This is a genomic window from Massilia sp. ZL223, assembly GCF_018119395.1.
GTDB lineage: Bacteria > Pseudomonadota > Gammaproteobacteria > Burkholderiales > Burkholderiaceae_D > Telluria.
This window is the reverse complement of record NZ_JAGPWD010000001.1, coordinates 284,954-333,795: the sequence shown is the minus strand read 5'-3', so window position 1 is coordinate 333,795 and position 48,842 is coordinate 284,954. Positions and strand designations below refer to the sequence as shown.

General features: G+C 65.2%; 41 protein-coding genes. 17 read left to right on the top strand and 24 right to left on the bottom strand.

Annotated elements, in window-relative coordinates:
* Positions 1-288 precede the first annotated feature (288 nt).
* Positions 289-2,583: an isoamylase gene (locus tag KBW95_RS01465; protein WP_211527325.1), complete on the bottom strand. Its 2,295-nt coding sequence runs from the start codon at positions 2,581-2,583 to the stop codon at positions 289-291.
* Between the two features lie 205 nt (positions 2,584-2,788).
* Here KBW95_RS01465 and KBW95_RS01460 point away from each other — a divergent pair, with 205 nt between their 5' ends.
* From KBW95_RS01460 to KBW95_RS01445, 4 genes are all read left to right on the top strand, one after another.
* Positions 2,789-3,478, top strand: a complete 690-nt coding sequence (locus KBW95_RS01460; protein ID WP_211525896.1) for a response regulator transcription factor — start codon at positions 2,789-2,791, stop codon at positions 3,476-3,478.
* Positions 3,465-4,706, top strand: coding sequence for a HAMP domain-containing sensor histidine kinase (locus KBW95_RS01455; RefSeq protein WP_211527324.1), 1,242 nt, complete (start codon positions 3,465-3,467; stop codon positions 4,704-4,706). The genes KBW95_RS01460 and KBW95_RS01455 overlap by 14 nt, the downstream gene beginning before the upstream one ends.
* A 102-nt stretch (positions 4,707-4,808) precedes the next feature.
* The gene (locus KBW95_RS01450; RefSeq protein ID WP_267875399.1) at positions 4,809-6,440 is read left to right on the top strand and encodes a phosphoethanolamine transferase; all 1,632 of its coding nucleotides are present in this window, start codon (positions 4,809-4,811) and stop codon (positions 6,438-6,440) included.
* 31 nt (positions 6,441-6,471) lie between these two features.
* Positions 6,472-7,209: a phosphatase PAP2 family protein gene (locus tag KBW95_RS01445; RefSeq protein ID WP_229429467.1), complete on the top strand. Its 738-nt coding sequence runs from the start codon at positions 6,472-6,474 to the stop codon at positions 7,207-7,209.
* 12 nt (positions 7,210-7,221) lie between these two features.
* On the opposite strand, the gene KBW95_RS01440 is transcribed toward KBW95_RS01445, so the two are convergent.
* A complete protein-coding gene (locus KBW95_RS01440; RefSeq protein WP_211525900.1) occupies positions 7,222-8,667 on the bottom strand; it encodes a DHA2 family efflux MFS transporter permease subunit in 1,446 nt (481 codons plus the stop codon).
* 113 nt (positions 8,668-8,780) lie between these two features.
* Positions 8,781-9,335 carry an acyloxyacyl hydrolase gene (locus KBW95_RS01435; RefSeq protein WP_229429466.1) on the bottom strand — a complete coding sequence of 185 codons (555 nt, stop codon included), beginning with the start codon at positions 9,333-9,335 and terminating at the stop codon, positions 8,781-8,783.
* Between the two features lie 150 nt (positions 9,336-9,485).
* On the opposite strand from KBW95_RS01435, the gene KBW95_RS01430 reads away from it, so the two are divergent.
* Positions 9,486-10,187: a suppressor of fused domain protein gene (locus KBW95_RS01430; RefSeq protein ID WP_211527321.1), complete on the top strand. Its 702-nt coding sequence runs from the start codon at positions 9,486-9,488 to the stop codon at positions 10,185-10,187.
* The gene (locus KBW95_RS01425) at positions 10,187-11,086 is read left to right on the top strand and encodes an NAD(P)-dependent oxidoreductase (protein WP_211525902.1); all 900 of its coding nucleotides are present in this window, start codon (positions 10,187-10,189) and stop codon (positions 11,084-11,086) included. The genes KBW95_RS01430 and KBW95_RS01425 overlap by 1 nt, the downstream gene beginning before the upstream one ends.
* Here the strand turns inward: KBW95_RS01425 and KBW95_RS01420 are convergent.
* Positions 11,078-12,274: a M20 aminoacylase family protein gene (locus KBW95_RS01420; RefSeq protein ID WP_211525903.1), complete on the bottom strand. Its 1,197-nt coding sequence runs from the start codon at positions 12,272-12,274 to the stop codon at positions 11,078-11,080. The two genes, KBW95_RS01425 and KBW95_RS01420, sit on opposite strands and share 9 nt — an antisense overlap.
* A 192-nt stretch (positions 12,275-12,466) precedes the next feature.
* Between KBW95_RS01420 and KBW95_RS01415 the strand changes: the two genes are divergently transcribed.
* The 4 genes from KBW95_RS01415 (at position 12,467) to KBW95_RS01400 (ending at position 19,316) form a co-directional block, all read left to right on the top strand.
* The gene (locus tag KBW95_RS01415; RefSeq protein ID WP_211527320.1) at positions 12,467-14,569 is read left to right on the top strand and encodes a molybdopterin-dependent oxidoreductase; all 2,103 of its coding nucleotides are present in this window, start codon (positions 12,467-12,469) and stop codon (positions 14,567-14,569) included.
* Positions 14,570-14,594: 25 nt separating this feature from the next.
* Positions 14,595-15,671 carry an aminopeptidase gene (locus tag KBW95_RS01410; protein WP_211525948.1) on the top strand — a complete coding sequence of 359 codons (1,077 nt, stop codon included), beginning with the start codon at positions 14,595-14,597 and terminating at the stop codon, positions 15,669-15,671.
* Between the two features lie 173 nt (positions 15,672-15,844).
* Positions 15,845-17,527 (top strand): long-chain-fatty-acid--CoA ligase, encoded by a 1,683-nt coding sequence (locus KBW95_RS01405; RefSeq protein WP_211525905.1) that lies wholly within the window; start codon positions 15,845-15,847, stop codon positions 17,525-17,527.
* A 103-nt stretch (positions 17,528-17,630) separates the two neighbouring features.
* Positions 17,631-19,316 (top strand): long-chain-fatty-acid--CoA ligase, encoded by a 1,686-nt coding sequence (locus KBW95_RS01400; protein ID WP_211525906.1) that lies wholly within the window; start codon positions 17,631-17,633, stop codon positions 19,314-19,316.
* 69 nt (positions 19,317-19,385) lie between these two features.
* Here the strand turns inward: KBW95_RS01400 and KBW95_RS01395 are convergent, their stop codons facing one another.
* Positions 19,386-20,957: an alkaline phosphatase gene (locus KBW95_RS01395; RefSeq protein ID WP_211527319.1), complete on the bottom strand. Its 1,572-nt coding sequence runs from the start codon at positions 20,955-20,957 to the stop codon at positions 19,386-19,388.
* 2 nt (positions 20,958-20,959) lie between these two features.
* Positions 20,960-21,397: an acyl-CoA thioesterase gene (locus tag KBW95_RS01390; RefSeq protein ID WP_211525908.1), complete on the bottom strand. Its 438-nt coding sequence runs from the start codon at positions 21,395-21,397 to the stop codon at positions 20,960-20,962.
* Between the two features lie 62 nt (positions 21,398-21,459).
* On the opposite strand from KBW95_RS01390, the gene KBW95_RS01385 reads away from it, so the two are divergent.
* On the top strand, positions 21,460-23,310 hold the full coding sequence (locus KBW95_RS01385; protein ID WP_211527318.1) for an ABC transporter ATP-binding protein/permease: 1,851 nt from the start codon (positions 21,460-21,462) through the stop codon (positions 23,308-23,310).
* Positions 23,311-23,462: 152 nt separating this feature from the next.
* On the opposite strand, the gene KBW95_RS01380 is transcribed toward KBW95_RS01385, so the two are convergent.
* The 3 genes from KBW95_RS01380 to KBW95_RS01370 form a co-directional block, all read right to left on the bottom strand.
* A complete protein-coding gene (locus tag KBW95_RS01380; protein ID WP_211525910.1) occupies positions 23,463-24,542 on the bottom strand; it encodes a type II asparaginase in 1,080 nt (359 codons plus the stop codon).
* A 62-nt stretch (positions 24,543-24,604) separates the two neighbouring features.
* Positions 24,605-25,891, bottom strand: a complete 1,287-nt coding sequence (locus KBW95_RS01375) for an amidohydrolase family protein (protein WP_211525911.1) — start codon at positions 25,889-25,891, stop codon at positions 24,605-24,607.
* Positions 25,892-25,970: 79 nt separating this feature from the next.
* Positions 25,971-27,239, bottom strand: a complete 1,269-nt coding sequence (locus KBW95_RS01370) for a dicarboxylate/amino acid:cation symporter (RefSeq protein ID WP_211525912.1) — start codon at positions 27,237-27,239, stop codon at positions 25,971-25,973.
* Between the two features lie 221 nt (positions 27,240-27,460).
* Between KBW95_RS01370 and KBW95_RS01365 the strand changes: the two genes are divergently transcribed.
* Positions 27,461-28,186, top strand: a complete 726-nt coding sequence (locus KBW95_RS01365; RefSeq protein ID WP_211525913.1) for an amino acid ABC transporter ATP-binding protein — start codon at positions 27,461-27,463, stop codon at positions 28,184-28,186.
* A 20-nt stretch (positions 28,187-28,206) separates the two neighbouring features.
* Here KBW95_RS01365 and KBW95_RS01360 read toward each other — a convergent pair whose 3' ends face one another.
* Positions 28,207-28,932 carry a GntR family transcriptional regulator gene (locus KBW95_RS01360; RefSeq protein ID WP_373888736.1) on the bottom strand — a complete coding sequence of 242 codons (726 nt, stop codon included), beginning with the start codon at positions 28,930-28,932 and terminating at the stop codon, positions 28,207-28,209.
* A 106-nt stretch (positions 28,933-29,038) separates the two neighbouring features.
* A complete protein-coding gene (locus tag KBW95_RS01355) occupies positions 29,039-29,941 on the bottom strand; it encodes a LysR family transcriptional regulator (protein WP_211527317.1) in 903 nt (300 codons plus the stop codon).
* A 113-nt stretch (positions 29,942-30,054) separates the two neighbouring features.
* Between KBW95_RS01355 and KBW95_RS01350 the strand changes: the two genes are divergently transcribed.
* Both KBW95_RS01350 and dctA read left to right on the top strand, forming a co-directional pair.
* Complete coding sequence (locus tag KBW95_RS01350; protein ID WP_211525916.1) at positions 30,055-31,083, top strand: YeiH family protein; 1,029 nt, start codon at positions 30,055-30,057, stop codon at positions 31,081-31,083.
* 236 nt (positions 31,084-31,319) lie between these two features.
* Positions 31,320-32,645, top strand: coding sequence for a C4-dicarboxylate transporter DctA (gene dctA, locus KBW95_RS01345; RefSeq protein ID WP_211527316.1), 1,326 nt, complete (start codon positions 31,320-31,322; stop codon positions 32,643-32,645).
* A 311-nt stretch (positions 32,646-32,956) separates the two neighbouring features.
* Here dctA and KBW95_RS01340 read toward each other — a convergent pair whose 3' ends face one another.
* Positions 32,957-33,364: an Imm63 family immunity protein gene (locus KBW95_RS01340; RefSeq protein WP_211525918.1), complete on the bottom strand. Its 408-nt coding sequence runs from the start codon at positions 33,362-33,364 to the stop codon at positions 32,957-32,959.
* A gap of 452 nt (positions 33,365-33,816) precedes the next feature.
* Between KBW95_RS01340 and KBW95_RS01335 the strand changes: the two genes are divergently transcribed.
* Positions 33,817-34,967, top strand: a protein-coding gene (locus KBW95_RS01335) for an IS3 family transposase (RefSeq protein WP_211527315.1) whose coding sequence is annotated in 2 segments (ribosomal slippage) — positions 33,817-34,057 and positions 34,057-34,967 — 1,152 coding nt in all. Because the reading frame shifts where the segments join, the coding sequence is not laid out codon by codon here.
* Between the two features lie 154 nt (positions 34,968-35,121).
* On the opposite strand, the gene KBW95_RS01330 is transcribed toward KBW95_RS01335, so the two are convergent.
* From KBW95_RS01330 to KBW95_RS01275, 12 genes are all read right to left on the bottom strand, one after another.
* Entirely contained in the window at positions 35,122-35,859 is a 738-nt protein-coding gene (locus KBW95_RS01330; protein ID WP_211527314.1) for a sulfite exporter TauE/SafE family protein, read from the bottom strand.
* A 13-nt stretch (positions 35,860-35,872) separates the two neighbouring features.
* The gene (locus tag KBW95_RS01325; RefSeq protein ID WP_211527313.1) at positions 35,873-36,877 is read right to left on the bottom strand and encodes an Ldh family oxidoreductase; all 1,005 of its coding nucleotides are present in this window, start codon (positions 36,875-36,877) and stop codon (positions 35,873-35,875) included.
* Positions 36,874-37,821 carry a hydroxyacid dehydrogenase gene (locus tag KBW95_RS01320; RefSeq protein ID WP_211525921.1) on the bottom strand — a complete coding sequence of 316 codons (948 nt, stop codon included), beginning with the start codon at positions 37,819-37,821 and terminating at the stop codon, positions 36,874-36,876. The genes KBW95_RS01325 and KBW95_RS01320 overlap by 4 nt, the downstream gene beginning before the upstream one ends.
* A gap of 16 nt (positions 37,822-37,837) precedes the next feature.
* Complete coding sequence (locus tag KBW95_RS01315) at positions 37,838-38,713, bottom strand: ABC transporter permease (protein WP_211525922.1); 876 nt, start codon at positions 38,711-38,713, stop codon at positions 37,838-37,840.
* Entirely contained in the window at positions 38,706-39,509 is an 804-nt protein-coding gene (locus KBW95_RS01310; RefSeq protein WP_211525923.1) for an ABC transporter ATP-binding protein, read from the bottom strand. Before KBW95_RS01310 ends, KBW95_RS01315 begins: the two co-directional genes overlap by 8 nt.
* 57 nt (positions 39,510-39,566) lie before the next feature.
* On the bottom strand, positions 39,567-40,574 hold the full coding sequence (locus KBW95_RS01305; protein ID WP_211525924.1) for an ABC transporter substrate-binding protein: 1,008 nt from the start codon (positions 40,572-40,574) through the stop codon (positions 39,567-39,569).
* A 203-nt stretch (positions 40,575-40,777) separates the two neighbouring features.
* A complete protein-coding gene (locus tag KBW95_RS01300) occupies positions 40,778-42,520 on the bottom strand; it encodes an L-aspartate oxidase (protein ID WP_211527312.1) in 1,743 nt (580 codons plus the stop codon).
* A complete protein-coding gene (locus KBW95_RS01295) occupies positions 42,520-43,128 on the bottom strand; it encodes a fumarate hydratase C-terminal domain-containing protein (RefSeq protein ID WP_211527311.1) in 609 nt (202 codons plus the stop codon). Before KBW95_RS01295 ends, KBW95_RS01300 begins: the two co-directional genes overlap by 1 nt.
* A 2-nt stretch (positions 43,129-43,130) precedes the next feature.
* A complete protein-coding gene (locus tag KBW95_RS01290) occupies positions 43,131-44,006 on the bottom strand; it encodes a fumarate hydratase (RefSeq protein ID WP_211527310.1) in 876 nt (291 codons plus the stop codon).
* A gap of 36 nt (positions 44,007-44,042) precedes the next feature.
* The gene (gene sdhC / locus KBW95_RS01285; protein WP_211525928.1) at positions 44,043-44,399 is read right to left on the bottom strand and encodes a succinate dehydrogenase, cytochrome b556 subunit; all 357 of its coding nucleotides are present in this window, start codon (positions 44,397-44,399) and stop codon (positions 44,043-44,045) included.
* Positions 44,396-44,740, bottom strand: a complete 345-nt coding sequence (locus KBW95_RS01280) for a succinate dehydrogenase (protein ID WP_211527309.1) — start codon at positions 44,738-44,740, stop codon at positions 44,396-44,398. The genes sdhC and KBW95_RS01280 overlap by 4 nt, the downstream gene beginning before the upstream one ends.
* Positions 44,737-45,450, bottom strand: coding sequence for a succinate dehydrogenase/fumarate reductase iron-sulfur subunit (locus tag KBW95_RS01275; RefSeq protein ID WP_211525930.1), 714 nt, complete (start codon positions 45,448-45,450; stop codon positions 44,737-44,739). The genes KBW95_RS01280 and KBW95_RS01275 overlap by 4 nt, the downstream gene beginning before the upstream one ends.
* A gap of 144 nt (positions 45,451-45,594) precedes the next feature.
* Here KBW95_RS01275 and KBW95_RS01270 point away from each other — a divergent pair, with 144 nt between their 5' ends.
* The gene (locus KBW95_RS01270) at positions 45,595-46,494 is read left to right on the top strand and encodes a LysR family transcriptional regulator (protein WP_211527308.1); all 900 of its coding nucleotides are present in this window, start codon (positions 45,595-45,597) and stop codon (positions 46,492-46,494) included.
* Between the two features lie 471 nt (positions 46,495-46,965).
* On the top strand, positions 46,966-48,696 hold the full coding sequence (locus KBW95_RS01265; RefSeq protein WP_211527307.1) for a hypothetical protein: 1,731 nt from the start codon (positions 46,966-46,968) through the stop codon (positions 48,694-48,696).
* The last annotated feature ends 146 nt before the right edge of the window (positions 48,697-48,842 follow it).

The window sequence follows — 48,842 nt, the reverse complement described above, 5'->3', positions numbered from 1 at the left end:
GGGCGTCCGAAAAGACGCTTTCGGTACGCGAACAAAACTTGGACGGAACAATGCCGGTGGCATTGTCCCGGCCTTCGCCGGGACGACGGTCTAAGAGCTAGGTACGCTAATCGCGATAACTATTGTGGCCTGCTGCATATGAACGTCGTTCCGGCGAAGGCCGGAACCCAAGTTCAACAGGGCCTGCAGGCCGCAAAGCTTCTTCGACCCCCACATAAAGCACACCGCCACCCCACAAAAACAAACAGCCCCGTGGCTCGCGCCACGGGGCTGTTCTACTTCGCCATGTTACTTAGCGATCAGCAGCAGCGTACCCCGGCCACACACGCTGTAATTCGTGTACTCCCCACCAATCAGATCCTCAGCCCCCGGCGCCCGCACCTGCGAAGCACCTTCCGCCCAGGTACAGGTATCCGTCACCCGATACCAGGTCTTGCCCGTCCCCGGCCACGGCACCACGAAGTTCACCGCTGCACTCCACGCGTTATGCGCCACATAGATCGCCGACGCCGAATCCCCAAACTCCGATCCATCGATGCGCCACGCAATCGCATGATTCGCCGAATTATCGAAGTAAGCCGCATCCGCCACCCCGCCATCCGGCTTGAACCAGCGCAGCTGCTCCATCACGTTGCCGTTATTGTCCACGCTCGAATAGAAGTTCGTCGGTCGCAGCGCCGGATGGGCTTTGCGGAAGGCGATCATCGCCTTGCTGAAGGACTGGAAGTTGTTCTGGTCCGTGGTGCGGGTATATCCCAGCCAGTTCGCAGAAGAGTCCAGGTTGTAGGGATTGTTGTTGCAGTTGATGCTGCGTAGCGCCTCATCCCCGCCGACGATCATCGGCACGCCGGCTGACAGCATCATCAGCGCCATGCCGTTGCGCGCCGCCTTGCGTTGGTCGGCTGCGATACCTCCCTGGTCCCAGCTGTTGTTGTTGTCCTCGCCGCCATCGCTCGGGCCATACGGCCACGCCTGGTTATTGTTCTTGCTGTTGCAGCTGTACAGGTCCTTCAGCGTGAAGCCGTCATGCGCGGTGATGAAGTTCACCGAGTGCCAGGGCTTGCGGCCGTCATCCCCATACAGGTCGCTCGACCCGGAAAAGCGCGTCGCCATCTGTCCGGTGGTGATCGCCACGCTGCCCAGCTTGTTCTGCGCCTGACGCACGACGTCACGGTAGGCGCCGTTCCACTCCGCCCAGCCGCTCGGGAAGCCGCCCACCTGATAGGAGTTGCCGCCGATCGCCCACGGTTCCGCGATCAGATCCACGCCGGTACCACCAGCTGCCGGCCGCGGCGGCAGCTCGGCCACGATGCGGTTGAGCGCATTGCCGGCATCCATCTTGTCGAAGTTGAAGCAGCCGTGCTGGCAGGTGTTGCCCAGCACCGAAGCCAGGTCGAAGCGATAGCCGTCGACGCCCAGCTTGTCGCGCCAGTAGGCGAGCGAGTCGACGATCAGGTTCTGGGCGATCGTGTTGCGCGTGTTGTAGTTGCCGCCCACGCCCGTGTTGTCCCAGGAGTTCTGCATGTCCGAGGTCAGGCTGTAATAGGTCGGGTTGTCCAGGCCGCGCATGCCGTACAGGTTGTAGGTCGTCTTGTCAGTCGATGACCACGCTCCGCCTTCGCCCGTGTGGTTGTACACCACATCGATCAGCACCTTGATGCCGTTGTCGTGGAAGGCCTTCACCATTTCCTTGAACTCGCGGGTCGGCCCGCCCGGCGACTTGTCGTAGGCGTAGCGGCGGTCCGGTGCGAAGTAGGCGAGGGTCATGTAACCCCAGTAGTTGTCGCCGTTCGTGCTGGTCGGATCGTTGTCGTTGGTGTCGTTCTGGGTTTCCTGCAGCGGCAAGAATTCGACCGCGGTGACGCCCAGGCTCGCCAGGTAGGCCGCCTTCAGTCCGGCGCCCTTGTAGGTGCCGCGATAGGCGCTGGCGATGCTGGTGTCGTTCATGGTCAGGCCGCGCACATGGGCCTCGTAGACCACATCGTCCTTGAGCGCGCGGGTCGGCTTGACGCCGATGGATTGGGTGTCGCCCGCCAGCACGATCCCTTTCGGCGCGGACGAACCGCTGTCGATGTTGCGGTAGGTGGCGCCGCTGGCGTAGATCGTCCCGTTGGTCATGGTCGGCGTGGTCGGATCGTGACTCAGCTCGAGCGCGTATGGGTCGGTCAGCAGCTTGTTCGGGTTGAAGCGGTTGCCGGCGGCGTCGACGTCGGTGATAAAGCCCAGGCTCGACCCTTTGGTCCAGCTGCTGTTGTACGGCCAGTTCGGGCCCCAGGCGCGGTAGCCGTAGTACAGGGTGCCCGACAGGCCTTGTGCGCTCAGGGTCGATGTCGGAATCGTCACGCTCCAGACGCCGTTCGAGTTGGTCATCACGTAGCGCGCTTTTTCCGCAGTGCCGGTGGCGGTGCTGTACAGGTAAAGCTCGATCCGCGTGGCCTTGCTCGAATAGACCTTGAAGCTGACGTTGGCCTTGGTGGCGTCGTAGGCGGCGCCCAGCGCATTCGGGTTGATGGCGGCCCAGGCGGGTGCGCCGAGCAATGCGCCGGCGCATAGCGCAGCCAGCAATGTGCGTTGCAATTGCATATCTTGTCTCCGTAAGTTGTCGATGCCCTCTATGGGGCTTGCTTTGTACTTTCGCTACCTCTGCCGGGAAGCTCATCAATACACAGGGCCAACGCTACTACCCTATTTGCATCAAGTCAATCGTGTAATCGTAGTTTTCCTACGGCCGGGTCGACTCAGCGGCGGCTCGGACACCCCGGGCGGACAGGAGGGATACAATAGGCCGATGCGCATCCTCATCGTCGAAGACCATCCCGACATCCTGGCCAACCTGTACGGCTTTTTCGAGCCCAAGGGGCACGTACTCGATTCCGCCCGCAACGGCTACGGCGGCCTGGCCCTGGCTTCGGAGAACGACTACGACGTAATCATCCTGGACGTCATGCTGCCCGGCCTGAACGGCCTGGAACTGTGCCAGAAGCTGCGCGCGGAACTGGGCAAGGCCACGCCCGTCCTGATGCTGACCGCGCGCGACAGCCTGCCGGACAAGGTGGCGGGCTTCGACAGCGGCGCCGACGACTACCTGGTCAAACCCTTCTCGCTGGTCGAACTCGAGGTGCGCCTGAAGGCCCTGGTGCGCCGTTCCGCCGGCGCCCATAGCGTCAACAGCACGCTGCGTTTCGGTGAGCTCAGCTACGACCCCGACACCCAGGAAGCCAGTCGCGCCGGCGTGCCCGTCACGCTCACCAAGACCGGCTACATCCTGCTGCGCACCCTGATCGCCGCCGCGCCGCGCATCGTCACCCGCGAAGCGCTCGAGCATGCGGTATGGGGCGAGGACCGCCCCGACAGCGACGCACTGCGCACCCATATCCACGCGCTGCGCCAGGCGATCGACAAGCCGTTCGCCTTCCCGATGCTGCACACGGTGGCCGGCGTCGGCTACAAACTGGTGGGGCAAGATGGCGCGCGCTGAATCGCTCAGGCGGCGTATCGTCGTCGCCTTCCTCCTGTTCGGGCTCGTGTCGACGGTGCTGTTCGGCGTGATCGCCGCCATCGCCGTCGAGGGCATCGAAGTGCAGCTGGTGGACAACCGGCTCGCCGCGGCCGCCGCATGGGCCGCGCCGCGCCAGGCCGCCGGGCTGGGCGTGGACATGCCGGCCGGCCTGCGCTTCCACCGCAACGAGGCCATTCCCGCGCCGCTCAGGGACCTGGGCGACGGCGTGCACAAGATCGACGTCGAGAGCACGCGCCTGCACGTGCTGGCGGGCCAGGATGCGCTCGGACGCTGGGTCCTGGTCGACCACGAGAGCGACTACGACAAGATCGAGCGGGTCGTATATTCCATGTACGCGGTGTGCTTCGGCGGCTTCCTGCTGTTCGCGGCGATGCTCGGGCGCTTCCTCGGCACCCGCGTCGTGACGCCGATCCGGCAGCTGGCCGATTCGGTCGGCGCCGAGCGCCAGCCGGTCCAGCTCACCGGCCGCCAGGACGAACTGGGCGTGCTGGCGCGCGCCCTCGAAACCCACACCCGCGAACTGCGCGAAGTCCTCGACCGCGAACGCTACTTCACCGGCGACGTCAGCCACGAGCTGCGCAGTCCCCTGACCGTCATCATGGGCGCCGCCGAGATCTTGATGGACGAGTCCCACGCCCCCGCCGTGCGTGCGCCCGCCGAACGCATCTACCGCGCCGCGCAAGAGGCGGCGGAGTGCGTGACCGTGCTCTTGATGCTGGCGCGCGCGCCCGAGCTCAAGGCCCAGCCGCCGGTCGACGTCCATGACATCGCCGGCGACGAAGTCGAACGCTACCGCCACCTGGTGGAGCACAAGCCGGTCACGCTGCGCTACCTCGATGGTGCAGCCTTCAGCGTGCGGGCCCCGCGCGAGCTGTGCGCGGCGGCGATCGGCAACCTGGTGCGCAACGCCTGCCAGTACACCGAGCACGGCGAGGTGTCGGTCAAGCTGGGGCTGGGCCAGATCGTGGTCGAGGACACCGGACCGGGCCTGCCGGAGGCCGTGCGCGCCACCCTGGGCAAGGGCCCGGCCGTGCGCTCCACCGGCTCATCGGGAACGGGCCTGGGCCTGGCGCTCGCGCGCCGCATCTGCGACTACCTGCATGCCGGCTTCCACTACGAAGACCGACCGGGCGGCGGGAGCCGCTTCACGATCAGCTTTTCACCCGATTTAACGCAGCGCATTTAACGCAAACTTAACGCCGCGTTGACGCGGCACTGACGAGCATCCCGCTATCGTGCAAAGGTAAGGCGGCCGCACCTGGCTGTCCGTGCTTCACGGTGGTAATACTTGGACAAGGTCATCTCTCCGCGCATCAGCGCACCCATGCTCATCCTGACGATGTCGCTGCTGCTCGCGACGGCAGGCAATATCGATTTCTGGTCCACCTTCATCCGCGCCGCGGGCGGGCTGACGCCGGCGCACCTGCCGCTCCTGCTCGGCGCCTTCGTGATCGTGGTCCTGTTCTTCAACGCGCTGCTGACCCTGGCGAGCTTCCGCTTCGTCGCCAAGCCGGTCCTGATCGCGATCCTCTTGAGCGCATCCTGCGCCAGCTACTTCATCCACGAATACGGCATCGTGATCGACAAGGCCATGATCCAGAACGTGTTCGAGACCGACGTGCACGAAGCGAGCGAGCTGCTCAACTGGAGGATGGTGCTGTCGGTCATGGCCTTCGGCGTGCTGCCTTCGCTGTTCGTGGCGCGCGCCCGCATCCAGTTCCCCCAGGGCTTGCGCGGCGTGCTGCGCCGCTCCGGCATCGCCGCCGGCTCGCTGGCCCTGGCCGCCCTGCTGCTGGTCCTGTTCTTCAAGAGCCTGGCGCCGGCGCTGCGCGAGCACCGCGAGCTGCGCTACCTGCTCACGCCGACCAACTATATCCAGGCCCTGCACGGCTACCTGCGCAACAAATGGCGCTCGCCGGTCGCCATCGCGCCGCTTGGCCGCGACGCCGTCAAGGGCAACGCCTGGGCCGGGCAGGCCCGCAAGACCGTCACCGTCATCGTGGTCGGCGAAACGGCGCGCGCCCAGAACTTCTCGCTCAACGGCTATGCCCGCGACACCAATCCCAGGCTGGCGCGCGAGTCCGGCCTGATCAACTTCGCCAATGTGCGGTCCTGCGGCACCGCGACGGCGGTGTCGGTCCCCTGCGTGTTCTCGGCGCTGGGACGCGAGCGCTACGACGGCGACAAGGCCTATCACCAGGAAGGGCTGCTGGACGTGCTGGCGCATGCGGGCTTCCGCGTGGTCTGGCTCGACAACAATTCCGGCTGCAAGGGCGCCTGTGACCGCGTCGAGTTCCGCGACCTGTCGGCTCCCAAGCCCGGCTCGGCCCATTGCGCGGGCGACGAGTGCTACGACGAGCGCCTGCTCGAGGAACTGCCGCAGCTGGTGAGGGACAGCAGCCGCGATGTCGTCGTCGTGCTGCACCAGAAGGGCAGCCACGGCCCGGCCTACGCCAAGCGCTATCCGCAGGGCTTCGGCCGCTTCGGCCCGGTGTGCGACACCAGCGAATTCGAGAAGTGCTCGCGCGAGTCCATCGTCGACGCCTACGACAACACCATCCTGTACACCGACACCTTCCTCGCCAGGACCATCGACCTGCTGCGCGGCCTCGATGGCGTGGACACGGCGATGCTGTACTTCTCCGACCACGGCGAGTCGCTCGGCGAAGGCAATATGTACCTGCACGGCGCGCCCTATTTGTTCGCGCCGAGCGAGCAGACCCACGTGCCGATGATGCTGTGGATGTCGGACCGCTTCAGCGAACGCTTCGGCATCGACCGCACCTGCCTGGCGGCGCGGCGCCAGCAGCCGCTCTCGCACGACAACGTGTTCCATTCGGTGCTCGGCATGCTCGACGTGAACACGGCGGTGCTCAATCCCAAGCTGGACCTGTTCCATGCCTGTGTCCGCGGTTCCTGAGGCGCGGCGCGAACGGTTCGGATCCAATCAGTTGTTGAGCAGCGCAGCCACCCGGCGCATCGCCCTGGGCCTGGCCGCCTGTGCGCTGCTCATCTACTGGCTGGGAAGCTGGACCGACGTCGACCTGCGCCTGGCCGACGCCATGTTCGACCGCCTGCACGGCGTCTTCCCCTGGCGCGACGCCTGGCTGGCCGATACCTTCAACCACCGCATTCTCAAGACGGTGCTGACGGTGATGGCTTCCTTCGTGATCGCCGCCGCGATCGCGGATGCGGCCTGGCCGCGCGAGCGCCTCGGCCACGTGCAGCGCCTGCGCCTGCGCATCGTCGCCCTGTCGGCGGTACTGGTGCCGCTCGTCACCAGCCTGCTCAAGTCGCGGAGCATCGCCCACTGTCCCTGGGACCTGGCCCGCTATTGCGGCGCCGAACCCTATGTGCGCATCTTCGAAGCCTTGCCGCTCGGCGCGTCGGCCGGCCATTGCCTGCCCGCCGGTCACGCCTCCAGTGCGCTGTGGCTGGTTTCGGTCCTCGTGCTCTGGCTGCCCGGCTCGCCGCGCAAGGCGATGCTGGCGGCCGTGTTCTCGCTGGCGGCGGGCTTCGCGGTCGGCTGGATGCAGCAGCTGCGCGGCGCGCACTTCCTGACCCATACCCTGTGGTCGATGTGGATCGCCTCCGCCATCGTGTTCGCGCTGGTGCTGTACGCGCAGCGGGCAAGGCGGCGTAACGCGGAGACCATCCCGGACGCACTGCCTGCCGAAAGGGCGGGGTGAAACGCGTGCCGCTTACTCTGTCGTCGCCGTCACCGGAGCCGCTTCCTTGGCCATTGCGTGGCCGCGGCTGATGCTGTCGCCGTCGTCGCGCCGCAGGCGCCAGAACACGAAGGCCGAGATCACCGTCAGCAGCGCCAGGGTCGCGAAGCCGTGGTGCAGCGCGCGCGTCACCTGGACGTGATCGGTCTGCGGTACGCCGCCCAGGAACCAGGCGGTCACGATCGAGCCGGCCGCCAGGCCGAAGCTCATCGACAGCTGCTGGAAGGAGCTGGAGATGGTGCTGGCCATGCTCGAATCCTGCGGCTCGATATCGGCGTAGGCCAGGGTATTCATGCTGGAGAACTGCAGCGAATTGAAGAAGCCCTGCATCAGGCTGATGGCCACGATCGCATAGAGCGGCGTGCCCGTTCCCACCAGGGTGAACAGGGCGATGGTGATGCCGATGCAGACCGTGTTCACCACCAGCACCTGGCGGTAGCCGAAGCGTCCCAGCAGCTTGGACGCGAACAGCTTCATGCCCATCGCGGCGGCCGCGGCGGGCATCATCAGCAGGCCCGATTGCCAGGCCGGCAGGCCCAGGCCGAGCTGGTACAGCAGCGGCAGCAGGAAGGGCAGGCCGCCCACGCCGAGCCGCGTGACGAAGCCGCCCAGTACCGCGATGCGGAAGGTGCGCACTTTCAGCAAAGCCAGGCGCAGCAGCGGGTGCTTGGTGCGGCTGGCGTGCCAGGCGTAGGCGGCCAGCAGGGCCGCCGAGAGCGCGAACAGCAGGCCGGCCGTGAGCGGCGCCAGCGTATGTTCGCCGAACACTTCCAGCAGCCAGGACAGGATGGCGGTGCCGCTGCTGAACAGGATCAGCCCGATGACGTCCAGCGGCCGGCGTTCATCGGCCGCGTAGTCCGGCATGTGGCGCCACACGAACCAGAGCGCCAGCAGGCCGACCGGCACGTTGACGAAGAAGATCACGCGCCACGTGGTCCAGTGCACGATCAGGCCGCCCACCGTCGGCCCGAGCAGGGGACCGATCAGGGCCGGGATGATCACGAAATTCATCGCCCCCAGCAGCTCGTTCTTGGGGAAGGTGCGCACGATGGCCAGGCGCCCGACCGGCATCATCATCGCCCCGCCCAGGCCTTGCAGCAGGCGCGCGGCGGTCATCATGCCGGCGTTCAGCGACAGCCCGCACAGCACCGAGGCCAGGGTGAAGATCGCGATCGCGGTGAAGAACACGCGCCGCGTGCCGAAGCGGTCGGCCATCCAGCCGCTGACCGGGATGCCCACGGCCAGGCCGAGGATGTAGCTGGTGACCACGGACTTGAGGCTGAGCGGGGTCACGCCGAGGCTGGCCGCGATGCTGGGAATGGCTGTATTGACGATGGTGGCGTCGAGCTGCTCCATGAATAGGGCAGTGGCGACGAGCCACGGAAGGTAGCGCTTGAAGGTGTTGCTGGATGGGGTCAATCGGGCCTCGGGCAGGGATGCACGCCGCGGCGGGCGCTCCGGCCGATTGTGTCACAAATCGAAGTAAGTCCGCGCACCGGGCCCGCGCCAGCGAGCCCGGTGCGTGCACAGTCTTAGAAGCGCCAGGCCGCGCGCGCGACCAGCCAGTTGGCGCCGGCGTTCGGGCTCTTGATGCTGCCGTTCGAGTAGTGCTGGAAGCGCAGGCCCAGGTCCCACTTGGCGGTGGTGTAGCCCACGCCCAGATGGTCGGCGAACTGGAAGGCGGTCGAGAGTTCCTTGTCCTCGTTCTTGTACAGGTCCGACAGCAGGCTCACGCCGATGCCGGCCTCGGCATACCAGCCCAGCTTGTCGTCGGCCTGGTAGCGGAACACCGGGGTGAAGCCGGCCACGGCGATGTTTTTCTTCTGGCCCGGCACGTTGCGGTAGGCCTCCAGGCGCCAGAGCGCCAGGTTGGCGTCCCAGTAGCCCGACAGGTGGCGGCCGTTGGAGGCGAACCAGCGCCGGCTCCAGTCCGACTGCAGGGCGAAGCGGACCATCTTCTGCTCCGACTTGCTGCCGACTTCGACCGAGGCGGAATCGATCCAGCCGTCGGCGGCGTGGCCGGCCTGGGCGAACAGGGCGGTGCTGACGAACGCCAGCGCCACGGCGCTATTTTTCATCATCTTCATGTTATGCCTTCGAAATAGGTGCCTGAACTGTTAAATATAAGTCAGGGATGCGGTATTGTACTAGTGTGAACAAACCCGTGCTGACAGCCCGCAAACTTAGGCGGCGCGGGTATCATAGGCGCCCGCCGACCACATTGAACCGAGTCCGACATGGCCGAACCCAGCACCACCCCCCTGTACCCGCTCGCCGCCCCCATGGAGCGCCAGACGCAAGCCGCCGTGCTGCCTCACGACCCCATTGCCGAGCACATCGCTGCCCACCTCGGCGCGCCCGCCATGGTCTTCCACGACACCGTGGCCGATCCGGTGCAGGTCGACATCCACGTGATTCCGGCCGGTCCCGCCTATCCCTTCCTGCGCCTGGTGAGCTCCGGTATGAGCCAGCGCCCGATGACCACCCCGGAAGGCGCGCCGCCCTACGGCGAGCTGATGATGTCGCTGCCGCCCGACTGGAAGCTGGACGAGGAATCGGTCAAGGACGAGCGCTGGTACTGGCCGGTGGCCCTGATGCGCCACCTGGTCCATTATCCGCACCAGCACGCGACCTGGATCGGCCTCGGCCACACGGTGCCGAACGGCAGCCCGGCCAAGCCCTACACGGCCGGCGTCAAGTTCGAAGGCGCGATCCTGCTGCCGCCGGTGTCGGCGCCCGAGCCCTTCCATTTCGTGAACGTGGACGGCAAGGACGTGTATTTCCATTGCGTGGTGCCGCTCTACCGCGAAGAGTTGGACCTGGTGCGCCGCCGCGGCTTCGCCGAGCTGCTCGACAAGTTCAACGACAAGAACGTCACCGACGTGGTCGTGCCGGACCGGGTCAACACGGTCAAGAAGAAATTCCTGGGACTGTTCTGATGGACCGCCCCGTCATCGCTTTCCTGGGCATCGGCCTGATGGGCGGGCCGATGGCGGCGCGGCTGGCGCGGGCCGGCCACCCGGTGCGCGCCTGGAACCGCACATTCGCCAAGGCCGAGGCCTTGCGCGCGGAAGGCGCCGAGCCGCACGCGAAGCTGCCCGACGCCGTTGCGGGCGCGCGCATCGTGATCTCGATGCTGGAGGCGGGGCCCATCGTCAGGGAAGTGATGGCGGCGGCGCTGCCTGCCCTGGCGCCGGGCAGCCTGTGGATCGACATGAGCTCGACCCGCCAGGACGAGGCGCTGGACTTCCACGCGATCCTGGCGGCGCGGGGCTGCCGCTTCCTCGACGCGCCGGTTTCCGGCGGCGTGGGCGGCGCGCAAAACGGCCAGCTGGCCATCATGGCCGGCGGAAGCCAGGCGGACTTCGACGAGGCCGCGCCGCTGCTGCGCGCGATGGGTACGCCGCGCCTGGTAGGCCCGGCGGGCAGCGGGCAAGTGGCCAAGCTGTGCAACCAGCTGATCGTCGGCGCGACCCTGAACGTGGTGGCCGAGGCGCTGCTGCTGGCGCAGGCCGCCGGCGCCGATCCGGTCGAGGTGCGCGAAGCGATCCGCGGCGGCTTCGCGGGCAGCCGCATCCTGGAAGTGCATGGCCAGCGCATGCTCGAGCGTAATTTTGTTGCGGGCGGGCAGGTGAAGAGCCAGCTGAAAGACTTGCACAATGTGCTGGCCGCCGCGGGCGCGGCAGGGCTGGCGCTGCCGGTCACCGAGCTGGTGACGCGGCAGTACGAGACGATCGCGGGCGAGCTGCCCCAGGCCGACCATGCGGCCGCACTGATCGCGCTGGAACGCATGAACCCGGGCCAGCGCCTGGGCGATGCGCCCGACCGCTTAAGCTGAGGCCGGCAGGCTCATCTCCACCAGCCGCACCCAGTAGCTGGCGCCGATCGGCAGCAGGTTGTCGTTGAAGTCGTAGCTGCCGTTGTGCAGCTGGCAGGGCCCCAGCCCGTGTCCGCCCGTGCGGTGCTCGCCTTCGCCGTTGCCGATGAAGACATAGCAGCCCGGCTTTTCCTGCAGCATGAAGGCGAAGTCCTCCGCTCCCATGGTCGGCTCGACATTGGTGTCGACCCGCTCATGGCCCACCACCGCGCGCATGGCCTCGATCGCGAACGCGGTCTGCTCGGCATGGTTCACCAGCGGCGGATAGTTACGCTTGAAGCTGAAGTCGACGCTGGCATTGAAGCCCCCGGCCACGCCGCCCGCGATCTCGTTCATGCGCCGTTCGATCAGGTCGAGCACGCCTGTCGAGAACGTACGCACGGTGCCGATCAGCTCGGCCTCGTCCGGAATGACATTGGTGGCGCTGCCCGCATGGATTTGCGTAATCGACAGCACCGCCGTCTCCAGCGGGTTCTTTTCGCGCGAGATGATCGTCTGCCAGCTCTGGGCGATCTGCACCGCCACCATCACCGGGTCGATTGCGCGATGCGGCTGGGCCGCGTGTGCGCCCTTGCCGCGCACCACCACGCGGAATTCGTTACTCGATGCCATCATCGGACCGGCCACCACGCCGAAGCTGCCTTCGGCCAGGCCCGGCCAGTTGTGCATGCCGTACACGGCTTCCATCGGGAACTGCTCGAACAGGCCGTCGTCCATCATGCGCCTGGCGCCGCCGCCGCCTTCCTCGGCCGGCTGGAAGATCACGTACACGGTGCCATCGAAGTTGCGGTGGGTCGCCAGGTAGTGGGCCGCGCCCAGCAGCATGGCGGTGTGGCCGTCGTGGCCGCAGGCGTGCATCTTGCCCGGATTGGTCGAGGCGTGCGCGAAGCCGTTCAGCTCCTGCATCGGCAGCGCATCCATGTCGGCGCGCAGGCCGATGGCGCGGTTCGAGGTGCCGTTCTTGATGATGCCGACCACGCCGGTCAGCCCCAGCCCGCGCACGATGGGAATGCCCCAGGCCGTCAGGCGCTCGGCCACCATGTCGGCGGTGCGCACCTCTTCATAGCACAGCTCCGGGTGGGCGTGCAGGTCGCGGCGGATAGCCTGCAACTCGGTCTGGAAAGCAAGGATGGGTTCCACTAATTTCATTCGGGATCTCCTGGTCTTGTCATGCTGCTTGTCTTGTTTGCATTGCATGATTTGAACTATTGTAGCCTGCCTCAAACAGTCTTGATAGAGGAGGGTACAGAGGCCTCCGGAATCGTTTAAAGTATTGGTTTCCCGCAGTTTTCCCGCCGTCCGTAGCAGTTTTTAATACGCAGTTTTCTAAATCACAAGAACATGACCACCACCCAAGTCCGTGCGACCTGCCCCCACGATTGCCCCGATACCTGCGCGCTGCTCGTCACCGTCGAAGACGGCGTCGCGACCGAGGTGCGCGGCGATCCGGAGCATCCGACCACGGCCGGGGTGTTGTGCACCAAGGTGTCGCGCTACGTCGACCGCACCTACCACGCCGACCGCCTGCTGTATCCGATGCGCCGCGTGGGCCGCAAGGGCGAGGGCAAGTTCGAACGCATCAGCTGGGACCAGGCGATGGACGAGATCGCCACGCGCCTGAAGGACATCGCCGCGCGCGACCCGCAAGCCATCCTGCCCTACAGCTATGCCGGCACCATGGGCCTGGTGCAGGGCGATTCGATGTCGCTGCGCTTCTTCAACAAGCTGGGCGCCTCGCTGCTCGACCGCACCATCTGCGCCACGGCCGGCGCCACCGGCTACAAGTACAGCATCGGCGGCTCGATGGGCACCGACATCGAGGAATTCCAGAACGCGAAACTGATCCTGATCTGGGGCGGCAACCCGATCGCCTCGAACCTGCACTTCTGGATGCGCGCCCAGGAAGCCAAGCGCCGCGGCGCGACCCTGATCGCCATCGACCCCTACCGCTCGCTGACGGCCGAGAAATGCCACCAGCACATCGCGCTGCTGCCGGGCACCGACGCCGCGCTGGCGCTGGGCATGATGCACGTGCTGATCAAGGAAGACCTGCTCGACCACGACTACATCGCCAACTACACCCTCGGCTTCGAGGAACTCGAGGCGCGCGCCGCGGAATGGACGCCGGAACGCACCGCCGAGACCTGCGGCATCTCGGTCGAAGAGGTGCTGGAGCTGGCGCGCATCTACGGCCAGACCGCGAAGCGCGGCGAAGCGGCCGCGATCCGCATGAACTACGGCCTGCAGCGCGTGCGCGGCGGCGGCATGTCGGTGCGTAACATCGCCTGCCTGCCGGCCCTGGTGGGCGCCTGGCGCCATCCGGCCGGCGGCGTCCAGCTGTCGACCTCGGGCACCTTCCCGGCGGACCGCGCGGCGCTCCAGCGCCCGGACCTGCTGAACGGCCGCATGCCGCGCACGATCAACATGACCACCATCGGCGACGACCTGCTCAAGCAGGCCTCGCCCGAGTTCGGCCCCAAAATCGAAGCCGTGATCGTCTACAACGCCAACCCGCTGGCGATCGCGCCGGATTCGTCCAAGGTGCAGCAGGGCTTCGAGCGCGAAGACCTGTTCACGGTGGTGCTGGAACACTTCCGCACCGACAGCGCCGATTACGCCGACATCCTGCTGCCGGCCACCACCCAGCTCGAGCACGTCGATGCGCACCTGGCCTATGGCCACCTGTACATGATGGCCAACAACGCGGCCGTGGCGCCGGTGGGCGAGGCCAAGCCGAACACCGAATTCTTCCGCCTGCTGGCGGCGCGCATGGGCTTCGACGATCCCTGCTTCAAGGAGAGCGACGACGAGCTCGCTGCCCAGGCCTTCAACAAGAAGGACGTGCGCGCGATCCACTTCGACTGGGAATCGCTCAAGCGCAAGGGCTGGGAAAAACTGAACATGCCGGCCGCCCCGTTCGCCGAAGGCGGCTTCCCGACCCCGTCAGGCAAGTGCGAGTTTTATTCGAGCACCATGGCGAAGGACGGACTCGATCCGCTCCCGACCTATATTGCTCCGTATGAATCGGCCGCTTCCAACCCGAAGCTTGCCGAGAAATATCCGTTGGCGATGATCTCTCCACCGGCGAGGAACTTCCTCAACTCAACGTTTGTCAATGTGCAGAGCCTGCGCGCTACCGAGGGCGAGCCGCACCTCGATATCCACCCTGAGGATGCCGCCGCGCGCGGCATCGGGCACGGGGATATGGCGCGCATCTATAACGACCGCGGCTCGTTCGTCGCCCGCGCACGCGTGACCGACAAGGCGCGTCCAGGGCTGGTGGTGGGCTTGTCCATCTGGTGGAAGAAGCTTTCCAGCGATGGCAAGAACGCCAATGAAGTCACCAGCCAGCGTCTGACCGACATGGGCAGGGCGCCCACTTTCTACGACACCCTGGTGCAGGTCGAAAAGGCCGCATCAACAACGCGAGATGAAACCGTCTAGATTCTCCCAGGCCTTCCGGCCCCTGATGGCCGCCGCTTGCGCGGCCCTGATGTTGTCAAGCTGCTCATCCCTCTCCTACTATTCCCAGGCCGCGCAAGGTCAGCTCGAACTGCTGACCGACTCGCGTCCCATCGACGACTGGATCGCCGATCCCGGCACCAGCGTGAAGCTGCGCCACCGCCTCGAGACGGCGCGCCAGATCCGCCGCTACGCGGTCCAGGAAATGAAGCTGCCCGACAATGGCAGCTACAGCAACTACACCCACCTGAAGCGTCCCTATGTGCTGTGGAACGTGGTCGCCACGCCCGAGCTCTCGCTCAAGCCCGTGCAATGGTGCTTCCCGGTGGCCGGCTGCGTGAACTACCGCGGCTACTACAGCAAGGCCGAAGCCCAGGCCTTCGCCAGGGACTTGCGCGCCAAGGGCCACGACGTCGAAGTGGGCGGGGTGGCCGCGTATTCCACGCTCGGATGGTTCAGCGACCCCTTGATCTCGACCTTCATCAACTACCCGGACGCCCAGCTGGCGCGCATGCTCTTCCATGAGCTGGCGCACCAGGTCACCTATGTGGCGGGCGACTCGCAGTTCAACGAATCCTTCGCCAGCGCGGTGGAGGAGGCGGGCGTGGAAGGCTGGCTGGAACGCTTCGGCAATCCCATGATGCGCGAAGCCTACGACCGCTATGCGGCGCGCAAGAAGGACTTCCTGGCGCTGCTGCTCAAGTATCGCGGCGAACTGGACCGTACTTACAAGAGCATGGTCCCGGATAGCGAGAAGCGGGTGGCCAAGGCGCGCCTGTTCCTGGCCCTGAAGGACGACTACCAGGTGCTCAAGGCGAGCTGGGGCGGCTATGCGGGCTACGACAAGTTCTTCGAGGAGCCGCTGTCGAACGCCCACCTGGCCTCGATCGCCACCTACAACGATTTCGTGCCCGCTTTCCGGGCTTTGCTGCAGCGCGAGAGGAGCTGGCGCGGCTTCTACAAGGCTGTCAACCAGCTGGCCAAGCTGGAGAAGACGGACCGCCACCGGGTGCTGAAGACCCTGGGCGCGAGCGTCACCCCGGCGCCGCTCGTGGTGCAGCGCAGCATGGTCGGCGCGCGTTAGAGAGATAGAGGACCCGTTCCAATCGCGCCGAAAGCGCTTGCGCATCAAAGCACTGCCCGATAGCATCATCATCGGCGATAACAAAGGCATAAGGTATGCGCGCGTACGCGCGCCTGCCTCACCAGCCAGGGCGCTCGACCACAACGATAACTATTTCGAGGCAGAGGCATCCGATGGAAAAAATTTGGCTCAAGTCGTATCCCCCGGGCGTCCCTACGGAGATTGATCCAGATCAATACCGTTCACTGGTGCATTTGTTGGAAGAATCGTTCAGCGCCTATGCTGACCGCAACGCGTATGTGTGCATGGACAAGTTCATGACCTACCGCGAGCTGGACGCCTACTCGAAGAAACTGGCGGCCTGGCTGCAAAGCCGGGGCATGGCCCCGGGCGCGCGGGTGGCGATCATGATGCCGAACGTATTGCAGTACCCGATCGCCATCGCGGCGATCCTGCGCGCCGGCTACACCGTGGTCAATGTGAACCCGCTGTACACGGCGCGCGAGCTCGAGCACCAGCTCAAGGATTCGGGCAGCGAAGCGATCATCGTGCTGGAGAACTTCGCCCACACGGTGCAGCAGGTGCTGGGCAAGACCCCGTTGCGCCACGTGGTGGTGGCGAGCATGGGCGAGATGCTGGGCGGCGTGAAGGGCGTGCTGGTCAACTTCGTGGTGCGCAGCGTCAAGAAGATGGTGCCGGATTTCGCGCTGCCGAACATGGTGCGCTTCAAGGAAGCGCTGGCGCAGGGCAGCCGCATGCCGTTCAAGGCGCCCGAGCTGAAGTCGGACGACGTGGCCTTCCTGCAGTACACGGGCGGGACCACGGGCGTGTCGAAGGGCGCCACGCTCACGCACCGCAACGTGATCGCCAACCTGCTGCAGACCGAAGCCTGGGCCGCGCCTGGACTGCAGGGGCTGGCGCCGGACGAGCAGCCGGTGACCATCTGCGCGCTGCCGCTGTACCACATCTTCGCGCTGACGGCCTGCGCGATGTGGGGCATGCGCAGCGGCGCGCTGGTGGTGCTGATCCCGAACCCGCGCGACATCCCCGGTTTCGTGAAGGAGCTGGCCAAGTACCGCTTCCACATGTTCCCGGCGGTGAACACGCTGTACAACGCGCTGGTGAACAACGCGGACTTCGCCAACCTCGATTTTTCGTCGCTGAAGTTCTCGGTCGGCGGCGGGATGGCGGTGCAGCAGGTCGTCAACGACAAGTGGCGCAGCATTACCGGCACCGGCATCACCGAAGCCTACGGGCTGTCGGAGACCGCGCCGCTGGCGACCGCGAACCGCGGCGACGTGACGGAATTCACCGGCACCATCGGCCTGCCGGTGTCGTCGACCGAGGTCGCGATCCTGGACGACGAAGGCCGCGAGCTGGCCCACGGCCAGGTCGGCGAGATCGCGATTCGCGGTCCGCAGGTGATGGCGGGCTACTGGAACAGGCCGGACGAGACGGCCAAGGTCATGACGCCGGACGGTTTCTTCAAGACCGGCGACGTGGGTATGATGGATGACAACGGGTACGTGAAGATCGTCGACCGCAAGAAGGACATGATCCTGGTGTCGGGCTTCAACGTCTACCCGAACGAACTGGAAGGCGTGATCGCGGCCCATCCGGGCGTGCTTGAATGCGCCGTGATCGGCGTGCCCGACGCGCATTCGGGCGAGGCGGTGAAGGTGTTCGTGGTGCGCAAGGACCCGAACCTCACCGTGGAGCAGCTGATGGACTACTGCAAGCAGCAGCTCACCGGCTACAAGAAGCCGAAGTACATCGAATTCCGCGACGAGCTGCCCAAGACGAACGTCGGCAAGATCCTGAGGCGTGCGCTGAGGGACGAGAAGCAGGCAGCGTAAATCGCATCGCGAATAGCACGGCGGTGGCATTCGGCTGGCGCTGGTCGCCCGGCAGGGACGGCTCACGCGTTTTATGAGAACCAATATGGAAGGTAAGGCACAGATGGATAAGTTTTGGCTTGGGTCGTACGAGAAAGGCGTGGTGCCGGAGATCGATCCGACCCAGTATCGCTCCCTGACGCATTTGCTGGAGGAGGCGTTCCGCAAGTACGCCGACCGCAAGGCCTACGCCTGCATGGGCAAGTCCATCACCTATGCCGAGCTGGACGCGATGTCGCAGCGCATGGCGGCCTGGCTGCAGAACCGCGGCCTGAAGCCGGGCGCGCGCGTGGCACTGATGATGCCCAACATCCTGCAATACCCGGTGGCGCTGGCCGCCGTGCTGCGCGCCGGCTATGTGGTCGTCAACGTCAATCCGCTGTACACCCCGCGCGAACTGCAGCACCAGCTGACCGACTCGGGCGCCGAAGCCATCGTCGTGCTGGAGAACTTCGCGCACACGCTGGAGCAGGTGGTCGACAAGACCCAGGTCAAGCACGTCGTGATCGCCACCATGGGCGACCTGCTGGGCCTGAAGGGCCTGCTGGTCAACCTGGTGGTGCGCAAGGTCAAGAAGATGGTGCCGGGCTTCTCGGTCCCGGGCGCGGTGGCCTTCAACAAGGTGCTGGCCGAAGGCGCGCGCCTGGCCATGAAGCCGGTCACCATCGGCCATGACGACATCGCCTTCCTGCAGTACACCGGCGGCACCACCGGCGTGTCGAAAGGCGCCGTGCTCCTGCACCGCAACGTGATCGCCAACGTGCTGCAGAACGAAGCCTGGTTCGCCCCGACCCTGGCGCGCCTGAAGCCGGGCGAGCAGGCGCAGTATGCCTGCGCGCTGCCGCTGTACCACATCTATGCGCTGACCGTGTGCGCGCTGATGGGCATGCGCACCGGCGGCATGAACCTCCTGATCCCGAACCCGCGCGACATCCCGGGCTTCGTCAAGGAACTGGGCAAGTACCGCATCAACGTATTCCCGGCCGTGAACACCCTGTACAACGGCCTGCTCAACAACGCGGAATTCGCCAGGCTGGACCATTCCAGCCTGATGGTCTGCCCGGGCGGCGGCATGGCGGTGCAAAAGCCGGTGGCCGACAAGTGGCTGCAGGTGACCGGCGCGCCTATCGTGGAAGGCTACGGCCTGTCGGAGACCTCGCCGGTGGTGGCGGCGAACCGCTGCGACATCACCGAGTTCACCGGCACCATCGGCCTGCCGCTGCCCTCGACCGAACTGCGCATCGTGGACGAGCAGGACAACGAAGCGCCCTACGGCACCGCCGGCGAGATCGCCGTGCGCGGTCCGCAGGTGATGGCGGGCTACTGGAACCGTCCGGACGAAACGGCCAAGGTCATGACCAGGGACGGCTTCTTCAAGACCGGCGACGTCGGCATCATGGAAGCGACCGGCTACACCCGCATCGTCGACCGCAAGAAGGACATGATCCTGGTGTCGGGCTTCAACGTGTATCCGAACGAAGTCGAAGGCGTGGTGGCCGGCATGCCGGGCGTACTGGAAGTGGCTTGCGTGGGCGTACCGGACCAGCACTCGGGCGAGGCGGTCAAGCTCTACATCGTGCGCAAGGACCCGGCGCTGAGCGCTGAAGATGTCATCGATTTCTGCAAGGAGCAGCTGACCGGTTACAAGCGTCCGAAGTTCGTCGAGTTCCGCGAGACGCTGCCGAAGACGAACGTGGGCAAGATCCTGCGGCGTGAGCTGAGGGATGAGAAGGTGCAGCAGCCGGCTTAAGGGCTAACACTGTTCGGACAGAACTTGGGTCCCCGCGAAGGCGGGGACCCAAGTTCCGATGCGCAGCCGCTAACCTACTCTCTCCACCCCAACCCTCCCATCCGCCACGCGGAACGACGCCAGCACCCCCGCCCCCGACCTGGCATCGAACACATTATCCAGCCCCATGAAGTGCGTCGCCAATCCCTTGGCTGTGACCTCCATCAGCATATAACCCCGCTTGTCGCTCCGCCCATACTTCATGTGCGGATTATTCGACACATGCGCCAGCGTCCTCGCCTGAGCCCGTGAACTCGAGGTCACCGAAGTCCCGCAAAACTCCGTCGCCACCAATGGATTGGCCTTCGACACCGCCCGCGCAAAATCCGGCCGCAGCTCGCAGGCATAAAAGGTGTGCACATCGCCCCCCAGCACCACCGGATTGCTCGCCCCGGACTTGAGCACGGACTCCAGCAGCCTGCGCCGCGCCAGCGGATACCCATCCCATCCATCCGTCCACACCCGGTTGGTCCCCGTCCCGATGACCGGGAAGCTGCTCGACTGCGCCATGAGGGTCTGCTGCGCCAGGATGTTCCACTGCGCGCGCGACGAAGCCAGCCCGGCGCCCAGCCAGGCTTCCTGCTCCCGTCCCAGCATCGAGCGCCTTGGATCCTGCAGCGCCGCGCACTCGTGCGCGAACATGGCGTTCGAGCCGCCGCGTCCCTTGCGTGGGCAGGCCTGCACCGAGCGGTACTGGCGGTCGTCGAGCACATGGATGCGCGCCAGGCGCCCCCAGTCGTAGCGCTGGTGCAGGCTTACCCGGGCGAAGCTGCCGGGCCGCGGAAGACGCAGCGGCATGTGCTCGTAAAAGGCCTGGTAGGCCGCCGCCCGCCGCCCGGCGAAATCCTCCCTCAGCAGCTCGTCGCGTCCGTTGGCGTAATCATTGGCCACCTCGTGGTCGTCCCAGGTCACGATCCAGGGAGCGGCGCGGTGCGCGGCCTGCAGGTCCGGATCGCTCTTGTACTGCGCATAGCGGCGCCGGTAATCGTCGAGCGTGAAGGATTCGTTGTTGCGGGTGACGCGCTGCGGATGCTGGAGGTGATACGGACCCCATTCGTAGATGTAGTCGCCCAGGAAGGCCACCAGGTCCGGCGCGCTGGCCGCGATGTGGCGGTGCGCCGCATAACTGCCGAATTCCCAGTGCTGGCAGGAAGCCACGGCCAGCTTCAGCATCGACGGCATGGCGCCCGGCGCCGGCGCGGTGCGCGTGCGACCGACCGGGCTGACGGCGTCTCCCAGCATGAAGCGGTACCAGTACCAGCGTTCCGGCATCAGGCCCATCACGTCCACATGGACGCTATGCGCGAGCTCCGGCACGGCGGTGGCGCTGCCCTTGGCGGCGATGCGGCGGAAAGCCTGGTCCTCCGCCACTTCCCAGCGCACGGCCAGGGCGACCGGCGGCGTTCCGGACGGGTCGAGCGGATTGGCGAGGATGCGGGTCCACAGGATCACCGAATCGGGCAGGGGGGAACCCGAGGCGACGCCGAGGCTGAAGGGATAGACCGTGCCGGCGGAGCTGGCCGGCGCGGCGAGCGAGGAAGCGGTGAGCGCGGCCGACCAGCGTGCACCCTGTAACAGGAACAGCCGGCGCGCCCCCTGCATTCTTAACGATGCGCGATCAGCGAATCGAGCGGCGGCAGCTGGCGCGGCTTGCGGTCCGGGCCGGTGGCGACGTAGGTCAGGGTCGCTTCGGTGACCTTCACGACTTCGGCCTGCAGGCGGTTGCGCTCTGCGTAGACCTCGACGCACACGGTAACGGACGTGTTGCCCACCTTGGTGATATCGGCGTAGAACGAGAGCAGGTCGCCCACGAACACCGGATTCTTGAACACGAAGGAATTGACGGCGATGGTCGCCACGCGGCCGTTGGCGCGGCGGGTGGCCGGCAGCGAGCCGGCGATGTCGACCTGGGCCATGATCCAGCCGCCGAACACGTCGCCGTACACGTTGGCGTCGCTCGGTGCCGGCATGACGCGCAACTCCGGCATCTTTCCTGCCGGCAGTCGGGTAGTGGTGGGGAGGGTGTTTTCTGGGGTCGTCATCTTGAAATCTCGGTAAAAGCTACAATCGTCCCGAATTGAACCATAAATCACGAAGCCCTGCCATGCGACGCTCATCCGCGAGTTCCCTCCCACCGCCGCCCACTGCCGGCGGCGCGCCCCGCAACGACTGGGCCACCCTGCGCACGCTCTTCCCCTATCTGTGGGTCTACAAATGGCGGGTCCTGGCCGCGCTCGGCGCCCTGATCGGCGCCAAGATGGCCAACGTCGGCGTGCCGCTGGTGCTCAAGCAGCTGATCGACCAGCTGGCCATCGACCCTGCCCATCCGCAGGCACTGCTGGTGCTGCCGCTCGGCGCCCTGATCGCCTACGGCCTGCTGCGCCTGTCGACCACGGTATTTACGGAGCTGCGCGAATTCCTGTTCGCGCGCGTGACCCAGCGCGCGGTACGGACCATCGCGCTGAAGGTCTTCCGGCACCTGCACGCGCTGTCGCTGCGCTTCCACCTGAACCGCCAGACCGGCGGCATGACGCGCGACATCGAGCGCGGCACGCGCGGCGTGAATTCGCTGATCTCGTATTCGCTGTTCAACGTGCTGCCGACCCTGGTCGAGATCACCCTGGTGCTCGGCTACCTGGTGATCAACTACGACATCTGGTTCAGCGTGATCACGGCCGTGGCGCTGGCGACCTATATCGCCTTCACCGTGATCGTCACCGAATGGCGCACCCACTTCCGGCGCACGATGAACGACCTGGACTCGAAGGCCAACACCAAGGCCATCGATTCGCTGCTCAACTACGAGACGGTGAAGTACTTCGGCAACGAAGACTACGAAGCCAGGCGCTACGACCAGGGGCTGCAGAACTACGAGAACGCGGCGGTGCGCTCGCAGACCTCGCTGTCGGTGCTCAATACCGGCCAGTCGCTGATCATCGCCACCGCCGTCACCCTGATCCTGTGGCGCGCCACCGAGGGCGTGATCGCGGGCACCATGACCCTGGGCGACCTGGTGCTGGTGAACTCCTTCATGATCCAGCTGTACATTCCGCTCAACTTCCTGGGCGTGATCTACCGCGAGATCAAGCAAAGCCTTGCGGACATGGAGCGCCTGTTCTCGCTGCTCGACCAGAACCGCGAGGTGGCCGATGGGCCGACCGCGCAGCCGCTGGTGACCAGGGGCGCGCGGGTCGAGTTCTCGCATGTGGAGTTCAGCTACGAAACCAAGCGCCAGATCCTGTTCGACGTCGACTTCACTATTCCCGCCGGGACCACGACGGCGGTGGTGGGGCACAGCGGCTCGGGCAAGTCGACCTTGTCGCGGCTGCTGTTCCGCTTCTACGACGTCAACGGCGGATCGATCCGCATCGACGGGCAGGATCTGCGTGAAGTCACCCAGCAGTCGTTGCGCGCGGCAATTGGCATCGTGCCGCAGGATACGGTGCTGTTCAACGACACCATCGAATACAACATCGCCTATGGCCGGCCGGGGGCGTCGCATGAGGACATCGTGGCGGCGGCGAGGGCGGCGTCGATCCATGATTTCATCGAGAGTTTGCCGGACGGGTACAAGACCATGGTGGGCGAGCGCGGGCTGAAACTGTCGGGCGGGGAGAAGCAGCGCGTGGCGATTGCGAGGACCTTGCTCAAGGATCCGGCGATCCTGATTTTCGACGAGGCCACGTCGGCGCTGGATTCCAAGTCGGAGCAGGCGATCCAGGCGCAGTTGAAGGAGATCGCGAAGGACCGGACGACGCTGGTGATTGCACACAGGTTGTCGACCATCGCGGATGCGCAGCAGATCATCGTGCTGGATCACGGGAAGATCGTGGAGCGGGGGACGCACGGCTCGCTGCTGGCGGCGCGTGGTTTGTATGCGCAGATGTGGGAAAGGCAGCTGGCCAGGCCGGATGAGGAGCTGGCTTCGCCGCCGCTCGAATTACAGCAGGAGTAAATTCTTCCCGCTAGCTTTAAGACCGTCATCCCGGCGAAGGCCGGGATCCAAGTTTGCATGCACGCCGATACCGCATGCGTTCTCACTGTACTGCGGAATTGGGTCCCGGCCTTCGCCGGGACGACGGATCTGGCTAAGAGGGTATTGAAGACTTAGTAGGTATAGAACATCCGCTGAATCTCCTTGGTATTGCTGGTCTTGGTCAACGCCAGCATCAGCAGAATACGCGCCTTCTGCGGGCTGAGCGTATCCGCCACCACGAAGTCCAGCTGATCGTCATTCGCCTCGCCATTACGCGCCACGATGCCCTGGCCCACACGGCTCGAACGCACGATCACCACGCCTTTTTCACGCGCAGCGACCAGCGCAGGCTTGGTCCTGGCCGGCAAGCTGCCATTGCCCACGCCCGCATGCACCAGCCCCTTGGCGCCCGCTGCCACCAGCGCATTGACCGCCACCGCGCCCACGTTCGCATAGGCATACGCCACATCCACCTGCGGCAGCGCATCCAGCCTGGAGATATCGAACTCGGTCTCCACCGTATGCTTGCGCGTCACCTCGCGGTAAAAATAAGGCTTGCCGCCCTGGATGTAGCCGATCATGCCCAGCTCCGCCGCGCGGAAGGTATCGGCGGTCGTGGTATTCGCCTTGGTCACGTCGCGCGCCGCGTGGATCTGGTCGTTCATTGCCACCAGCACGCCCTTGCCGACGGCCGCCGGGCTGCCGGCCAGGTTGACCGCGTTGTACAGGTTGATCGGACCATCCGCCGACAGCGCGGTCGACGGACGCATCGAGCCCACCAGCACCACCGGCTTCCTGCTCTTGACGACCAGGTTCAGGAAGTAGGCCGTCTCTTCCAGCGTATCGGTGCCATGCGTGATCACGATCCCGTCCACATTCGGCTGGCCCAGCAGCACGTTGACGCGCTTGGCCAGCTGCAGCCAGTGCTCGTTGCCCATGTTTTCGCTGGCGATCTGGAACACCTGCTCGCCGGTGACGTTGGCGACCTTCGTCATCTCGGGCACGGCCTGGATCAGCGCCTGGACGCCGACCGTGGCGGCGGTGTAGCCCACCGTGGTGGTGCTGGTGGCGCCGGTGCCGGCGATGGTGCCGCCGGTGGCGAGGATGGTGACGTTCGGCAGCTTGGCAGTCTGCGCCTGCGCCGCGGTAACGAGCAGGAACAGAAAGCCGAACAGCGCGCTCGTGGCGCGGACGGATTTGTGGAACAGCATGGACTTCTCCTAAACAAAAAAGCCGTCCCCGCGGTAACGGGAACGGCGTTGCGGCAAACGTCTTACAGCTTCTTGAAGACGACGCCTTCCTTCATGACAAACTTGACTTGCTCGAGCTGCTTCACGTCGCGCAGCGGATCGCCTTCGACCGCGATGATGTCGGCGGCGAAGCCCGGCTCGATGGCGCCCAGGCGCTTGCCCTGGTCGAGCAGCGCGGCGGCGTGCATGGTGGCGGCGCGGATCGCGTCGATCGGGCTCATGCCCGCCTCGACCATGTAGCCGAACTCCCTGGCGTTCTCGCCGTGTGGGAACACGCCGGCGTCGGTGCCGAAGGCGATCTTCACGCCGGCTTTATGGGCGCGGGCGAAGGTGTTCTGCAGCTGCGGCCCGATGGCGGCGGCCTTCGGGCGCACCAGCGCGGAATAGTAGTTCGGATCCTTGGCCTTGTCGGCGACGTAGCGGCCCGCCGAAATGGTCGGCACATACCAGCCGCCGGTCTTCTTGAACAGGCCGATGACCTCGTCGTCCATCAGGGTGCCGTGCTCGATCGAGTCGACGCCGGCGCGCAGCGCGCGCTTCATGCCTTCGGCGCCGTGCGCGTGGGCCGCGACGCGGAAGCCGTAGTCCTTGGCGGTGCTGACGATGGCGCGCAGCTCGTCTTCGGTGTACTGCGAGTTCTGGCCATTGGCGGCCTGGCTCAGCACCCCACCGGTGGCGGTGATCTTGATCAGGTCCGCGCCTTCCTTGTAGCGCGCACGCACGGCCTGGCGGGCTTCTTCCGGGCTGTCGACCACACCCTGTTCCGGACCGGGCGTGCCGATCTTCTCGCTCAGGAAATGCGACAGGTTGTTGGTCGGGTCGGCGTGGCCGCCGGTGGTGGCGATCGACTTCCCGGCGGTGAACATGCGCGGGCCGGGGATCTCGCCGGCGTTGATGGCGCGCTTGAGCGAGACGTTCAGGCCGTCGGCCGCGCCCAGGTCGCGTACCGTGGTGAAGCCGGCCATCAAGGTGCGCTGGGCGAACTTCACCGAGCGAAAGGCCATGTCGGAAGGATCGGCGGTGAGGCGATCGCGGTAGGCGTCGACCACCGGCGTGGTTTCGCTGGTCAGGTGCACGTGCATGTCGATCAGGCCCGGCAGGCAGGCGTGGCGCGACAGGTCGATGGCGCCGGCGTCCTGGCTCATCGGGCCGACCGACTTGACGCTGCCGTTCTCGACCACGATGCCGACCTTCTCGCGCCAGGTCCCGCTCTTCACGTCGAGCAGGCGGCCGCAGTTGACCGTCTGGGTGGCGGCGCTGGCGCCGGTTGCAGCAAGCAGCAGGCCCGCCGCCATGTACAGCTGTTTCATGTCTCGCTCCTCTTGTCGTTATAAAAAAGGCCTCCCATCGCTGGAAGGCCTTCGGTCTTGCAATCGATACGGTGCGCGCTCAGCGCAGCGGCGCCACGGCCGGGTCCTTGCTCGGCTCGCCCAGGTCGCCCTCCCACTTCGCGACCACGGCGGTGGCGATGCCGTTGCCGATCACGTTGGTGGCCGAGCGCGCCATGTCCAGGAAGTGGTCGATGCCCAGCAGGAGCAGCAGGCCGGCTTCCGGGATGTTGAACTGGGACAGGGTAGCGGCAATCACCACCAGCGAGGCGCGCGGCACGCCGGCCATGCCCTTCGAGGTCAGCATCAGCACCAGCATCATGGTCAGCTGGGTCGACAGCGACAGCTCGATGCCGTAGGCCTGGGCGATGAACACGGCTGCGAAGGTGCAGTACATCATCGAGCCGTCCAGGTTGAACGAGTAGCCGATCGGCAGCACGAAGGCGGCCAGGCGGTTCTTGACGCCGAAGCGCTCCAGGCCTTCCAGGGTTTTCGGGAAGGCCGCTTCCGACGACGCGGTCGAGAAGGCCAGCAGGGTAGGGCCGCGCAGCTCGGCGATCAGGCGCAGCACGCGCGGGCCGAGGAAGGCCATGCCGATACCGATCAGCACCACCCACAGCAGCACGATGCCCAGGTAGAACTCGGCCATGAAGATGCCGTAGGTCGACAGCACGCCCAGGCCGCTCTTGGCGATGATGCCCGCCACCGCCGCGAACACGGCGATCGGCGCGAAGTTCATCACGTAGCCGGTCACTTTCAGCATGATGTGGGCGACGCCGTCGACCGCATCGATCAGCGGGGTGGCGCGCGCGCCGACAGCCGCCGCAGCGGTGCCGAAGAACAGCGAGAACACGACGATCTGCAGGATCTCGTTCTTGGCCATGCCGTCGGCGATGGAGGACGGCACCAGGTGGGTAATGAACTCCTTCAGGGTCAGGCTGGTGGTGGCGATGCCCGACGAGGTGCCGACCGCCGGCAGCGCGCCCGACACGGCCATGGCGTCGCCCGGACGGAACAGGTTCACCAGGACCAGGCCCAGCGACAGCGAGATGATGGAAGCGATGATGAACCAGCCCAGCGCCTTGACGCCGATGCGGCCCACTTCCTTGGCGTCGCCCATCTTGGCGATGCCGACCACCAGGGTGGAGAACACCAGTGGCGCGATGATCATCTTGATCAGGCGGAGGAACAAGGTCGTGATCAGCGACATCGTGTCGGAGAAGGACTTCGCCTGCTCCGGCGTCACGCTGGCGTTGACGCCATAGCCTGCGATGATCCCGAGCACGAGGGCGACCAGGATGTAGGTGGTCAGGCGGTTTCGATTATTCATAACTGCTTCCTGTCTTATAGACCTGTGCACAACCGGCGGCAACGGGTGGCGCTGTCGCAGGCGGGTGAATCGGGCAAAATACCTGGCTTTCCGAGGAGCGAAACGGCCAGTTCGTCTGATGGTTATGGCAAGTTTGGCAGTATCCTAGGCGCTGATAATGCTGTCAAGCATGCTTACTGCACGTGCAACAAGCACGCAACGGAAGAGAAAATGGAGTACAAATGATCGACATCGAGAACGTCAGCAAGTGGTATGGCGAGTTCCAGGTGCTGCGCGACTGCACGACGCAGGTGGCGCGCGGCGACGTGGTCGTCGTATGCGGCCCGTCCGGCTCGGGCAAGTCGACCCTGATCAAGACCGTCAACGGCCTGGAGCCCTTCCAGCAGGGCAGCGTGCGGGTGGACGGCATCCCGGTGGGCGACCCGAAGACCGACCTGCGCCGGCTGCGCGCCCACATCGGCATGGTGTTCCAGAATTTCGAGCTGTTCCCGCACCTGTCGGTACGCGAGAATCTGACACTTGCCCAGATCAAGGTGCTCGGCCGCAGCAAGGCGGAGGCTACCGAGCGCGGCCTGGCCTATCTCGACCGGGTGGGCCTGCTGGCGCACCAGGACAAGTATCCGAACCAGCTATCGGGCGGCCAGCAGCAGCGGGTGGCGATCGCCCGGGCCCTGGCCATGGACCCGAAAGCGATGCTCTTCGACGAGCCGACTTCCGCGCTGGACCCGGAAATGGTGGGCGAGGTGCTCGACGTCATGGTGGGGCTGGCGCAGGAGGGCATGACGATGATGGTCGTGACCCACGAGATGGGCTTCGCGCGCAAGGTGGCCGACCGCATCGTCTTCATGGACCAGGGGCGGATCGTCGAGGACAGCCCCAAGGAAGCCTTCTTCGCTGCGCCGCGCTCGGACCGGGCGCGCGACTTCCTGGACCGGATCATTCACTGAGCGGGCGCCCAGGCGCCAGCTCAGCCGTGGCCCTGGCTGTCGTCGCCCGCGAAATACTCGTGCTGGTCGGTCAGGACGTAGGAGTGGCGCAGTTCCACCACTTCGTCGCGGAAGCTGAGCGCGCGGCGGATGACGTGCAGCAGCGGCGTGCCTTCGGCGACGCCGAGCAGCTGCGCCATCTGCGCATTGGCGCCGCAGGCGCGCAGGCGCTCCTCGGTGCGCAGCACGCCGACGCCGAAGCTGTCCTGGTATAACTGGTAGAGCGTGGTGCGGCGCTCGCGGACCTGGGCTTCGCTCATGCCGGCAAAGAAGTGCTCCGGCAACAAGATGTCGTCGATGATCACGGCCCGCCCGCCCAGGCTGAGCCGGTTCACGATGCGGATCAGCTTTGCCCCTTTCTTGACGCCGAGCCGGGCGGCGCTGTCGGCGTCGGCCTTGTCTTTCGTCAGGCTGATGAATTCCACCTTTGGATATTCCTTGCGGCCATCCTGGGCGAAGACGTGGAAGAAGCCGAACATGTAGCGGTCCTGGCTGTGCGAGGCGACAAAGGTGCCGCGTCCCTGGTGCCGGATCAGGATATTCTCGGCGGTCAGCTCGTCGACGGCCTTGCGCAGCGTGCCGACGCTGACGCCGAAGCGCTCGCACAGGCGCTTTTCGGCCGGGATGATCTCCCCCGGCTTCCATTCGCCGCCGCGCAGCGACTCCAGGAGCTTGTGCTTGACCTCGCGATACAGCGGGAGGCCCAAGGCGACATCCGATCGAAAAATTTGTTCCATATGTGGGCGACAGAAAGGGTCCGAGTGCGCGTATCATAGCGCATCCCGCCTTCCGGCGCCGTAAAATACATACAGATCACATGGTTGAATTTTGCGCCGCCATGGACTGGCACAGCCGGATCAGGCTGCTCATGCCGCCGGTACGGTATTTATCCTTGTGCACCAGGATGTGGAAGGCGCGGGTGAGCTGCAGATAAGGCGTCGGAATGCTCACCAGGTTGCCGCGCTCGACCGCGCCCACCAGGGCGATCTTCGGCAGGCACGAAATCCCCATGCCGCTCTCGACGGCGCGCTTGATCGCTTCGGTGCCGCCCAGCTCCATCATGACCCGGATCCCGCCCAGCTGGCTCATCAGCATCTGATCCACCACCTCGCGGGTGCCGGAACCGCGCTCGCGCAGGATCCAGTCGGCCGCCCGCAAGACCTCGATGCCGGCGCCGCCCGGCTGGGCGATCGGGTGGCCGGGCGCCGCGCAGATCGCCAGCTCGTCCGGGCGCCAGAAGCCCGCCTCGATGTCCGGATGCAGGCAGGGGCCTTCGACAAAGCCGACATCGATCTCGAAATGCAGGATCGCGTTGATCACCTGTTGCGTATTGCCGACTTCGAGTTCGATGCGGCAGCCGGGCCGGTTGGCGCGAAAGGACCCGAGGATCTGGGGCAGCAGGTAATTGCCGATGGTGGAACTGGCGCCCAGCCGCAGGTCCACCGCGCCCCCGGGCTGGCGGAACAGGCCCTCCATCTCGCGCGCCCGCTCGACCATCTCGACCGCTTTCGGATATAGCGCGCGCCCGTCCTCGTTGAGCGCCAGGCGCTTGCCGATACGGTCGAACAGGCGCGTCGCCAGCTGGTTCTCGAACTCGGCCAGGGCCATGCTGGCGGCCGATTGCGTGATGCCGACCAGCGCCGCCGCCTGGGTCACGTTCCCTTTCTGGGCCGTGGCGACGAACACCTCGATCTGTCGCAGGCTTGTCCGCAGCATGCTCGCTCCCGTCTCTATATCAATTTAATTGATTAATTATATAAATATAACTCGTTTTTACTTATTAGCGCACGGCGCTACCCTTGGCTAAAACATTCAACAGGGGAATAAAAATGAGCACGACACCCGGTACACCGCGCCAGTTCGCCGCCGGCTTGGCTGTCGCGGGCGCCATCGCCGCCCTGGCGATGTGGAGCGCCGGCCTGCCGGCCGTCCAGGAGATGGGCATCAGCGCGCTGACCGTGGCCATCCTGATCGGCATCGTCGCCGGCAATACCGTGTTCGGGCGGATCGCGCCGCACTGCGCCAGCGGGGTCGACTTCAGCAAGGCGCGCCTGCTGCGCCTCGGCATCATCCTGTACGGCTTCCGCATCACCTTCCAGCAGATCGGCGAGATCGGCTGGGCGGGCGTGGTGATCGATATCCTGGTCATCGCCATCACCTTCACCCTCGCGGTGCAGCTCGGCACCCGCATGTTCGGCCTGGACAAGCAGACCGCCATGCTGATCGGCGCCGGCAGCGCGATCTGCGGGGCGGCCGCGGTGATGGCGACCGAGCCCGTGGTGCGCGCCCACGCCCACAAGGTCTCGGTGGCGGTGGCCACCGTGGTCGTGTTCGGCACCATCGGCATGTTCCTGTACCCGCTGATGTACCCCTACCTGCAGCTGACCGAGCTGGGCTACGGCCTGTATGCCGGTTCCACCATCCATGAGGTGGCGCAGGTGGTGGTGGCCGGCAAGGCGGTCGGCGAGCAGGCCGCCTCGGCTGCCGTGATCGAGAAGATGCTGCGCGTGATGATGCTCGCTCCCTTCCTGGTGATCCTGAGCAGCCGCCTCGGCGCCGAAGAGGGAGCGGAGACGGGCGCGGCCAAGGGCCGCATCACGATCCCCTGGTTCGCGCTGCTGTTCATCGTCGCCAGCGGCGTCAATTCGCTGGGCGTGCTGCCGCCGGCGCTGGTGCACTGGATCGTGCAGGTCGATACCGTCCTGCTGGCGATGGCGATGGGAGCGCTCGGCTTGCGTACCCAGGCCTCCGCAATCCGCCAGGCGGGGCTGAAGCCGATCCTGCTGGCCAGCGTGCTGTTCCTGTTCCTGGTGGTGGGCGGCTATGCGATCAACCTGGGCGTGACTTCCCTGATTTGACACGCGGGATTTTCTTTTTTTCTTCAAAAAGTCATGTAGATGATGTGTTTGACAGTGATAGGGGGCCACGCTAGCATCAAGGCGTGTCCAGCTGAGCCGCGCACAACAAGACGGACAGGGTTCACCGGGCTGTAATTCCGCAGTCCGGCTTTATTCCCAGTGCCCGCCGCAGAGCGGATCGACAGATGGCCTACGCCGCACGAGGACAATCAATGCAGCGGTCTAGGAGGAGTTAAATGAGGAGCTCGCTTTTTCGCAGTCTGTATTTCCAGGTCATCGTGGCGCTCGTCGCCGGCATCGCGGTGGGGCATTACTATCCGGCCATCGCCACCGATCTCAAACCGCTCGGGGATGCCTTCATCAACAGCATCAAGATGGTCATCACGCCGGTCATCTTCTGTACCGTCGTGTGCGGGATCGCGGGCATGGAGAGCCTCAAGAAGGTAGGCAGCGTGGGCGGCAAGGCGCTGCTGTATTTCGAAGTCATCACGACGCTCGCCCTGATCATCGGCATGGTGATCGCGAACGTCATGCAGCCCGGCGCCGGGATCAACGCCGACATCGCCTCGCTCGACCAGGGCGCGGTGGCCCAGATCGCCCAGAAGGCGCAGCCCCAGTCGACCGGCCAGTTCCTGGCGGCGATCATCCCGTCCTCGGTGGTGGATGCCTTCGCCAAGGGTAACCTGCTGCAGGTGCTGCTGTTCTCGATCCTGTTCGGCGTCAGCCTGTCGATCCTGGGCCAGCGCGGCGAGAAGGCGCGCGTCGTCATCGACGAATTCGGCAAGGTGCTGCTCGGTATCGTCGGCCTGGTGATGAAGCTCGCCCCGCTCGGCGCCTTCGGCGCCATGGCTTTCACGGTCGGCAAGTTCGGCATCGGCACCCTGCAGCAGCTGGCGCTCTTGATCGCCTGCTACTACGCGACCACCCTCATCTTCATCGTCGTCGTGCTGGGCTCGATCGCGCGCGCCGCCGGGGTCTCGCTGTGGAAGCTGGTGCGCTACCTGAAGGAAGAGATCTTCATCGTGCTGGGCACGGCCAGCACCGAATCGGTGCTGCCGCAGATGATGACCAAGCTGGAGAAGCTCGGCATCGCGCGCTCGGTGGTGGGCATGGTGATCCCGACCGGCTACTCGTTCAACCTGGACGGCGCCGCGATCTACCTGACCATGACCTCGCTGTTCATCGCCCAGGCCCTGAACATCGACCTGAACCTGTGGCAGCAGCTCGGCCTGCTGGCGATCCTGCTGGTGACCTCGAAAGGCGGCGCCGGCGTGGCGGGCGCGGCGCTGGTGGCGCTCGCGGCGACCCTGTCGTCGATGTCGCTGATTCCGGTGGCCGGCATCGCGCTGGTGATCGGCATCGACCGCCTGATGAACGAGATCCGGGCCATCACCAACCTGATCGGCAATGCGGTGGCGGCGATCGTCGTGGCGCGCTGGGAAGGCGAGATGGACCTGGAGCAGGCGCGCCGCGTGCTCGACGGCGAGCACCCGGCCGACGATGTGGCGGACGTGGGCGATGCGGGTCTGGTCCCGCTGCCGGCGGCGGCGAAGCTGGTGTAGCAGGCTGCGGCTGAACTGGTTTTCCTTGTGCTCTCCCGGTGGGGTTTCGCCGGGAGTTTTTTTGCACCGGCGCTGTTCTCGGCGGTGGGCCGGAAGCTGGGCGGCTATGAGCGGCCAAAGGTGTTGGGGAAGAAGTGCTTGGGCATCAGTCCGTCTGCAAACACGGACGCCATGCTAATGCTCTGAATGAGCCTGCGTACGTCCGCTATCGACCCGAAGCGGACCCTTGGGTTCCTGTGCTCCGTAGTGGCTTTGCTACTCGCTCTCACAAGGTGCAGCAGGCCTTTTTGCTCCCCGGCCAAAGGCCAGTGTCATTGCCGGAGCGGGGACTTCTGCAAGATTTGTTCGTGCTCTGCTCTCAGTCGTACTCCCCAAGATGGTCTTAATCCTGCCATTAAGTTCTCTTGATATGGGAACCACACGGCCCTGCCATCACCAGTCGGCTTTCGATTGCGTAGTTCATACGAGGTGGCCATGATAGAGGTGATCCCCTCAAAAAGCATATACAGGACCTCATCATTATCGAGCCCCGATATCCTTTCGAGTTCCGAGCCACGTTCAGTTACCACGAACTCAAACTTTCCGGATCTCATCTCAACATGGGGCGCTCCATCATGCTGCGGGAAGGTATGGAATGCCTTGTAGTACGGCTCCACATCCAAGTGCTCAGCCATTGAGCGAAACTCGGCCGCAAGACCGGATAGGGTCAGTTTTTCCATCGCAGGTCGTTTTCAGTAACAGGTCGCTCTTAATGATCGGGGGAGGTCCGCTTCTGGCCGAGGCAGTCTACCAGCGAAGGACCGCAACCGACCCATTGCAGACATTGGAACAGCGGCGAGACCGCTAGTCAGGCCACTACTTCAAGCTGGACATCTTCAGGCGCGAATGACCAAAGCCAAATGGTAATTCCGTCTTTTCCTCTGCACTCAAGCTCATAGCCTGGAGGGTTACTGTACACCTCGATAACTGCTGCCACATCGCCAACGCTTGGCGCGAACGCTAGTACCGTCGGGCTGAAAATCGACTGGCTTACGCAGTTCTTTGATTCTGACCACATCGTAGATTTTGATGGATGACATTACATACTCGCTTGACAAACAGATGTGGTGAATGAATCGCCACGACTATCGTAGACACTCCTGAGCCATAATGTCGGGCACAAGGAGAAAGTATGAGCGGGAAGCGGTACACAGAGGAATTCAAGATTGCAGCTGTCAAGCAAGTGGCGCAGGGCGGTCACGCGGCGGGCGAAGTGGCAGCACGGCTCGGGATAAGCATCCACAGCCTGTACGCCTGGACGAAGCGCTATAGCGTACCCGAGGCGGAGCGCAAGGTTGCCGATAGCCAGTCCGACGAGATGCGGCGCCTGAGGGCCGAGCTCAAGCGCGTCACCGAGGAGCGTGACATCTTGAAAAAGGCCGCGGTGTACTTTGCCAAGACGTCCGGGTAAGGTACACCTTAATTGCTCAGTTACAGGACCAGTTCCCGGTACGCCGGCTGTGCAAAGTGCTCGAGGTGCATCCGAGCGGCTTCTATGCTTGGCGCCTGAACCCTGAAAGCAAGCGAGCCAGAGAAGACAAGCGCCTACTCGTGCCGATCAAGGAATCGTGGCTGGAAAGCGGCAGCGTGTACGGCTATCGCAAGGTCAGCGACGATCTGCGCGAGCTCGGTGAACAATGCGGTATCAATCGCGTCCACCGTCTTATGAGATCGGCCGGAATTCGTTCGCAAACCGGCTACGCCAAGCGGAAATATAAACGTGGCGGTGCCCCTTCGCTGGTAGCGCCTAATCATCTGCAGCGCCAGTTCGACGTGCAGGAACCCAACCGCGTTTGGGTGACCGATATTACGTACATTCGCACTTACGAAGGCTGGCTTTATCTGGCCGTTGTACTGGACCTGTTTTCGCGTCAGGTGGTTGGCTGGTCGATGAGTTCACGCATCGATCGCGAGCTGGCGATGAATGCGCTCTTGATGGCGGTCTGGCGGCGTCAGCCCAAGAATACGGTAATGGTGCATTCCGATCAGGGCAGTCAGTTCAGCAGCTACGACTGGCGCGACTTCCTGGACCAGCACAATCTGCAGCAAAGCATGAGTCGACGTGGGAACTGCCACGATAACGCCGTGGCCGAAAGCTTCTTCCAGCTCTTAAAAAGGGAACGGATCCGACGCAAAACCTGCGGTACCCGGAATGAAGCAAAGCAGGATGTCTTCGATTACATCGAGATGTTTTACAATCCGAAGCGCCGGCACAGCTTCAGCAATGACTTGTCGCCGGTCGAGTATGAAAAGCAGTATTTCAAGCGGCTCGCGAGTGTCTAGGAAACTCGTGGCGATTCAGAATGACTGCTTCTGGCCGATAGCAGACCGTCGGTATGACTTAGTGTAAGAGCTTGTTGCCATCAGGGCAAGGAACGGGTTTGGTAGGCGCCCTTAGTCAGATACACCTTGGCCGCTCGCAACGCACCGCTGGGCTTCAGAGATTGCGAACCACTAGGCTCACCCCACCCAGGATCAGCACCCCCCAGATCGCCTGCACAACCCGTGCGGCCGGCAGGCGGCTGTGCAGGTGGTTTCCCAGGTAGAGCCCGGCGAGCGCGCAAGGCAGCAGGAAGGCCGCCAGCACCAGCAGCGACTCCTGCCGGTACAGCCCGGCGGTGGAGAACATCGCCAGCCGCGACAGGCCGCTGATGAAGATGAGGGTGCTGATCGTCGCGCGCAGGATCAGCTTGTCGTCCAGGCGGCGCGCCAGGTAGATCGTGTAGATCGGCCCGCCGGTGCCGAACAGCGCGGTGAAGATGCCGCCGGCGATCCCGAGCGGCATCGCCCAGCGGCTGCCGATCGGCCGGATGCCTGGCTGCAGCACCAGGCTCCAGGCGCAGTAGGCGAGGATGAAGATGCCGAGCGTCAGCAGCAGCAGGCGCTCGGGCGCATTGACGAGGGCGAACAGGCCGATGGCCATCCCGGCCAGCATGAAGGGCACCAGGCGCAGCAGCTCCTTGCGGTTGACCACGCGCCGGTTCTTGAGGCCCATCAGCAGGCCCGCCGCCAGGTCGAAGACCAGCATCAGCGGCACCGCCATGCGCAGCGGGATCAGCTGGACCAGCAGCGGCATCGCCGTGATCGCGGAGCCGAAGCCGGTCAGGCCGAAGACGGTGTACGCGAGGAGGATGGTGAGCGCCAGCAGCGCGATCGTGTCGGCGCCGAAGGCCATCGCTCCTCCCGGTTCAGGCGCCGGCCAGGGCCTGCAGCTGCCCGAGCAGTGCCGGCGCGATCTCGATGCCTTCCTTCTCGGCGGCCAGTGCAAGGGCATGGCGCCGCTGGCCCGGCAGGCGCACGTCGGCGTCCGCCAGCATGGCGGACACCAGGGTCTCGATGCGCTCGTCGAACACGCCGGCGCCCGCCAGCGCGCCCGGATCGATCACCAGGAAGGCCTGGCCGATGCGCGGCCGGTTGCCTTCGTCGGTGAAGAAGGAATCGGCCTCGAAGCCATAGGCCGCGCCGGTCAGCGCGCAGCACAGCAGCTCGACCACCAGCGCCAGCATCGCGCCCTTGACGCCGCCCGCCGGCAGCATCATGCCTTCCAGTCCGGCCTGCGGGTCGGTGGTCGGGTTGCCGTCCTTGTCGAGCGCCCACCCTTCCGGGATCGGCTTGCCCTGCTTGGCCGCCACCATCAGCTTGCCGCGTGCGACTTCCGACAGCGACAGGTCGATGACCAGCGGCGGCCCGGCGCGGCGCGGGAAGACGGCGGCGATCGGGTTGGTGCCGAACAGCGCGCGCTTGCCGCCCCAGGCCGGCATGGCCGCCGGCGAGTTGCCGAACGCAAGGCCGACCATCCCGGCCTCGGCCACCGGTTCGAGGTGATAGGCGGCGGCGCCGAAATGGTGGCTGTTGGTGACGCCGGCGAAGGCTGCGCCGGCTTCGCCCGCGCTGCGGATCGCCTCGCGCACCGCCAGTGCGCAGGCGGGGAAGGCCAGGCCTTCCTGGGCGTCGACCAGCAGCGCCGCCGCTTTGTGCTGCCGCATGCGCGGCCGCGCTTCGCCGTTCACGCGGCCGCAGCGCAGGTGGCCCGCATACTGCGCCACGCGCGACAGGCCATGCGAGGCCAGCCCCTGCGCTTCCGCCGCCACCAGCGCACGCGCCGTGGCGGCCGCCATCTCGGGACCGGCGCCGGCGCGCACCAGCGCATCGGTGGCCAACGCTGCCAGTTCTGCCATCGAGAGGGCCGTCATGCCTGCTCCATGGCGTCGAGTTCCAGCAGGCGGTCGGCGACCTTCTCGGCGATCAGCGCGCTCACGCGCTCGTTCGATTCGCGCGTGACGCCGCCGATGTGCGGCGTCAGGACCAGGTTGGGCACGTTCGCCAGCGCCGAGCCGGCGGGCAGCGGTTCCTGACCGAACACGTCGAGCGCGGCGCCTGCCAGGCGGCCCTGGCGCAGCGCCTCGGCGAGCGCCATCTCGTCCACGATGCCGCCGCGCGCGGTGTTGATCAGGACCGCGCCCGGCTTCATGGCGGCGATCCGCGTCATGTTCATCAGGCCGCGGGTGGCGTCGGTGAGCGGGACATGCAGGCTGACGACATCGGACTGGGCCAGCAGCATGTCCAGGTCGAGGCGCTTGACGCCGGTTTCTTCCCACACCGGCGCATCCCTGGGCAGGATCGGGTCGTAGGCGACGACCTGCATCCCGAGCCCCTTGGCCAGACGCGCCGTCAGGCGGCCGATGCCCCCGAAGCCGACCAGGCCGAGCGTCTTGCCGCCGGTTTCCCGGCCCTCGGACAGCCTGGTGCGCGGCCAGGCGCCGGACGCCACCGCGTCGCTCGACAGGTAGGCGCCGCGCAGCAGCATCATGCCGCAGGCGACCACGTACTCCGCCACCGCCAGGGCGTTGGCCCCGGTGGCCGGGATCACGGCCACGCCGCGCGCCTCGCAGGCCGCCACGTCGATGTTGTCCAGTCCTACCCCGAGGCGGCCGACCACCCGCAGCCGCGGCGCGGCGTCGAGCAGTCCGCCATCGACCTGGGTGCGGTTGCGCACCACCAGCGCCTCGGCGTCCGCCAGCAGCCGTTCCAGCTCGGCGCGCCGGTCGACCAGCGCGGGGTCGTAGCGCACCTCGAAGCGCTGGCGCAGGGCGTCGACCGCGCTCTCGTCCATGAATTCGCAGATCACAATCTTCATCTCGGTCTCCCTGGCTTCAGTTCTGCATGCCCCACTTGCGCACGGTGTTGTTCTCGATGGTGCGGAACACCAGGTTCTCCACCACCAGGCCGATCAGGATCACGGTCAGCAGGCCGGCGAACACGTTCGGGATCTCGAGCATGTTCTTGTTCTCGTAGATGAACCAGCCCAGGCCGCCCGAACCGGAGCTCACGCCGAACACCAGCTCGGAGGCGATCAGGGTGCGCCAGGCGAAGGCCCAGCCGATCTTGAGACCGGTCAGGATGCTGGGGAAGGCGGCCGGGATCAGGATCCTGGTCACGTAGGTGAAGCCGCCCAGGCCGTAGTTGCGGCCGACCATGCGCATGGTGTTGGACACCGCCAGGAAGCCCGAGTGGGTATTCAGCGCCACCGCCCACAGCACCGAGTGGACCAGCACGAACACCAGGCTGCCGTTGCCCAGGCCGAACCAGATCAGCGCGATCGGCAGCAGCGCGATCGCCGGCAGCGGGTTGAACATCGAGGTCAGGGTTTCGAGGAAGTCGGTGCCGATCTTGGAGGCGATCCCGATCGCGGTCAGCACCGCCGCCAGCGCGATGCCGGCCCAGTAGCCGATCAGGAGCACCTTGAGCGAGGCCCACACCTTGAGGATCAGCTCACCGCTGGCGATGCCCCTGAAGAAGGCTTCGACGGTGGCGACGAAGGTCGGGAACAGCAGCTCGTTGCCGAGCATGCGGGCGCCGACTTCCCACACCACCATCAGGAAGACCAGGATCGCGGTCTTGCGCACGACGCTGTAGTTGTACAGCTTCTCGAAGGCCGAGAGCGGCTTTTCCACGACGCCGAACGCCGCCGAATCGAGCGTTTCGCGCTGGAAGGACGGGCGGGGCCAGAGAACGGCATCCTTAGACATGCTGCACCTCCTTGTCTTCGACTTCATCTGCGAACAACATCTGGTGGATCTGGTTTTCGAGCTCCTTGGCCGCCCGCGGGTCGGTCTCGTCGCGCGGCACGCTCGCCAGTTCGGCCTTGACCTGGCCGGGGTGCGGCGACAGCAGCAGGATGCGGCTGCCGCACTTGATCGCTTCCGGGATCGAGTGGGTCACGAACAGCACCGTGAAATGGGTCTCGTCCCACAGCTGCAGCAGTTCGTCCTGCATCTTGCGGCGGGTGAGGGCGTCGAGCGCCGCATAGGGTTCGTCCATCAGCAGCACGTCCGGCTCCATCGCCATGCCGCGCGCGATCGCCACCCGCTGCTTCATCCCGCCCGACAGCATGTGCGGGTGGTGGTCGGCGAACTTGGCCAGCTTCACCTTCTCGATGTACTGCATGGCCTTGTCTTCCGCCGCCTTCCCCTTCAGCTTGCCGGAAGAGAGCAGGGGGAACATCACGTTCTCCTTGACCGTCTTCCAGGGCAGCAGCTGGTCGAATTCCTGGAACACCATCATGCGGTCAGGGCCGGGACGGCACACCAGCTTGTCCTTCAGCCGGATCTCGCCTTCGGTGGGGTTGAGGTAGCCGCCGATCGCCTTCAGCAGGGTGCTCTTGCCGCAGCCGGAAGGCCCGAGCAGCACGTAGCGGTCCGACTTGAACACCTGGAAGTTCACGCGGTAGGTCGCGGTCACCAGGTGGGCCTTGGTCTTGTATTGCAGCGTCACGTCGCGCACGTCGAGTAACGGGGCAGGTTGCAGTTTCTGAATCATGTCCATGACTTCCTTCCTTTGCTCATGCAGGGAAAAGCGCGTGGTCCTGATGCCAGGCGAATGTCAGCTGCCCGGGAGGTGGTGCACATTGGGGAAGAACATGTCCTTCCACGTGGCGGGCTTGACCTTGATCGATCCGATCTTGTGCATGAAGTCCACGTACTTGCCGACATTCTGCGGGGTCGTGGTGTAGGCCACGTTCGGATCGTTGAGCATCTTGAGGATGTCGTCGACGCTGTCCTTGTCCTTCGAGATCCGCAGGTAGCTCTCGGCCGCCCACTTCTTGTCCTTGTTGATCATCGCCACCGCCTCGTCGAGCGCCTTGACGAAGGCGGCGTAGACCTTGGGATTGTCTTCGCGGAATTTCGAGGTCGCCCACACCAGGTTGAAGGTGCCCGGGCCGCCCAGCACCTGGTAGGAGTCGAGCACCTTGCGCACGCCAGGCTGTTCGAGCTGCTGGTACTGGAAGGGCGGCGAGCTGAAGTGCGCGGTGACTTCGCTGTTGGGCGACAGCAGGGCCGCCTGGCCGTCGGGGTGGCTCATCGACACGGTGAACTTGTCCAGCTGGTTCTGCTTGCCGGGGCCGAAGGCCTGCTCGGCCGCCATCTGCAAGGTCACCGCCTGGATCGAGACCTTCACCGCCGGCAGGGCGATCTTGTCCTTGTCGGTGAAATCCTTGATCGACTTGACGTTCGGGTTGCGCGTGTTCAGGTAGAGCGGCATCGAGTTCAGCGCCGCCACCGCCTTGACGCCGTAGTTGGTGCGGGTCTTGGCCCACAGGGTCACCAGGGGCGCCACGCCGCCGGCCGCGAAGTGCAGGCTGTCGGACAGCAGCGCGTCGTTCATGACGTTACCGCCCGCGAACTTGGCCCACGAGACCTTGAGGTTGGGGATGCCGGCCGCGGCCGCGTGCTTCTCGACCAGCTTCTGTTCTTCCATGATCATCAGCGGCAGGTAGCTGATGCCATACTGCTCTGCGACCTTCAGTTCGGTGACTTCGGCATGGCTGGCCAGCGAGGTGGTCAGCAGGACGGCGCTTGCGGCGTACGGCAGGATGGATCTGAAACGCATGGATGTCTCCTCCAAGAGTGGGTGGGGTCCCTGCTTTGGCAGTGGTTGTTGTTGCTGCCCCGGCGAAATGCTTTGTCTGTGTGCCTCTTGATGCAAATTCGAGAGTTCATACTAGCCCAACTTTCCATGCAATTCAACTAGATGACCTGAATGAGTTGGACATTTTTTTAATCTTTTTATGTCTGTTTCCACGGGGATCCAATTCAGGCGGTCGCCGGCGCCTGTTCTTCCTCCAGGATGGTCTCGCCCGGACGCACGCGCTCGAAGCGCACCGGCTCGCGGTCCAGCACCAGCGCATCGCCATCGGCGCGCGCCACCGTGAAGCTCGATTGCTGCAGTTCGCCGGGCAGGGGGAAGTCCTCGCGGAAGTGAGCGCCGCGCGAATCCTGGCGCAGCAGCGCGGCGGCGGCGATCACCTGGCTCACGGCGATCAGGTTGCGCAGGTTCATCCAGTCGTGCCAGCTGAGGGCGTAGGCGCGCTCGCCGTCCGCGATCCCCGTGCGCAGCAGCTGGGCCTCCAGCTCCGCCAGGCGCGCCTGGGCGCGCCGCAGGCCCGCGGCGCTGCGCAGGATGCCGACGTCGCTCCACATGCATTCGTACAGCGCCTCGCGGATCGCCTCCAGGCTGCCGGCGGCCTGGCCGAACGGCGCTTCGTGGGCGGCGATGCTGCGCGCGATGGCGTCTTCATCCGGCGCGCGCCAGTCCGGGTTGCGCGCGGTCCATGCGGCCATGCTCTCGCCGGCGATGCCGCCGAAGACGGTGGAGTTGGCCACGCCGTTGCCGCCCAGGCGGTTGGCGCCATGCACGCCGCCGGTGTCCTCGCCCGCGGCGAACAGGCCGTGCAGGTGGGTCGTGCAGTCGGGACGGAACACCACGCCGCCCATCATGTAGTGGGCGGTCGGGACCACCTCGACCTTGCCGCCGGCCAGGTCGAAGCCGCAGTCGCCGCAGCGTTCGACCATGCCCTTGAACTGCTTGCGCACCTTGTCGACGCCCAGGTGCGACATCTGGATGTAGACCCCGCCGTTGGGCGTGGTGCGGCCGGCCCGCATCTCGGAATAGATCCCGCGCGAGACGATGTCGCGGGTGGCGCGCTCGCCGCGCGGATCGTAGTTGCTCATGAAGCGCTCGCCCTCGCCGTTGACCAGCCAGCCGCCGGCGCCGCGCAGGCCCTCCTCGAGCACGGTGCCGGTCATGCGGGTGTGGGTGCCGGCCAGCAGCCCGGTCGGGTGGAACTGCACCATCTCCATGTCGCGCAGCGGCAGGCCGGCGCGCAGGGCCATCGCCAGGCCGTCGCAGCTCTTGTCGCCGGAGGGCGTGTGGAACTTGTACATGGTCGGTCCGCCGCCGGTGGCCAGCAGCACCGCCTTGGCCTGCACGAACACGAATTCGCCGCTGCGCATGTCGATCATCAGGACCCCGGCCAGCGCCGCGCCGTCCGCGGTCTTGACCAGTTCCACCGCGCGGTGCTCCTCCAGCCGCCCGATGCCGCGCGCCCACACCTGCTCGGCCAGCCGGTTGATGATTTCGATGCCGGTCAGGTCGCCCTTGTGCACGGTGCGGTCGAAGGTCTGGCCGGCGAAGGCCTTCTGGTGCACGGTGCCGTCCGGATTGCGGTCGAAGAAGCAGCCCAGTTCGTTTTCGAGCTCGCGGATGCGCTCCACCGCCTTGGTCACCAGGGTCCAGGCCAGTTCCTGGTTGGCCAGCCACTTGCTGCCTTCGATGGTGTCCATGAAGTGGCGCTCGACCGAGTCGCCCTCGGCCAGCGCCACGTTGTAGCCGCCCTGGACCATGCGGGTGCAGCCGCACTTGCCCAGCAAGCCCTTGACCGCGACCGTGATCGACAGGCCCGGGTTGGCCTGGTGGGCGTGCAGGGCCGCGAACAGGCCGGCGCCGCCCGAGCCCAGGATCAGGATGTCCGTATGGATGCGCTTGATCGGTTTCATTACACGACTCCCAGGCTGGCCAGGACCTCGGCGCGGCGTGCGTCGACGTCGGCCCTGACTTCGGTGTACAGGCTGCCGCCGTGGCTGTCCATCGCCACCAGCAGCGGGCCGAAATGGCGGATCCGGAACTTCCACAGCGATTCCGGGTTCAGGTCGTCGAGGTCGACGTCCTCGATCTGTTCGATCCAGGTGGTCTCGAGGGCCGCGGTGCCGCCGACGATCGCCAGGTAGGCGCCGCCCAGGTCGCGGAAAGCCTCGAGCGAGCCTTCGCGCATGCCGCCCTTGCCGACGATGAAGCGCACGCCGAAGCGTTCCATCAGCGGGCGGGTGAAGCGTTCCATGCGGTCGGAGGTGGTGGTGCCGATGCAGACCGGCTGGTAGCCGGCCGGGAAGGCTTCGCTGCGCTCGACCTTGCGCACGTTCGGCGCGGTATGGATCACCGCGTGGCCGTCCAGGTCGAAGCGGGTGCTGCGGCCGCGGTCGAGCATGTGGATCTGGGTGGCGTCGCGGATGCCGAACAGGGTCGACTCCAGGGTGACGGTATCGTTGACGCGCAGCTGCCGGACCTGCTCTTCGGTCACCGGCATGGTGAGTTGGTAATGGGCCATGGTCAGTATCCGTAGGTGAGTCCGTCGGGCGTGAAGCGCGCGCGCGCCCGGCGCGCCGAATGGCATTGCATGTTGACGGCGACCGGGTTCATGGTGATGTGGGTGGCCGCCAGCTCGATGTGCACGGCGAAGGCGGTGGAATCGCCGCCCAGTCCCTGCGGGCCGACGCCGAGGCGGTTGACCGCGGCCGTCAGCTCTTCTTCCAGCCTGGCTCCTTCCGGATCCTCGCAGCGGCTGCCCAGCGGGCGGATGGCGGCGCGCTTGGCCAGCGCCACGCACAGGTCCGAGGTGCCGCCGATGCCGACGCCGACCACGGTCGGCGGGCAGGTCTTGCCGCCGGCATTCACCACCGAATCGATGACGAAGGCCTTGACGGCGGCGATGCCTTCCGCCGGAATCGCCATTTTCAGGAAGGAGTTGTTTTCCGAGCCGCTGCCTTTCGGGACCATCAGGATGTCGAGTTCCCCCGGCTTGTCGCTGAAGTCGATGTGGATCACCGGCACCTCGGCGCCGCAGGAAGTGTGCTCGTTCTTGCGGGTGATCGGGTGCACCACCGAGGAGCGCAGCGGATGCTCGCGGGTGGCCCGCTCGCAGCCCTTGCGGATCGCCGCCTTCAGCGCATGGCCGTCGACCTCGACGCCGCGGCCGATCGTGACGTTGTAGATGGGGACGCCGGTGTCCTGGCACAGCAGGTTCTCGTTGGCCTCGGCCACCTGGATGTTCTGCACCATGGTGGCCAGGATGCCCTGGGCGCGCGGCCGGGTCTCGGTCTCGGTGAGGCGGGCGAAGCCGCCCTTTATGTCCGGCGGCAGCATCTTGAGGGCGCGGATGTAGAGTTCCTTGGCAGCTTCCTCGACTGCCTGCAGATCGATTTTCATGCTTGTTGTCCTTTCGGTTCGGGCTGGCGGGGCTGGTCAGAAGACCAGCGCGAGGGCGAAGGCCATGCTGGTCATGGCGGCGAAACCGGCGCTGGCGGCGATCAGGTTCTTGCGCAGGCCGCTCCAGGCGCCGAACTCGATCAGCATCAGGCGCACGCCCCCGGCCGTGTGGGCGGCCAGCAGCAGCACCAGGCCCCATTCGGCGAACTTGAACAGCGGCTGGTCGGTGAAGCGCAGGAAGCCTTCCAGCTGGGCCTCGCCGCCGATCGCCTGGCCCAGCGCCCAGAAGTGCACCGGGAGGAACAGGGCCAGCGCGAGGCCGGCGACGCGGTTGACCATGAAGGCCCAGTAGGCCGGGTGGTTGCGGGCGCGGTAGTCGTTGCGGCGTTTCATGACAGAACCACTCCATAGACGGAGCGCAGCCCCAGCACCAGCAGGAGCAGCGCGAACAGGCCGGCGGCCAGGCGGATCGCGGGCTCGCGCCAGTGCAGGGCCTCGCGCAGGATGCGCGCCAGGCCGATCGGCACGTGCACGGCGCAGGCCAGCACGAAGACGGTGTAGAACAGGCCGAAGCCCACGCTGCCGTGGGTGCGCGCCAGGATCTCGGCGCCGGACAGGCCGCCGCGCACCGCGTAGATGATCATGGCCAGGTGGACCAGGACGCAGAAGGCCAGCACCATGGCGCTGAGGCGCTGCCAGTACCAGAGCCGGATTTCGGTGAGGACCGCGCTCATTTGTCCCTCCGCAGGGCCATGATCGACAGGCGCTTGAGGCCGGAGATCGCCGCGGTCGGCGCCAGCTGCTTGGGACAGCGCTCGGTGCACGAGCCCTGGGTGTGGCAGGCATGGCAGCCGGCGTCCCCGGACACCGCGAGCAGGCGCGCGTCGCGCTCCACGTCGCGCACGTCGTTGACCAGGGTCCAGGCCCGGTTCAGGGCGGCGGGGCCGAGGAACTCGGGACGCCAGCTCACCACGTCGCAGGAGGAATAGCAGATCGAGCAGCCGATGCATTCGATCCCGGCGTCGGCCGCGCGCCTTTCCTTCGAGTCCGGCTGGACCAGTGCGAAATCCTCGTGCCGCGTGCGTTCGCCCTTGAAGCGGCCCTTGGCGCCCGCCCACTTGTCGAAGAACTCGGTCATGTCGGTGACCAGGTCCTTCACCACGGGCAGGTTGGACAGCGGCGCCAGCTCCAGCTTGCCGTGCGTGGCGACCTTGGCCACGTGGGTGCGGCAGGTCCAGCGCGCCTTGCCGTTGACGGTCATGGCGCAGGACCCGCACATTCCGACCCGGCAGGCGTAGCGGTAGCTGAGCCCGGGATCGATGTGGCGCTGGATATGGGTCACCACGTCCAGCACGGTCTGGCTCTCGAGGCGGGGCACCTCGTAGGTGACGAACTCGCCGTTCTCCCTGCCTCTCCAAATCTTTACTTCAAGCATTTCGGTCATCTAGATCACCTTGATAATCTGCTTAAAAATTCAGCTTTGACAAGGCATTGTCGAGGACTTCTCCTACAAAATAAAGCTAATCTTTATTTGTACGAGGTAAAGTAATTCTTTACTATTCCTGTATCGATCATCCCGCTGCGACCCATGGCCTCGATCCGCAATTTCAAGACCTTCCTCGCCGTCGCCAGGCACGGCAGCTTCGCCGCCGCCGGCAAGGAGATCGGCTTGACCGCCGCGGCGGTCGGCCTGCAGATGCGGGCGCTGGAGGAGGAGCTGGACCAGGTGCTGTTCGACCGCGGCCCGCGCTCGGTGGTGCTGAACACGGCGGGACGCAAGGCGGTGCCGCAGATCGAGGACCTGCTGGCGCGTTTCGAGGCCCTGGCCGGTTCCGACAGCCATGACGAGTTGTCCGGCAGGGTGGTGATGGGCGCCCTGGTGTCGGCGCTGATGGGTTCTTTTGCCGACGCACTGTGGACCATCAAGCGGCAGCATCCGGCGCTGAAGGTCCAGCTGTTCGGCGGCCTGTCGGCTGACTTCGTGGTGCAGGTGGAGCGCGGCGAACTCGACGCCGCGATCGTCACCCAGCCGCCGCGCGCGCTGGCGTCGAGCCTGGTGTGGACCCCGCTGTATCACGAACCGATGGTGCTGATCGTCCCGCGCCGGCCGCACTTCGACCTGCCCGACAAGCCGCTCGACGTGCTGCGCGAAGCGCCCTTCATCCGCTTCGACCGCCATACCTGGACCGGGAGCCTGGTGAAGGATGTGCTGGACGAATGCGGCGTGGGTGCGCGCGAGGAACTCGAGCTGAACTCGGTGGAGGCGATCATCGAGATCGTCCGCCAGGGCTTCGGTGTGTCGATCGTGCCCCAGCTGGCCAATGTGCGCTGGGAACAGGACGAGGGGCTCAGGGTGGTTCGGCTGCGCGGCGTGACTGTCGAGCGCTGCGTGGGGATGGTGGAGAGGACGCGCCATAGCCGCATGGCGTTCACGGCGGCGATCAAGGAATACTTCGCGGACAGGCCGGTCCGGGCTGGGCAGGCTTGACACGCCTGGCGATTCCCGTCCCTTGCCCTTAGAGCAAGCACTCCGTACACTGAGCCATTGCGACCGTCCGCTGCCGGCCTATTGTGTTGAAAATGTCTGACGGCAACTTTTACAGCGAAATTTCGGTGGCATCAACAGTCCAACTGACCAACGTTCGTGCCATGAAGTCCGTTCGGCACAGTCGAATTACCGATCTTTCGTTTTCGGCCGACACTAGAACCGAGTTTTTCAACACAATAGGTCGGATCCGCCCCTTCGTGACAGTCTTCGATTTTCGCCCCTGGCGACCTGCTATGCTGAGCTCAATGCCGAGATCGGCCAGGAGCGGTCATTCATCTGCCAGGACATGCGCTGGTCCGATCAGGTACTTGGGAATAGGCGATGTTCGGCACTGCCTGGCGAAGCTACCCAAACCATTGGCGGAACGATCCACATCACATTTTCTCTCCTAATCAATCTTGGGCTCGCCACATGAGGCATTTGCTGTCGTCGTTCTTCAGTTTCATTCGCCGTTATGTCCTGCTGTTCATCGGGATTGTGCTCATGCTTTTATGCGGAAGGTGGATTCATGACGAGTGGCGGCAGGTGCGCAGCTTTATCGACGAGTTGCCGTTGCTTGAGCGCGCGGAGCTCAACGTCAACCTGTACAAGTCGACGTTGAGCTCCACGATTGTTCTTGAAGCGCAGCGACTGGCGACGATGCCGCTGGACCGTTTGGAAGCGGAGATTCGGTCTCTTGACAGCGTCATCCTGCGTCTTGAGCAGACGCAGGATGACTTGTCCATCGTATCGGTTCTCCGCAGTGGAATGGACGCAATGCCTGCGCGGCTGGAACGAGCAGCGCTCCATGGAATCGAACTCGATTTGCGGCGCCAGGAACGTGCTTATCTTGCCGCGTCGCGCGCTCGTCTCGATGTCGTAGTCCACCGCGAAAAGGCCAGGCGCAATCTTGAAAATCTCCGTCTCGCTTATCTACGTGCGTTCACGGAGCAAGAAGAGGCAAAAAGCAAACTTCGGCGCGCCCTAGCGGATCGTCGATGGATCGACCGCGTGTACTCTGGCTCGGCAGTCAACACGCTGGTGCGTGAACGTGAGGCCGAGGTTTCCACTCTCAAAACACGGGCTGATGCAGCGTTGGCGCGCTTTCGCAAGCAGAAGCAACTAGTCGACCAGCTGCCTCAAGCGCCAGCCATTGCGCAGCCGCTAATCGATGAACAACGCTTGATTGCTGCTGCCACACCGCTCCATCAGCGAGCAGCACGCGCTAGAACTCTCGCCGCGCGAAGTATTGCGTGGCAAGCTTACCAAGCCGTGAAACCAGTACTTGGTACGGCTGTCTGGTTGCTCGTGGCCTGGCTGGTGGTGCCATTTTCCATCCGGGCCGTCTTTTACTTTCTGCTGGCACCTCTGGCCGCACGCGCGCGTCCGATCGTCATTGCGAGGAAGCAGGAGAGCGAAGCGTTCAGTTTTGGGTCGCCCGACCCGATCGACGGGGGAGGTCCGCTGATATCCGCCGTGTCGAAACGAGTCGTTCTTGCGCCCGGAGATGAAATGATGATCCGACCAGCTTACTGCCAGAGCCAGCCCGAGCATGTCGACGTTAAGACGAAAGTACTTTTTGACTGGTCATATTGGCTGCCGAGTATTGCGGCCCGCTTATGGATGCTAAATCGATTATCAACACACCGGCCGGCTGACATCGTGATCTCGTCAACTGTCAATGCGCTTGAGGAAGTAGCATTGCTCGAGATCCCCGCCGGGGCGTCCTTCGTCCTGCAGGTTCGCGGAATGATCGGCGTCGTCTATCAGCGCGGGCGGCGACCCAAGATCCGCAGCCACTGGAAGCTGAGAACATTGCATGCGTGGATGACACTTCAACTGCGCTACTTGTCGTTCGAAGGCCCCTGCACCTTGATCGTGAAAGGCTGCCGCGGCGTCCGACTCGAGAATGTCGGGACCGGGCGTATGATCAGCCAGGACGCGACTCTCGGGTTCAGCGCCAACACTGTCTACTCCACCGTTCGGATGAAGCCGTTTATTCCGTATATTCTTGGCAGGCGCGCTCTGCTGAACGACAAATTCGCAGGAGAAAATGCGTATTGCCTTTATGAAGAGATCCCAAGGGGCGGCGGCCCGATTTACCAGAATCGTAACTCTCTGGAAGCCTTATTCGATGCGGGCCTGAAAGCTTTTGGGATCTGATGCCCCCCGGGGGCCGCCAACTTAGAAAGCTGAGATTACGGTCTTCGTGAGCATTTCCTTGAGCGCTTAGGTCTGCTACGGGTCGGAAGGCGCCGGCCACGTAGGGCAGCCGTCGGCCAGACGCGGCCATCGGCCGCATAATAGAT

What these genes read in the sequence shown, in the direction of transcription:
- KBW95_RS01405 (WP_211525905.1), top strand. Translation starts at nt 15,845, where the DNA reads ATGGAAAAAATTTGGCTCAAGTCGTATCCCCCGGGCGTCCCTACGGAG.
- KBW95_RS01385 (WP_211527318.1), top strand. Translation starts at nt 21,460, where the DNA reads ATGCGACGCTCATCCGCGAGTTCCCTCCCACCGCCGCCCACTGCCGGC.
- KBW95_RS01350 (WP_211525916.1), top strand. Translation starts at nt 30,055, where the DNA reads ATGAGCACGACACCCGGTACACCGCGCCAGTTCGCCGCCGGCTTGGCT.
- KBW95_RS01430 (WP_211527321.1), top strand. Translation starts at nt 9,486, where the DNA reads ATGGCCGAACCCAGCACCACCCCCCTGTACCCGCTCGCCGCCCCCATG.
- KBW95_RS01265 (WP_211527307.1), top strand. Translation starts at nt 46,966, where the DNA reads ATGAGGCATTTGCTGTCGTCGTTCTTCAGTTTCATTCGCCGTTATGTC.
- KBW95_RS01435 (WP_229429466.1), bottom strand. Translation starts at nt 9,335, where the DNA reads ATGAAGATGATGAAAAATAGCGCCGTGGCGCTGGCGTTCGTCAGCACC.
- KBW95_RS01295 (WP_211527311.1), bottom strand. Translation starts at nt 43,128, where the DNA reads ATGGCCCATTACCAACTCACCATGCCGGTGACCGAAGAGCAGGTCCGG.
- KBW95_RS01455 (WP_211527324.1), top strand. Translation starts at nt 3,465, where the DNA reads ATGGCGCGCGCTGAATCGCTCAGGCGGCGTATCGTCGTCGCCTTCCTC.
- KBW95_RS01275 (WP_211525930.1), bottom strand. Translation starts at nt 45,450, where the DNA reads ATGACCGAAATGCTTGAAGTAAAGATTTGGAGAGGCAGGGAGAACGGC.
- KBW95_RS01395 (WP_211527319.1), bottom strand. Translation starts at nt 20,957, where the DNA reads ATGCAGGGGGCGCGCCGGCTGTTCCTGTTACAGGGTGCACGCTGGTCG.
- KBW95_RS01380 (WP_211525910.1), bottom strand. Translation starts at nt 24,542, where the DNA reads ATGCTGTTCCACAAATCCGTCCGCGCCACGAGCGCGCTGTTCGGCTTT.
- KBW95_RS01465 (WP_211527325.1), bottom strand. Translation starts at nt 2,583, where the DNA reads ATGCAATTGCAACGCACATTGCTGGCTGCGCTATGCGCCGGCGCATTG.
- KBW95_RS01320 (WP_211525921.1), bottom strand. Translation starts at nt 37,821, where the DNA reads ATGAAGATTGTGATCTGCGAATTCATGGACGAGAGCGCGGTCGACGCC.
- KBW95_RS01300 (WP_211527312.1), bottom strand. Translation starts at nt 42,520, where the DNA reads ATGAAACCGATCAAGCGCATCCATACGGACATCCTGATCCTGGGCTCG.
- dctA (WP_211527316.1), top strand. Translation starts at nt 31,320, where the DNA reads ATGAGGAGCTCGCTTTTTCGCAGTCTGTATTTCCAGGTCATCGTGGCG.
- KBW95_RS01425 (WP_211525902.1), top strand. Translation starts at nt 10,187, where the DNA reads ATGGACCGCCCCGTCATCGCTTTCCTGGGCATCGGCCTGATGGGCGGG.
- KBW95_RS01410 (WP_211525948.1), top strand. Translation starts at nt 14,595, where the DNA reads ATGGCCGCCGCTTGCGCGGCCCTGATGTTGTCAAGCTGCTCATCCCTC.
- KBW95_RS01325 (WP_211527313.1), bottom strand. Translation starts at nt 36,877, where the DNA reads ATGACGGCCCTCTCGATGGCAGAACTGGCAGCGTTGGCCACCGATGCG.
- KBW95_RS01290 (WP_211527310.1), bottom strand. Translation starts at nt 44,006, where the DNA reads ATGAAAATCGATCTGCAGGCAGTCGAGGAAGCTGCCAAGGAACTCTAC.
- sdhC (WP_211525928.1), bottom strand. Translation starts at nt 44,399, where the DNA reads ATGAAACGCCGCAACGACTACCGCGCCCGCAACCACCCGGCCTACTGG.
- KBW95_RS01270 (WP_211527308.1), top strand. Translation starts at nt 45,595, where the DNA reads ATGGCCTCGATCCGCAATTTCAAGACCTTCCTCGCCGTCGCCAGGCAC.
- KBW95_RS01305 (WP_211525924.1), bottom strand. Translation starts at nt 40,574, where the DNA reads ATGCGTTTCAGATCCATCCTGCCGTACGCCGCAAGCGCCGTCCTGCTG.
- KBW95_RS01370 (WP_211525912.1), bottom strand. Translation starts at nt 27,239, where the DNA reads ATGAATAATCGAAACCGCCTGACCACCTACATCCTGGTCGCCCTCGTG.
- KBW95_RS01460 (WP_211525896.1), top strand. Translation starts at nt 2,789, where the DNA reads ATGCGCATCCTCATCGTCGAAGACCATCCCGACATCCTGGCCAACCTG.
- KBW95_RS01420 (WP_211525903.1), bottom strand. Translation starts at nt 12,274, where the DNA reads ATGAAATTAGTGGAACCCATCCTTGCTTTCCAGACCGAGTTGCAGGCT.
- KBW95_RS01365 (WP_211525913.1), top strand. Translation starts at nt 27,461, where the DNA reads ATGATCGACATCGAGAACGTCAGCAAGTGGTATGGCGAGTTCCAGGTG.
- KBW95_RS01310 (WP_211525923.1), bottom strand. Translation starts at nt 39,509, where the DNA reads ATGGACATGATTCAGAAACTGCAACCTGCCCCGTTACTCGACGTGCGC.
- KBW95_RS01390 (WP_211525908.1), bottom strand. Translation starts at nt 21,397, where the DNA reads ATGACGACCCCAGAAAACACCCTCCCCACCACTACCCGACTGCCGGCA.
- KBW95_RS01330 (WP_211527314.1), bottom strand. Translation starts at nt 35,859, where the DNA reads ATGGCCTTCGGCGCCGACACGATCGCGCTGCTGGCGCTCACCATCCTC.
- KBW95_RS01280 (WP_211527309.1), bottom strand. Translation starts at nt 44,740, where the DNA reads ATGAGCGCGGTCCTCACCGAAATCCGGCTCTGGTACTGGCAGCGCCTC.
- KBW95_RS01400 (WP_211525906.1), top strand. Translation starts at nt 17,631, where the DNA reads ATGGATAAGTTTTGGCTTGGGTCGTACGAGAAAGGCGTGGTGCCGGAG.
- KBW95_RS01340 (WP_211525918.1), bottom strand. Translation starts at nt 33,364, where the DNA reads ATGGAAAAACTGACCCTATCCGGTCTTGCGGCCGAGTTTCGCTCAATG.
- KBW95_RS01355 (WP_211527317.1), bottom strand. Translation starts at nt 29,941, where the DNA reads ATGCTGCGGACAAGCCTGCGACAGATCGAGGTGTTCGTCGCCACGGCC.
- KBW95_RS01415 (WP_211527320.1), top strand. Translation starts at nt 12,467, where the DNA reads ATGACCACCACCCAAGTCCGTGCGACCTGCCCCCACGATTGCCCCGAT.
- KBW95_RS01315 (WP_211525922.1), bottom strand. Translation starts at nt 38,713, where the DNA reads ATGTCTAAGGATGCCGTTCTCTGGCCCCGCCCGTCCTTCCAGCGCGAA.
- KBW95_RS01375 (WP_211525911.1), bottom strand. Translation starts at nt 25,891, where the DNA reads ATGAAACAGCTGTACATGGCGGCGGGCCTGCTGCTTGCTGCAACCGGC.